At 63.8% G+C, this 56274-nt stretch carries 57 protein-coding genes, 1 tRNA gene and 2 pseudogenes (2 of these 60 running past the window's edge); 39 read left to right on the top strand and 21 right to left on the bottom strand.

Features of this window, described 5'->3' with window-relative positions; genetic code table 11:
• Positions 1-941 carry the 5' portion of an alpha/beta hydrolase gene (locus tag HAP48_RS41390; RefSeq protein WP_166205517.1) on the bottom strand. Its footprint begins 103 nt before the window's first position, so only the first 941 of its 1044 coding nucleotides appear in the window; it begins with the start codon at positions 939-941; the stop codon falls past the left edge of the window.
• 131 nt (positions 942-1072) lie between these two features.
• On the opposite strand from HAP48_RS41390, the gene HAP48_RS41385 reads away from it, so the two are divergent.
• From HAP48_RS41385 to HAP48_RS41335, 11 genes are all read left to right on the top strand, one after another.
• Positions 1073-1534 carry a MarR family winged helix-turn-helix transcriptional regulator gene (locus tag HAP48_RS41385; RefSeq protein ID WP_166205516.1) on the top strand — a complete coding sequence of 154 codons (462 nt, stop codon included), beginning with the start codon at positions 1073-1075 and terminating at the stop codon, positions 1532-1534.
• 201 nt (positions 1535-1735) lie between these two features.
• A complete protein-coding gene (glyA, locus tag HAP48_RS41380; RefSeq protein ID WP_166205515.1) occupies positions 1736-3034 on the top strand; it encodes a serine hydroxymethyltransferase in 1299 nt (432 codons plus the stop codon).
• Positions 3035-3062: 28 nt separating this feature from the next.
• The gene (gene nrdR, locus HAP48_RS41375) at positions 3063-3545 is read left to right on the top strand and encodes a transcriptional regulator NrdR (RefSeq protein WP_029081130.1); all 483 of its coding nucleotides are present in this window, start codon (positions 3063-3065) and stop codon (positions 3543-3545) included.
• On the top strand, positions 3542-4690 hold the full coding sequence (gene ribD, locus HAP48_RS41370) for a bifunctional diaminohydroxyphosphoribosylaminopyrimidine deaminase/5-amino-6-(5-phosphoribosylamino)uracil reductase RibD (RefSeq protein WP_166205514.1): 1149 nt from the start codon (positions 3542-3544) through the stop codon (positions 4688-4690). The genes nrdR and ribD overlap by 4 nt, the downstream gene beginning before the upstream one ends.
• Complete coding sequence (locus HAP48_RS41365; RefSeq protein WP_166205513.1) at positions 4690-5298, top strand: riboflavin synthase; 609 nt, start codon at positions 4690-4692, stop codon at positions 5296-5298. The genes ribD and HAP48_RS41365 overlap by 1 nt, the downstream gene beginning before the upstream one ends.
• A 216-nt stretch (positions 5299-5514) precedes the next feature.
• The gene (gene ribH / locus HAP48_RS41360) at positions 5515-6006 is read left to right on the top strand and encodes a 6,7-dimethyl-8-ribityllumazine synthase (protein WP_166205512.1); all 492 of its coding nucleotides are present in this window, start codon (positions 5515-5517) and stop codon (positions 6004-6006) included.
• Between the two features lie 2 nt (positions 6007-6008).
• Complete coding sequence (gene nusB / locus HAP48_RS41355; RefSeq protein ID WP_166205511.1) at positions 6009-6503, top strand: transcription antitermination factor NusB; 495 nt, start codon at positions 6009-6011, stop codon at positions 6501-6503.
• A 137-nt stretch (positions 6504-6640) separates the two neighbouring features.
• Complete coding sequence (thiL, locus tag HAP48_RS41350; RefSeq protein WP_166205510.1) at positions 6641-7642, top strand: thiamine-phosphate kinase; 1002 nt, start codon at positions 6641-6643, stop codon at positions 7640-7642.
• Positions 7643-7860: 218 nt separating this feature from the next.
• Positions 7861-9981, top strand: a complete 2121-nt coding sequence (locus HAP48_RS41345) for a sodium-translocating pyrophosphatase (RefSeq protein WP_166205509.1) — start codon at positions 7861-7863, stop codon at positions 9979-9981.
• Between the two features lie 151 nt (positions 9982-10132).
• Complete coding sequence (locus HAP48_RS41340; protein ID WP_165123933.1) at positions 10133-10288, top strand: hypothetical protein; 156 nt, start codon at positions 10133-10135, stop codon at positions 10286-10288.
• Between the two features lie 222 nt (positions 10289-10510).
• Positions 10511-10756, top strand: a complete 246-nt coding sequence (locus HAP48_RS41335) for a hypothetical protein (RefSeq protein ID WP_166205508.1) — start codon at positions 10511-10513, stop codon at positions 10754-10756.
• Here HAP48_RS41335 and HAP48_RS41330 read toward each other — a convergent pair.
• Entirely contained in the window at positions 10719-11726 is a 1008-nt protein-coding gene (locus HAP48_RS41330; protein WP_166215622.1) for a Bug family tripartite tricarboxylate transporter substrate binding protein, read from the bottom strand. The two genes, HAP48_RS41335 and HAP48_RS41330, sit on opposite strands and share 38 nt — an antisense overlap.
• A gap of 159 nt (positions 11727-11885) precedes the next feature.
• Positions 11886-12500 (bottom strand): hypothetical protein, encoded by a 615-nt coding sequence (locus tag HAP48_RS41325; protein WP_210292748.1) that lies wholly within the window; start codon positions 12498-12500, stop codon positions 11886-11888.
• Between the two features lie 175 nt (positions 12501-12675).
• On the opposite strand from HAP48_RS41325, the gene makC (HAP48_RS41320) reads away from it, so the two are divergent.
• From makC (HAP48_RS41320) to makE, 6 genes are read left to right on the top strand one after another with little or no spacing between them, the layout of a single operon-like run.
• Positions 12676-13065 carry an alpha-pore-forming tripartite toxin MakABE regulator gene (makC, locus tag HAP48_RS41320; protein ID WP_166205507.1) on the top strand — a complete coding sequence of 130 codons (390 nt, stop codon included), beginning with the start codon at positions 12676-12678 and terminating at the stop codon, positions 13063-13065.
• A gap of 16 nt (positions 13066-13081) precedes the next feature.
• A complete protein-coding gene (gene makC, locus HAP48_RS41315) occupies positions 13082-13510 on the top strand; it encodes an alpha-pore-forming tripartite toxin MakABE regulator (protein ID WP_210292747.1) in 429 nt (142 codons plus the stop codon).
• 2 nt (positions 13511-13512) lie between these two features.
• Positions 13513-14571, top strand: coding sequence for an alpha-pore-forming cytotoxin subunit MakB (gene makB, locus HAP48_RS41310; RefSeq protein WP_166205506.1), 1059 nt, complete (start codon positions 13513-13515; stop codon positions 14569-14571).
• 19 nt (positions 14572-14590) lie between these two features.
• Positions 14591-15715, top strand: coding sequence for an alpha-pore-forming cytotoxin MakA (makA, locus tag HAP48_RS41305; protein WP_084518466.1), 1125 nt, complete (start codon positions 14591-14593; stop codon positions 15713-15715).
• Positions 15716-15774: 59 nt separating this feature from the next.
• Entirely contained in the window at positions 15775-16563 is a 789-nt protein-coding gene (locus HAP48_RS41300; protein WP_166205505.1) for a hypothetical protein, read from the top strand.
• A gap of 15 nt (positions 16564-16578) precedes the next feature.
• Positions 16579-17634, top strand: a complete 1056-nt coding sequence (gene makE / locus HAP48_RS41295; protein ID WP_166205504.1) for an alpha-pore-forming cytotoxin subunit MakE — start codon at positions 16579-16581, stop codon at positions 17632-17634.
• 67 nt (positions 17635-17701) lie between these two features.
• Here makE and HAP48_RS41290 read toward each other — a convergent pair whose 3' ends face one another.
• A complete protein-coding gene (locus tag HAP48_RS41290; protein ID WP_166205503.1) occupies positions 17702-18178 on the bottom strand; it encodes an outer membrane protein assembly factor BamE in 477 nt (158 codons plus the stop codon).
• Between the two features lie 137 nt (positions 18179-18315).
• Between HAP48_RS41290 and HAP48_RS41285 the strand changes: the two genes are divergently transcribed.
• The 12 genes and pseudogenes from HAP48_RS41285 to HAP48_RS41235 all read left to right on the top strand — a co-directional run bounded on the left by HAP48_RS41285 (position 18316) and on the right by HAP48_RS41235 (position 26722).
• Positions 18316-18867: a ubiquinol-cytochrome C chaperone family protein gene (locus HAP48_RS41285; RefSeq protein ID WP_166205502.1), complete on the top strand. Its 552-nt coding sequence runs from the start codon at positions 18316-18318 to the stop codon at positions 18865-18867.
• Positions 18864-19451 (top strand): YceD family protein, encoded by a 588-nt coding sequence (locus HAP48_RS41280; protein WP_166205501.1) that lies wholly within the window; start codon positions 18864-18866, stop codon positions 19449-19451. Before HAP48_RS41285 ends, HAP48_RS41280 begins: the two co-directional genes overlap by 4 nt.
• Positions 19452-19820: 369 nt before the next feature.
• Positions 19821-20882: a phosphate acyltransferase PlsX gene (plsX, locus tag HAP48_RS41275; protein ID WP_166205500.1), complete on the top strand. Its 1062-nt coding sequence runs from the start codon at positions 19821-19823 to the stop codon at positions 20880-20882.
• Positions 20879-21856, top strand: a complete 978-nt coding sequence (locus HAP48_RS41270) for a beta-ketoacyl-ACP synthase III (protein ID WP_166205499.1) — start codon at positions 20879-20881, stop codon at positions 21854-21856. The genes plsX and HAP48_RS41270 overlap by 4 nt, the downstream gene beginning before the upstream one ends.
• 130 nt (positions 21857-21986) lie before the next feature.
• Entirely contained in the window at positions 21987-22322 is a 336-nt protein-coding gene (locus HAP48_RS41265) for an integration host factor subunit alpha (RefSeq protein ID WP_166205498.1), read from the top strand.
• Between the two features lie 127 nt (positions 22323-22449).
• Positions 22450-23058 carry a MerR family transcriptional regulator gene (locus HAP48_RS41260; protein WP_166205497.1) on the top strand — a complete coding sequence of 203 codons (609 nt, stop codon included), beginning with the start codon at positions 22450-22452 and terminating at the stop codon, positions 23056-23058.
• An 85-nt stretch (positions 23059-23143) separates the two neighbouring features.
• Positions 23144-23221: transfer RNA gene (locus tag HAP48_RS41255), tRNA-Pro, on the top strand.
• Positions 23222-23706: 485 nt separating this feature from the next.
• A complete protein-coding gene (locus HAP48_RS41250) occupies positions 23707-23946 on the top strand; it encodes a hypothetical protein (RefSeq protein ID WP_166205496.1) in 240 nt (79 codons plus the stop codon).
• Between the two features lie 82 nt (positions 23947-24028).
• Entirely contained in the window at positions 24029-25090 is a 1062-nt protein-coding gene (locus HAP48_RS41245; protein WP_166205495.1) for a hypothetical protein, read from the top strand.
• A 1-nt stretch (position 25091) separates the two neighbouring features.
• On the top strand, positions 25092-25727 hold the full coding sequence (locus HAP48_RS41240; RefSeq protein WP_166205494.1) for a bifunctional DNA primase/polymerase: 636 nt from the start codon (positions 25092-25094) through the stop codon (positions 25725-25727).
• A gap of 176 nt (positions 25728-25903) precedes the next feature.
• Positions 25904-25984: pseudogene (locus HAP48_RS50990) on the top strand (hypothetical protein); the annotation flags it as partial.
• Between the two features lie 21 nt (positions 25985-26005).
• On the top strand, positions 26006-26722 hold the full coding sequence (locus tag HAP48_RS41235; protein WP_166205493.1) for a calcium-binding protein: 717 nt from the start codon (positions 26006-26008) through the stop codon (positions 26720-26722).
• A 462-nt stretch (positions 26723-27184) separates the two neighbouring features.
• Here the strand turns inward: HAP48_RS41235 and HAP48_RS41230 are convergent, their stop codons facing one another.
• On the bottom strand, positions 27185-27697 hold the full coding sequence (locus HAP48_RS41230) for a MarR family winged helix-turn-helix transcriptional regulator (RefSeq protein WP_166205492.1): 513 nt from the start codon (positions 27695-27697) through the stop codon (positions 27185-27187).
• A 453-nt stretch (positions 27698-28150) separates the two neighbouring features.
• Here HAP48_RS41230 and HAP48_RS41225 point away from each other — a divergent pair, with 453 nt between their 5' ends.
• The 3 genes from HAP48_RS41225 to HAP48_RS41215 all read left to right on the top strand — a co-directional run bounded on the left by HAP48_RS41225 (position 28151) and on the right by HAP48_RS41215 (position 31448).
• Positions 28151-29683 carry a porin gene (locus HAP48_RS41225; protein ID WP_166205491.1) on the top strand — a complete coding sequence of 511 codons (1533 nt, stop codon included), beginning with the start codon at positions 28151-28153 and terminating at the stop codon, positions 29681-29683.
• Between the two features lie 442 nt (positions 29684-30125).
• Complete coding sequence (locus tag HAP48_RS41220; protein ID WP_224497116.1) at positions 30126-30305, top strand: hypothetical protein; 180 nt, start codon at positions 30126-30128, stop codon at positions 30303-30305.
• 180 nt (positions 30306-30485) lie between these two features.
• The gene (locus tag HAP48_RS41215) at positions 30486-31448 is read left to right on the top strand and encodes an SDR family oxidoreductase (protein WP_166205490.1); all 963 of its coding nucleotides are present in this window, start codon (positions 30486-30488) and stop codon (positions 31446-31448) included.
• On the opposite strand, the gene HAP48_RS41210 is transcribed toward HAP48_RS41215, so the two are convergent.
• The 4 genes from HAP48_RS41210 to HAP48_RS41195 form a co-directional block, all read right to left on the bottom strand.
• Entirely contained in the window at positions 31449-31913 is a 465-nt protein-coding gene (locus HAP48_RS41210) for a GcrA family cell cycle regulator (RefSeq protein ID WP_166205489.1), read from the bottom strand.
• A 50-nt stretch (positions 31914-31963) separates the two neighbouring features.
• Positions 31964-32164 carry a hypothetical protein gene (locus HAP48_RS41205; protein WP_016844973.1) on the bottom strand — a complete coding sequence of 67 codons (201 nt, stop codon included), beginning with the start codon at positions 32162-32164 and terminating at the stop codon, positions 31964-31966.
• A gap of 172 nt (positions 32165-32336) precedes the next feature.
• Complete coding sequence (locus HAP48_RS41200; RefSeq protein WP_166205488.1) at positions 32337-34163, bottom strand: AMP-binding protein; 1827 nt, start codon at positions 34161-34163, stop codon at positions 32337-32339.
• Between the two features lie 85 nt (positions 34164-34248).
• Positions 34249-35190, bottom strand: coding sequence for an acetamidase/formamidase family protein (locus tag HAP48_RS41195; protein WP_166205487.1), 942 nt, complete (start codon positions 35188-35190; stop codon positions 34249-34251).
• A 66-nt stretch (positions 35191-35256) separates the two neighbouring features.
• Between HAP48_RS41195 and HAP48_RS41190 the strand changes: the two genes are divergently transcribed.
• The gene (locus HAP48_RS41190) at positions 35257-36051 is read left to right on the top strand and encodes a YdcF family protein (protein WP_166205486.1); all 795 of its coding nucleotides are present in this window, start codon (positions 35257-35259) and stop codon (positions 36049-36051) included.
• Positions 36052-36076: 25 nt separating this feature from the next.
• Here the strand turns inward: HAP48_RS41190 and HAP48_RS41185 are convergent, their stop codons facing one another.
• The 4 genes from HAP48_RS41185 to HAP48_RS41170 form a co-directional block, all read right to left on the bottom strand.
• A complete protein-coding gene (locus HAP48_RS41185; RefSeq protein ID WP_166205485.1) occupies positions 36077-36778 on the bottom strand; it encodes a helix-turn-helix transcriptional regulator in 702 nt (233 codons plus the stop codon).
• Between the two features lie 44 nt (positions 36779-36822).
• Positions 36823-37755 (bottom strand): NAD(P)-dependent alcohol dehydrogenase, encoded by a 933-nt coding sequence (locus tag HAP48_RS41180; RefSeq protein WP_166205484.1) that lies wholly within the window; start codon positions 37753-37755, stop codon positions 36823-36825.
• A 22-nt stretch (positions 37756-37777) separates the two neighbouring features.
• Positions 37778-38155, bottom strand: a complete 378-nt coding sequence (locus HAP48_RS41175) for a nuclear transport factor 2 family protein (RefSeq protein WP_166205483.1) — start codon at positions 38153-38155, stop codon at positions 37778-37780.
• Positions 38156-38443: 288 nt separating this feature from the next.
• A complete protein-coding gene (locus HAP48_RS41170; RefSeq protein ID WP_166202952.1) occupies positions 38444-39778 on the bottom strand; it encodes an IS1182 family transposase in 1335 nt (444 codons plus the stop codon).
• Between the two features lie 173 nt (positions 39779-39951).
• On the opposite strand from HAP48_RS41170, the gene HAP48_RS41165 reads away from it, so the two are divergent.
• Positions 39952-40737: a DUF169 domain-containing protein gene (locus HAP48_RS41165; RefSeq protein WP_166205482.1), complete on the top strand. Its 786-nt coding sequence runs from the start codon at positions 39952-39954 to the stop codon at positions 40735-40737.
• Between the two features lie 97 nt (positions 40738-40834).
• Positions 40835-42007 (top strand): saccharopine dehydrogenase family protein, encoded by a 1173-nt coding sequence (locus HAP48_RS41160; RefSeq protein WP_166205481.1) that lies wholly within the window; start codon positions 40835-40837, stop codon positions 42005-42007.
• Between the two features lie 129 nt (positions 42008-42136).
• On the opposite strand, the pseudogene HAP48_RS41155 reads toward HAP48_RS41160, so the two are convergent.
• A pseudogene (locus HAP48_RS41155) lies at positions 42137-43335 on the bottom strand (FAD-dependent monooxygenase).
• Positions 43336-43461: 126 nt separating this feature from the next.
• Here HAP48_RS41155 and HAP48_RS41145 point away from each other — a divergent pair.
• On the top strand, positions 43462-43956 hold the full coding sequence (locus HAP48_RS41145; protein WP_224497115.1) for a MarR family winged helix-turn-helix transcriptional regulator: 495 nt from the start codon (positions 43462-43464) through the stop codon (positions 43954-43956).
• Here the strand turns inward: HAP48_RS41145 and HAP48_RS41140 are convergent.
• The 4 genes from HAP48_RS41140 to HAP48_RS41125 form a co-directional block, all read right to left on the bottom strand.
• Positions 43928-45196 (bottom strand): O-antigen ligase family protein, encoded by a 1269-nt coding sequence (locus HAP48_RS41140; RefSeq protein WP_166205479.1) that lies wholly within the window; start codon positions 45194-45196, stop codon positions 43928-43930. The two genes, HAP48_RS41145 and HAP48_RS41140, sit on opposite strands and share 29 nt — an antisense overlap.
• Before the next feature lie 78 nt (positions 45197-45274).
• The gene (locus tag HAP48_RS41135) at positions 45275-46816 is read right to left on the bottom strand and encodes an undecaprenyl-phosphate glucose phosphotransferase (protein WP_166205478.1); all 1542 of its coding nucleotides are present in this window, start codon (positions 46814-46816) and stop codon (positions 45275-45277) included.
• Positions 46817-46931: 115 nt separating this feature from the next.
• Positions 46932-48065: a glycosyltransferase family 4 protein gene (locus HAP48_RS41130; protein ID WP_166205477.1), complete on the bottom strand. Its 1134-nt coding sequence runs from the start codon at positions 48063-48065 to the stop codon at positions 46932-46934.
• A 3-nt stretch (positions 48066-48068) separates the two neighbouring features.
• The gene (locus HAP48_RS41125; RefSeq protein WP_166205476.1) at positions 48069-48695 is read right to left on the bottom strand and encodes a polysaccharide biosynthesis/export family protein; all 627 of its coding nucleotides are present in this window, start codon (positions 48693-48695) and stop codon (positions 48069-48071) included.
• A 177-nt stretch (positions 48696-48872) separates the two neighbouring features.
• Between HAP48_RS41125 and HAP48_RS41120 the strand changes: the two genes are divergently transcribed.
• A complete protein-coding gene (locus HAP48_RS41120) occupies positions 48873-51209 on the top strand; it encodes a GumC family protein (protein ID WP_166205475.1) in 2337 nt (778 codons plus the stop codon).
• 9 nt (positions 51210-51218) lie between these two features.
• Here HAP48_RS41120 and HAP48_RS41115 read toward each other — a convergent pair whose 3' ends face one another.
• On the bottom strand, positions 51219-51830 hold the full coding sequence (locus HAP48_RS41115; RefSeq protein WP_224496807.1) for a Bug family tripartite tricarboxylate transporter substrate binding protein: 612 nt from the start codon (positions 51828-51830) through the stop codon (positions 51219-51221).
• A 64-nt stretch (positions 51831-51894) separates the two neighbouring features.
• Positions 51895-53232 (bottom strand): MFS transporter, encoded by a 1338-nt coding sequence (locus HAP48_RS41110; protein ID WP_166205474.1) that lies wholly within the window; start codon positions 53230-53232, stop codon positions 51895-51897.
• A 327-nt stretch (positions 53233-53559) separates the two neighbouring features.
• Here HAP48_RS41110 and HAP48_RS41105 point away from each other — a divergent pair, with 327 nt between their 5' ends.
• A complete protein-coding gene (locus HAP48_RS41105; protein ID WP_166205473.1) occupies positions 53560-54489 on the top strand; it encodes a LysR family transcriptional regulator in 930 nt (309 codons plus the stop codon).
• 18 nt (positions 54490-54507) lie between these two features.
• Here HAP48_RS41105 and HAP48_RS41100 read toward each other — a convergent pair whose 3' ends face one another.
• Positions 54508-55701 carry a GNAT family N-acetyltransferase gene (locus HAP48_RS41100; RefSeq protein WP_166205472.1) on the bottom strand — a complete coding sequence of 398 codons (1194 nt, stop codon included), beginning with the start codon at positions 55699-55701 and terminating at the stop codon, positions 54508-54510.
• 180 nt (positions 55702-55881) lie between these two features.
• Between HAP48_RS41100 and HAP48_RS41095 the strand changes: the two genes are divergently transcribed.
• Positions 55882-56274, top strand: partial view of a polysaccharide deacetylase family protein gene (locus tag HAP48_RS41095; protein ID WP_224496806.1) — the beginning only. 636 nt of this gene lie beyond the right edge of the window; the window shows 393 of its 1029 coding nt (coding positions 1-393); its start codon is at positions 55882-55884; its stop codon lies off the right edge, out of view.

The following is a 56274-nucleotide window of genomic DNA, read 5'->3' as shown; positions in this document are numbered from 1 at the left end:
TCGTGGATCGTTCCGTTGTAGCGAGCGGCATCCACCTTCACGCCCGCTCGCTTGAGCTTCCTTGCGTAAGCCTCGCCCTCATCGCGCAGGGGATCGTTTTCCGCGGTGACGACAAGGGCCGGCGGCAGTCCCTTGAGCTGGTCCAGGCTTGCCCGCAGCGGTGAAACATACGGGTGGTTGCGTGTCTTCTCATCCGGTGCGTAGAGATCCCACCCGTACTTCATGAATGCGCGCGCAAGGAAGCGGCCGTTCGCGAACTCATGATAGGATGCGGAGTCGACGGTGGCGTCCGTGGCCGGAACGAAGAGGACCTGGTAGCTGATTTTCGGTCCATTGCGATCCTTGGCCATGAGCGTCAATGCAGCAGTCATGTTGCCACCGACTGAATTGCCGGCAACGGCGATCCGGCTTCCATCGGCACCAAACTCGCCGGCATGCTCGGCGACCCATTTCAGTGCTGCGTAGCTCTCCTCCAGTTGCGTCGGGAATTTGGCCGCCGGCAACGGACTGTATTCGACGAACACGCCTATCTGCCCTGAACCGACGACGAGGTCTCGCAGCAGGCGCTGGTGGTTTTGGAAGTTGCCGACGATCCAGACGCCGCCATGGATGAAGAGCAGCACTCCCGGCTTTCCGCTCACGTTCTCCGGCTTCATGACGTAAAGCTTCACGGTGCGTCCATCCTGGGTGATGGTCCGCTCGCTCGTAGTGACGCCGGACAAGTCGACAGCCGTCTGCGACTGGAGCGCGGTGAGAATCTCCTGTGGCTTCGGCTGGGGCAGCTGCCAGAAGGGGCTGCTGTCCTTGTTGATCTCGGTCAGGAACGACCGAATTTGCGGATCGATACGCGCATCAGTGGCGGCATTCGGGGCTGCGGCCGCGACGTGGCTCATCAGGCTCGCCACGGTGATTGCGGATGCGATTTTCGACAGGCGGTTCATTGGGTGGTCCTTTTGATTGCGTGCTATTGTATTGCGCGCGATCTAAATGCCATTGCGATCCATGCGCGGTCAAGCGCTTGCGATTAGATAGCGCGCGATCTATATTCACGACTGCGTGAGAAAGGACCGCCATGCCCAAAGACGACGGCGCCCCGGAAGGGGCCTTAAACCTGGATGACTTCCTGTGCTTTGCGATCTATGCCGCCGGCCACGCTCTCAACCGCATCTACAAGCCTCTGCTCAGAGAACTTGGCGTCACTTACCCGCAGTACCTGGTGATGGTGCTGTTGTGGGCGAGGGATGATCAGACGGTCAGCAGCCTGGGAGAAAAGCTATTTCTGGATTCGAGCACGCTCACGCCGCTGCTCAAGCGGCTGGAGGCACTTGGCCACATCGAACGCAGCCGCGACCCCTCCGATGAGCGCCAGGTGCGGGTGCGCCTCACCAAAGCGGGGCGGGCGCTCCGCGCGAAGGCAGTACGCGTCCCGGCTTGCATCGATGAGGCCACCGGCCTGACGCCGGAGGGGATCCGGCGGCTGCAAACCGAAATCAAGACCCTGCGGAAGACACTGGACAGCCGTCACGTCACGTAAGCGACAGTTCCTTGGTCCGCGCCCGTGGTGCCCCTCCCAATCCCCGCCATCCCCACCATATCTGGCATAATTGACCGCAGGGGACCGCAACCGCTTGGCCATTTTGGGGTGATGTGATAACGCTCTGAAACCAGCTTCGACCGCCACTCGTGACCGTCCGCATCCTGCCTAAGGGCTTGCGGCGGTGGAGATATTTCGCCGATGACCTCGTCCTCCAAAACCGCTTCCGCGCCCGATTCCTTCTTCACGGCTGGTCTCGCCGAGGCCGATCCCGAGATCGCCGCCGCGATCAAGGGCGAGCTCGGCCGGCAGCGCCATGAGATCGAGCTGATCGCCTCGGAAAACATCGTCAGCCGCGCCGTGCTGGAGGCGCAGGGCTCGGTGATGACCAACAAATACGCGGAGGGTTATCCGGGCGCGCGCTACTACGGCGGTTGCGAATGGGTCGACGTCGCCGAGACCCTGGCGATCGAGCGCGCCAAGAAGCTGTTCGGCGCAGGCTTCGCCAATGTCCAGCCGAACTCCGGCAGCCAGATGAACCAGGCGGCGTTTCTGGCGCTGCTGCAGCCCGGCGACACCTTCATGGGTCTCGACCTCGCGGCCGGCGGCCATCTTACCCACGGCTCGCCGGTCAACATGTCCGGCAAGTGGTTCAAGGCCGCGCACTACACGGTGCGCCGCGAGGACCAGATCATCGACATGGACGAGGTCCAGAAGCAGGCCGAGCAGGTCAAGCCGAAGCTGATCATCGCCGGCGGCTCGGCCTATTCGCGCGCTTGGGACTTCAAGCGCTTCCGCGAGATCGCAGACTCGGTCGGCGCGTATCTGCTGGTCGACATGGCGCATTTCGCGGGCCTCGTGGCCGGCGGCGTGCATGCCTCGCCGGTGCCGCACGCCCACGTCACCACCACGACGACGCACAAGTCGCTGCGCGGCCCGCGCGGCGGCCTGATCCTCACCAATGACGAGACGCTGGCGAAGAAGCTGAACTCGGCGATCTTCCCCGGCCTGCAGGGCGGCCCGCTGATGCACGTGATCGCGGCCAAGGCGGTGGCGTTCGCGGAAGCGCTGCGGCCCGACTTCAAGGTCTACGCCAAGAACGTCGTCGAGAACGCCAAGGCGCTGGCGGAGACGCTGCACAGCCACGGTCTCGACATCGTCTCCGGCGGCACCGACAACCACCTGATGCTGGTCGACCTCAGGCCGAAGGGGCTGAAGGGCAACATCTCGGAGAAGGCGCTGGTGCGCGCCGCCATCACCTGCAACAAGAACGGCATCCCGTTCGATCCCGAAAAACCGTTCGTCACCTCGGGCCTGCGGCTCGGCACGCCGGCTGCGACCACGCGCGGCTTCGGCGTCGCCGAGTTCAAGCAGGTCGGCGGTATGATCGCGGAAGTGCTCAACGCGCTTGCGCAGTCGCCGGACGGCAAGGCGCCGCTGGTCGAGGCCGCGATCAAGGAACGCGTCAAGGCGCTGACCGATCGCTTCCCGATCTACTAGTAGAGTTCGCTCGTAAGGGTCTCGTCGGATGCGTTGTCCGAGCTGCAATTCTCTCGATACGCAGGTCAAGGACTCGCGTCCGACCGAGGACTCCGCTGTCATCCGCAGGCGGCGCGTCTGCATGGCCTGCAACTTCCGCTTCACGACCTTCGAGCGGGTGCAGCTGCGCGAGCTGACCGTCATCAAGCGCAACGGCCGCCGCGTGCCGTTCGATCGCGACAAGCTGGTGCGCTCGCTGCAGATCTCCTTGCGCAAGCGCCCGGTGGAGTCCGAGCGGGTCGAGAAGATGGTGTCGACGATCGTGCGCGAGCTCGAAAGCGGCGGCGAGGCGGAGGTCTCCTCGGAGGCGATCGGCGAGATCGTGATGGAGCATCTGCGCCAGCTCGACGACGTCGCCTATGTGCGGTTCGCCTCGGTCTATCGCAACTTCCGCGAGGCCAAGGATTTTGAGGCCGTGCTCGACGAACTGACCGGCGAAGAGGATCCGCGGGTCGCAACGTTGCGCAAATGATCTTCCGCATTCTGGAAGACCAGTTCGCGCAGAAATCCAAAGACGCGAAAACTGCCGATCTGCGCTTCATGCAGCTTGCACTCGCCCTCGGCCGTCGCGGGCTCGGGCGGACCTGGCCCAATCCGGCGGTCGGCGCCGTCATCGTCAAGGACGGCGTGATCGTCGGCCGCGGCTGGACCCAGCCAGGCGGCCGCCCCCATGCCGAGGTCGAGGCGCTCCGGCGCGCCGGTGACGCCGCGCGTGGCGCGACGCTCTATGTCACGCTCGAACCCTGCTCGCATTTCGGCCGCTCGCCGCCCTGTGCGGATGCCGTGGTCGCGGCCGGGCTTGCCCGCGTGGTCTCCGCGATCGAGGATCCCAATCCGGAAGTCGCCGGGAAGGGGCACGCCAAGCTGCGCGCCGCCGGGATTGCGGTCGATGTTGGGCTGTGTGCGGCGGAGGCCGCGCGCGACCATGCCGGACACTTCCGCCGCATCCGCGACAAGCGCCCGCATGTGATCCTCAAGCTCGCGGTGTCCGCCGACGACAAGATCGCAGCCGGCGGCCACCGACCGGTTGCGATCACCGGCGACGCGGCACGGAGGCGCGTGCATCTGTTGCGCGCGCAGTGCGATGCGATCCTTGTCGGTATCGGCACGGTCAGAGCCGACGATCCGCTCTTGACCTGCCGGTTGCCCGGCATGGCGGCGCGCTCGCCGGTGCGGGTGGTGCTGGATCGCGCGCTGCGCATCTCAGGCGACAGCCGCCTGGTGCATTCGGCGCGCGCAACGCCGCTCTGGGTGATGACCTCTGATCTTGCGGAGGCGCCGGCCGCAATGAAGCTTGGTGCTGCCGGGGCAGAGGTGATCCGCGTTGCATCCAGCGCGCCCGTGGGGCTCGACCTGCCGGCGGTGTTGCATGCGCTGGCGGAGAAGGGGATCACGCGACTGATGATCGAAGGCGGCTCGCGCGTGGCAAATTCTTTCGTGGCAGCCGGTCTTGTCGATGAAATCTGGCTGTTGCACGGACCTGATACGATCGGCGCCGACGGCGTTCCCGCGCTGGACGCATTGCCGCTCGACGCAATCACGCAGTCGCCGGGCTTCAAGGTTCGTGCTAGCGAAAGCCTCGATAACGACAGTCTCACTATCTACGAGCGTGCGTAATGTTTACCGGAATTGTCACCGATATCGGTGAGATCACCAGCCTGAAGCCGGTAGCGCAGGGGCAGCTGCATCGGATGCGGATTGCCTGCGACTACGACCAGACCACGATCGCCGACGGCGCCTCGATCGCCTGCAACGGCGTCTGCCTCACCGTGGTCGCCTCCGGCACGGCTGACGGCAAGACCTGGTTCGACGTCGATGCCGCCGCCGAGACGCTCGGCATGACCACCGCCAAGGACTGGGCGCAGGGCGGCCGGCTCAATCTCGAGCGCGCGCTCAAGATCGGCGACGAGCTCGGCGGTCACATCGTGGCCGGGCATGCCGACGGCATCGCCACCATCGTCAAGCGCGACGATCTGCCCGACATGGCGCGGTTCGACCTTCGAACCACCCGCGAACTGGCGCGTTTCATCGCGGCGAAGGGATCGGTCACGCTGGACGGCGTGTCGCTGACCGTGAATACGGTCGACGACGTCACGTTTTCGGTGCTGATCATCCCGCACACGCTTGCCGTCACCACCCTAAGCGGCTGGAAGGCCGGCAGCGAGGTCAATATCGAGGTCGATCTGATGGCCCGCTACGCGGCGCGGCTGTCGGAGATGAAGTGACGGCGGCTTCGCCGGGCATTGCAACCAAGATCGACGTGGTTGCTTGGTTGTCCAGCCGGGGCAATTCCAGCCCGATGGCCCATGCGTTGTGAGCCAAGCCGACCTGAAAAATCGGGCTGTTTGCGGTGACATCCGGGCCGCTATTGCCCTTGGCTTTGCCGTCCGCTGCGCCTAAAACGCAGCACAACTCTTCCCCAAGTTCCGATTGGTATTGCAATGGCTGACGCGCGGCGCGCACCCCTGAAGGACCAGACCGACATCACAGGCGCTCGCGTTCTGATCGTCGAGGCACGGTTTTACGACGACATCCAGGATGCGCTGCTGGAAGGTGCGCTCGCCGAGCTGAAGACCGCGGGTGCGACCCATGACGTGATCACGGTGCCGGGCGCGCTGGAGATTCCGGCTGCAATCGCGATTGCGATCGATGCGGCGGCGGCGAACGGCAAGCCCTATGACGCGGCGATCGCGCTCGGCTGCGTGGTGCGCGGCGACACCATCCATTTCGAGATCGTCTCGCAGGAGTCCTCGCGCGGATTGATGGATCTGGCCGTGAGCCGGAAATTCCCGCTCGGCAACGGCATCCTCACCGTCAACACCGAGGCGCAGGCCTGGGCGCGGGCGCGCGCCAGCGAGTTGAACAAGGGCGGCGACGCGGCGCGCGCGGCGATTGCGATGCTGCGGATCAAACGCCGCCTGGCAAAGGCCTGACCATGGCTGACAGCAAGAAGCCCGCGAAAGCCCCCGACCGGAAAGCCAACCGGCGCGGCGCGGCGCGGCTCGCGGCCGTGCAGGCGCTCTACCAGATGGACATTGGCGGCGCGGGCATCAACGACATCTTCGCCGAGTTCGAGAGCCACTGGCTCGGCAACGAGGTCGAAGGCGAGAAATATCTGCCGGCCGAAGCGGCGTTCTTCCGCGATGTCGTCTCCGGCGTGGTGCGCGACCAGGCCAAGCTCGATCCCCTGATCGACGAGGCGCTGTCGAAGGGCTGGCCGCTGAAGCGGATCGACGCGATTTTGCGCGCGGTGCTGCGCGCCGGTTCCTACGAGCTCGAACATCGCAGGGACGTGCCGGGCCGCGTCGTGGTGTCCGAATATGTCGACGTCGCGCATGCCTTTGTCGAGAAGGACGAGACCGGCATGGTCAACGCCGTGCTCGACCAGATCGCGCGCCAGTTCCGCGGCGACGAGTTTGTGCGGGGCTGAACCACGTCTCCGCCGTCAACACCCGCGCATGCGGGTGATCCAGTACGCCGCGGCGGTTATTGGCAACAACAGCTTCCGCGGCGTACTGGATCGCCCGGTCAAGCCGGGCGATGACAGTTGAGGGTAAGGCGCGCGACATGACAGAGCGTCACGACAATCCCTCCGGCGAAGACTCCGTCATCGCGCGCTATTTCAAGCCGCTGGCGAGCGATCCGGGTGCGTTCGGGCTCGACGATGATGCCGCTGCGCTGCGGGCGGCCGGCGAGGACATCGTGGTCACCACCGATGCCATCGTCGAGGGCGTGCACTTCCTCGCCGACGATCCGCCCGACACGCTGGCGCGCAAGGCGCTGCGGGTAAACCTCTCCGACATCGCGGCCAAGGGCGCTGCGCCGGCGGGCTTCGTGTTGACGCTGGCGCTGCGCCGCGCCGAGGAGGCCTGGCTCAAGCCGTTTGCCCAGGCGATCGGCGAGGACGCCGCCCATTACGGCTGCCCGCTGCTCGGCGGCGACACGGTGTCGACGCCGGGGCCGCTGATGATTTCGATCACCGCATTCGGCCGGCTGCCGCAGGGCAAGATGGTGCATCGCGCAGGGGCAAGGGCCGGCGACCGCCTGTTCGTGACCGGCACGATCGGGGATGCCGCGCTCGGCCTCGATGTGCTCCAGGGCGGTCCGGTCGCGGCTGATCTGGCGGACGATGCCGCCGGCCGGGATTTTCTCGCGGCCCGCTACCGTGTGCCGCAGCCGCGCAACGCATTGGCCAATGCCGTCCGTACCCATGCCAGCGCGGCGATGGACGTCTCCGATGGTCTCGCCGGCGATCTGGCCAAGCTTTGCGCAGCCAGTGGTGTGACGGCTGTGATCAACGCGCCGAGCATCCCGTTATCGTCGGCGGCCGCGGGGCTGCTCGCGCGCAAGGCGATCGGGTTTGAGACCCTGGTGGCCGGCGGCGACGATTACGAGATCCTGTGCGCGGTTCCGGGCGATCGCGTGGACGCCTTTGTGCGGGAGGCACGGCAGGCCAAGGTCGCGGTGACCGCCATCGGCGGCCTGATTGCAGGCTCATCGCCGCCAAGCTTCCTTGACGGACAGGGCAGGGAACTGGCGCTGAAGCGGCTGTCTTACAGCCATTTCTAGAACCGCTGCGCCTGACGGCGCCGATTCTCCTTCTAAATAGCTGCCGATATCGGCGTTTTCGGCCACAGGTGGCGTTGCGCAGCGGTAACGATTTTGGCAAGGTCGCGCCCGATTTGAGGCAATCGGTTCTTGGGGAGGATTGTCCTCGCAAAATAAGCGCCTGCCGCCCCCTAGCGGCACAAGAAGGCGCGGGGGTTACATCAAGGATCTGAGGCAACATGACAGCTTTATGGTTGATTGTGCTCTGCGGGGCGCTTTCCATCGTCTACGCGATCTGGGCGACGCAGTCGGTCTTGAACGCGGATGCGGGCAATGCCCGCATGCAGGAAATCGCGGCCGCGGTGCGCGAGGGCGCACAGGCCTATCTGCGGCGGCAGTACACCACGATCGGCATCGTCGGTATCGTGATCTTCGTGGTGCTGGCCTACTTCCTCGGCCTTCTGGTGGCGATCGGCTTTGCGATCGGCGCCATCCTGTCGGGTGCGGCCGGCTTCATCGGCATGAACGTCTCGGTGCGCGCCAACGTCCGCACCGCGCAGGCAGCGACCACCTCGCTCGCCGGCGGCCTCGAGCTCGCCTTCAAGGCGGGCGCGATCACCGGCATGCTGGTTGCCGGTCTGGCGCTGCTCGGCGTCACCATCTACTTCATGATCCTGGTCAAGTTCATGGGTCTGGAGGCCGGCAGCCGCACCGTGGTCGACGCCATGGTGGCGCTCGGCTTCGGCGCCTCGCTGATCTCGATCTTCGCCCGTCTCGGCGGCGGCATCTTCACCAAGGGGGCTGACGTCGGCGGCGACCTCGTTGGCAAGGTCGAGGCCGGCATCCCCGAGGACGATCCGCGCAACCCGGCCACCATCGCCGACAACGTCGGCGACAATGTCGGCGACTGCGCCGGCATGGCGGCCGACCTGTTCGAGACCTATGCGGTGACCGCGGTCGCCACCATGGTGCTCGCCGCGATCTTCTTCGCCAAGACACCGATCCTGGTGAACATGATGACGCTGCCGCTCGCGATCGGCGGCATCTGCATCATCACCTCGATCATCGGAACCTTCTTCGTCAAGCTCGGTGCCAGCCAGTCGATCATGGGCGCCCTCTACAAGGGCCTGATCGCCACCGGCGTGCTGTCGCTGGTCGGCGTCGCGCTGGTCATCAATTGGCTGATCGGCTTCGGCAAGCTCGATGGCGTCGACTATACCGGCATGGCGCTGTTCGAGTGCGGCGTGGTCGGTCTGGTCGTCACCGGCCTGATCATCTGGATCACCGAATACTACACCGGCACCGACTATCGTCCGGTGAAGTCGATTGCGGCGGCGTCCGTCACCGGTCACGGCACCAACGTGATCCAGGGCCTCGCGATCTCGATGGAGGCGACAGCCTTGCCCGCGATCGTCATCATCGCCGGCATCCTCGTCACCTACAGCCTGGCCGGCCTGTTCGGGATCGCGATCGCGACCGCGACCATGCTGGCGCTGGCCGGCATGATCGTCGCGCTCGACGCCTTCGGTCCGGTCACCGACAACGCCGGCGGCATCGCCGAAATGGCGGGCCTGCCGAAGGAAGTGCGCAAGTCGACCGACGCGCTCGACGCAGTCGGCAACACCACCAAGGCGGTGACCAAGGGCTACGCGATCGGCTCCGCCGGTCTCGGTGCGCTGGTGCTGTTTGCGGCCTATAACCAGGACCTCAAATTCTTCATCAGCGACTCCGCCAACCACGTCTACTTCAAGGGCGTCAATCCGGACTTCTCGCTCAACAACCCCTACGTCGTGGTTGGTCTGCTGTTTGGCGGCCTGCTGCCGTATCTGTTCGGCGCGATGGGCATGACGGCGGTGGGACGCGCCGCCAGCGCAATCGTTGAAGAGGTGCGCCGTCAGTTCCGTGAGAAGCCCGGCATCATGCAGGGCACCGACAAGCCGGATTACGGCAAGGCGGTCGACCTGCTGACCAAGGCAGCGATCAAGGAGATGATCATCCCGTCGCTGCTGCCGGTGCTGTCGCCGATCTTCGTCTACTTCGTGATCTATGCGATCGCGGGCGGCGGCGCGGCCGGCAAGTCGGCGGCATTCTCCGCGGTCGGCGCCATGCTGCTCGGCGTCATCGTCACCGGCCTATTCGTCGCGATCTCGATGACCTCGGGCGGCGGCGCCTGGGACAACGCCAAGAAGTACATCGAGGACGGTCACTACGGCGGCAAGGGCTCTGATGCCCACAAGTCCGCGGTGACCGGCGACACCGTCGGCGATCCCTACAAGGACACGGCCGGCCCGGCGGTGAACCCGATGATCAAGATCACCAACATCGTGGCACTGTTGCTGCTGGCGGTTTTGGCGCACTAAGCAGCGCAACCAGATTGAATGCAGAACCCCGCGGTGCGAGCCGCGGGGTTCTTGTTTTGCAGGGACTTCGTTCGGTGTACTGCCGAATTGATCGGCTATCCGCCAACGATATCCGCCGAGAACCAGATGCCAACAAAACGGAGATCAATCGATGTCGCTCTCATCCGCACGGAACTATGCGCTCCGCGCCTCCAAGTCGCAGGATCAGAAGGAGGCCATCGAGCTGCTGTCGAAGGCGATCCTGGAACTGGCGATGTCGATTGAAGCAACCGACGCCAAGATCAAGAAGATCAACAAGTCTTCGTAGAAATCGCAGGGCGGACTAGCGATGCGTAATCCGCCAATAGGTCTGACCGCGGCGGCGGATTACGCCTGAGCCTGTCATCGGGCCGCGCTTCGCGGGACCCGGTGGGCTAATCCGCCCCACGGCGCTGTCGCTCCCCGCAGCGACGCCGGGCGATCCGCGCGTACTGAACCCTAGGTGCATGATCTGCGACAAACCTGCGGTGCAGGCCGTGGGTTTTCCGCCATGAAGTTCGAGATGACCAAATGCAACCAGTGCGGCAGCGAGATGCCGATGGGTGTCGATATCTGTCCAAGCTGCGGCAAGCTGCAGGTCGGTATCAGCAGGCTCGGTACCTACCAGCCTCGGACGATGCTCGCCGTCGGGCTGACCGCGGCGGTCCTCCTCATCTTCAACTGGTTCAAGACCCCGGCGCCGCACCCGGGCAGCCAGCTCACTTCACCTCCATCTGCAAGCCTTCCTTCTCGATGATCGCGGCGAACTTCTTGGTTTCCGCATCGACGAAATCGGAGAACTGCTGCGGCGTGCCGTAGTCGGCACGCGCGCCCATGCCGGCGACATTCTTCTTGATGTCGTCGCGCTCCAGCATTGCCTTGATCTGCCGGTTCAGCTCGTCGAGCACGGGCGCCGGCGCGGTCTTCGGCAGGAACACGCCGAACCAGGACGAGACGTCGAATTTTGCCAGCTCCGGCGCGCCCTCGCGCATCGTCGGCAGGTCGGGTGCGGATTCGCTGCGCTCGGGCGTCGTGACGCAGAGCCCGTTGAGCTTGGCGTCCTGCACCTGCGGCAGCGACGGATACAGATTGTCGAACAGGATCTGGATGTCGCCGGCGAGCCCGGCCTGCAGCGCCGGGCCGGCGCCGCGGAACGGTACGTGCGTCATCTTCAGCCCGGTGAGCTGCAGGAACCAGGCGCCGGTGAGGTGAGGGCTCTGTCCGGTGCCGGATGAGCCGTAGGTCAGCTTGTCGGGATTCTGCTTCAGATAGGCGATCAATTCGGGGATCGATTTGAGCCCCGTCGATGGATGCGCCGAGACGATGTTCGGAATCCGGATCATGTTGGAGACCGCCTGCAACTGGTCGGCCTTGTAGGTCAGGTTCCTGAAGATGCTGAAGGCGATCGCGTTGGGGCCGGGATTGCCGATCAGGATGGTGTGGCCGTCGCCCTTGGCGCGGGCGACCTCCGATGTGCCGATGGTGCCGCCGGCGCCGGAGCGATTCTCGACGACCACCGACTGGCCCCAGATCGGCTGCAGATGCGCGGCGAGCAGCCGCCCCATCACGTCCGTAGAGCCGCCGGCTGCTGCCGGCACAATGATCCGAACCGTCTCAGACGGCCGCCAGTCGCCGGCGCCAAGGCTGGCGCGCGGCAGGATCGCTGCCGTCGAAAGGGCCGCAGCCCCCGCAAGTACGCCTCGGCGAGAAAGATATCCCTTGGTCAATCCCCTGGTCACGACTTCGCTCCCTGCATGATTTTATTTTGCAGGGAGCGTAGGCATGGCGCGGCTGTCCGGCAAGCGGACGACTTGGCGCAGCAGACTTGGCGTAGCAGACCTGGCGCAGCAAAGTTGGCGCAGGCCTGGTTCAGGTCGGCGGCGCGGTTACACCAGCGCGTCGGCGTTCTTGGCGAAGGCTTCGTCGTTGGTGAACGGGATTTCGCTCACCTTGATGACTTCGGTCTTGTTGCTTCCGATAATCACGATCTCCTTGAGGAAGGATCCCGGGAAAGACCCCTTCACCGTGTAGGGCTTGGTGCCTTGGCCGAGCGGACCGGTCCATCCCATCACCCTGATGGCGAGACCACCGACCCATTGCTCGTCGCGGATGAGTTTGATTCCTGACGTGAAATTCGGAGCGTTCCCCTTGACGGTGACGGAGAAGAATCCCGGTGCGCCCAAGCCCGTCCAGACATAAACGGCCTGTGCGCTATCGAAAGGTTCCGGTCCATAAAAGCCCATGATGTTGATCTCCCTGCTGAATGAAGGCTGACGAGAGCCCTTGAAGAGCCGATTGGTATGATCGGGCTCATAGCGAGCGTAGCACGAGCATCGCTGCGAGCGTGTGAATATATTACGAGCAACTATAAATTGATTGGAGCAATCGCTCGGTCGAAGCACGACAAATCGAAATCGCGCGAAGGAGCTGCGCCGCTCTGTTTTGCTATCGCAGCGTTGCTTTGATTTTAAATCGAGCGTGTACACGAAGTCGATGACCAACTTTTCGTGTTGAACGAGAATCGTTCTTGCGCTCAGCCTCCGTGCATGCATACTACCTCAGGGTGTGACAACCTAGAGAAGTATTTTCTAACAAATAAAGTCGAAAATTGTAACGGTGCTTTGGTGCCATTGGCGCAGGCGCTAACGACACCTCGTATTTTTGGATCGGACAGCGATGGGAACAGTCGACGCACTGATCGTTGTTGATACCGAGGGCGCGCTCTCCAGCGGATCGGCTGTCGATAATTCATATCTGGTTGACAACAACGGCTATCTCGGCTCGTGGAACGAGGGAACGCCGACGCTCAACACGGTCGTGCAGGACGGCCAGGTCGTGAACTGGAGCGTCACTCCCGTCAGCCCCACGGGCCAGGTGTCGATCACCGGCTTCTCCGGTCAAATGATCTCCACATCGGTCTGCAAGCCGGCTCCGCAGGTGGGCAACCCGGATGTGTGGTCCGGCCGGGTCGAATCCCACGGTCAATTCGCGTCCCTTTCTTACACGATCGCCCTGTCGATCGGTGGAAGGTCAATGACGCTCAACTCATCCATCAAGGTCGTCTAACGCAGGGAGCAGCAGCGTGAGTGCAGATAAAACAGAGCGTGCAGCAGCCGCATTGAGTCAAGTCGATGTGTTGATCGTGGCGGATGTCGAAGGCGCGCTCGCCTCCGGCAACCTTCAGGACAACGTATATATGATCGACACCAACAAGCACGCGGGCTCGGGCAGCGAAGGGCAGGCGGAGCTCTACACCGCGGTCAAGGACGGTCAGGTCCTCAATTGGAGCGTGGTCGGGGTGTCGCCATCCAGCGACGTGAACATCACCCAGTTCACCGGCCAGATGATCAACGACAAGATCTGCGTTCCGCAGTCGGTGACCACGCCAGACGGCACCTATTGGTCCGGCCGGGTCGAAGCCCAGGGCTTCAAGGGCAACCAGCAATATTCCTGCGTGCTGACCATGGACGGCAAGGCCATGACCTTCGATCCATTCCTGAAGATATCCTGACCATGCTGAGCCCATCGATCAACGTCGCGAACAGCCTGCTGGCCCAGGCGTTCAACGAGATATTGCGGCTCGACAGCTATTCGATCAGCGCGAGCGGCACGACCATCGGCGTGCTGGTGAAGGACCCCGACTGGCTGGCGCCGGTGCGCAACCGGGTCGGCATGTTGGGGCAGGCCGGTGCGAAATGGATCGAGGACAAGCCCTCGGTCTGGGGACCGGTGCTGACGCAGTTCAGCAACTATGGCAGCGCCTTCGCCGGCGTGGCCGACGCCAAGGCCACCACAAGCGATCAGTGGATCAAGTTGCTGAAGGAGGTTCTGCTCAGCCAGCTCAACAAGTCGATCGACACAACGAACATCGCGGCGACGGCGCTGCAAGGCCACTATCAGGCTTTCAAGAACATCCAGCCGTTGCTGGAGAGCAGCATCAATGCGGGGTGGGCCGAGCTGCAGGACGAAGAGCAGCAGATGGTCAAGATCGCCGCGCAGCTCACGCGTCTGGAGGATCTGGTCGGCTCGCTCCAGGATTCCATCACCGCGGGCGACATCAGCACCGGCCAGAGCGTGGTCACGACCACGGTGAAGACACTCTACAACGTCGCCACCGGGGTCGGCGAATCCTTCTCCTTCCTTGGGATGGCCGCCGCCGCCTTCACTGTCGGAAAATTCTATTACGACATCATCACCAAGACCGCCGCGGTCGGCGAGACCTTGCAGCAGATCGCCAAGCTCCAGATCGAGGCGAGCGAGGAGGCGCAGGCTGCCGCCGGCACCAAGCTCGTGCTGCGGCTGCTCTATAATCTCGAGCTGACATTCGGACGCATCGTCGACGTGATGCCCCAGATCGTGACGATGTGGAGCACCGAGCGCGACAAGGTGCAGCAGGCGATCCAGGCGCTTCAAGCCGGCGCCGACCCGGCGACCTATTTCGACATCTTCACCATCCCGATCGCGAACGCGAACTGGCAGGCGATCAGCAAGTTCGCAATCGCAATACCGGCGACCAAGACCACGGTCGGGCCGCCGGTGACGCTGGACCCGCAGCATCCGATCGCAACCTAGCACTCGCAGGAGAGAGATCATGATGGCACTAGCAAAACTGAAAGTAAAAGCAGCGCCGAAATTGGCGGCGACCACCAAGCTCGAGACCCAAACCCAATCGGCCTTCGTGATCTTGTCATTGATCACCCAGGCGTGCCACGGCATCCTGAACACGGTGTTCGTGCCGCCGTCGCCCAAGCCGAGCTGGTTCGACGACCTCAACAGCAAGCTCGACGTCGCCAAGACGCACGCGCAGGACTGGATCGACAATATCGGCCCCAGCGTCACCGGCGGCGTTCCGGTGCAGGTCATCAACTACGGCACGACCTATTCGGCCATCACCGGCACGATCCAGTCGATCGTTAACGCACACCCGGACGCACAAGGCGCCGACAACCCGTACGTCAAGCAGGTTCATGAGCTGGTCGCCGCGCTGGAGCAGTCGGTGCAGGTCATCGTCACCAATGCCAACACCACACAGACGCTGATGAAGAACTGGGGCGACCTGATGCAGGCGTCGCACGACGCCCTGACCTCGGGTGCGGTCAGCATTCAGAAGGCGGAAGCGGATCTGAGCGCCGACATCAGCAAGATGAACGAAGCGATCAAGGTGCTCAACGATACCATTCATAACGAGAATATCGCGATCGCGGCGTCCGCTGGCGGCATCGCCATTGGATTGCTTCTCCTGGTGGTGGGTATCGCGCTCGCGCCTGAAACGGGCGGCGCCAGCCTCCTTGTTGCCGGCACCGGCGGCTTGCTGGTCGTCGGCGGCGCCGTGACGTGGGGCGTCATGCAGAGCAAGATCAACAAACAATTCGACGAGATCGCCCAGGACCAGAAGGAGCTGGACGACGACAAGCGCCAGATGGTCGCCCTGCAGGGGTTGGGCTCCGCCTCGAGCCAGGCGATCCAGTACATCACCGACGCCAGCAACGCGCTGTCCGACTTCCGCACCAGCTGGACCGTGTTCCAGGGCGAACTGCAGGGCGTGCTGGCGAAGCTTGAATCGGCTGAAGCGGCGCTCAGCACCATCGTGGCGGGTGCTTTCACCACCGCCGCAGCCTCGGAATGGGCCGATGCGACGTCGTTTGCGCAGGGGCTGGTCAACGCCCCGGTTTCGTATCCGGCCAAGGAACTGGCGATGGACGGCAAAGCCGCTTGATCATCTCGCGGGCACCGCCGTCTGCCGGCGGTGCCCGCCTTGCTTGAAAGGAATTCGTCATGTCGAACGACAAGCCAGGCGACGAACCGGATGTGGGCGGCTTGGGCAGGCTAACTTCTGCGTCCAAGGCGACCTTCGAGGGTCTCGCCGCGGTCACGGCAGCCTGCCATGGTTTGCTCAACGCGCCGCTGATCCCGCCGTCGCCGAAACCCGACTGGTTCGACGACCTCAACAGCAAGCTCGATGCCGCCAAGGCGCAGGCGCAGGCCTGGATCGACAATATCGCGCCTGGTGTCACCGGCGAAGTTCTGGTGCTGGTCATCAACCACGGCACGACGTTTTCGGCGATCTCTTCACAGGTCAGCTCGATTGCGGCTGATCATCCGGATGCGCGGGGCGCAGGCGATCCCTTCGTTGAAGTCGGGCTCGAACTCACCGGCCCACTGGATCAGTCATTGCATGTAACCGTCGCCGGCCTCGAAACGAGGCTCGCAACGATCAATGCATGGGGAGAGACCATGCATGCCCGCGATGCTGCGCTGCGCGAGGCGGCGGACCAATCGCCTGACGCAAAAGCCGCAGCGGCGCTTGCGCTGTCTGCCGCCGAGCAGGTGCTGGGCTCGACCGGCGATGCACTGACGCGTCTGCGTGAGCTCATCGGTGCCTGGGGCGAGCTTCGGGACGCGATGCGCGATGCATTGGCCGAGCTTAGGGCCGGCAAGGTCACGCTGGGCACGTTCGCGGCCAACACTTTCGGCGCGGCCACGCAGGCCGAATGGGCCGCTGCCACGCAGTTCGCGCAGAAGCTGGCGACCGCTTCGATGGGAATCCCCGGCAGGGCCGCGTAACAGAGGGGAGTCGAGATGCCTTTCAGCGGTGCGGCGACGAATGCGGAGATCGACGCCAGCATGGGCGCGATCGTGCTGCTCAACTCGTCCTGCCAGGCGGTGATCGAGGCCGAGATCGCGGAGGTCGCTTCCCCCTGGTACGACCAGCTCGACCAGGAGCTCGGCGCTGCCGAGAACCTGGTCGTCGGCTGGCGCCGCAGCGGAGTGCTGTATTTCCAGACCGACATCCTCGATACGATTGCCGCAGCCGGGCAGGCGTTTGTCGCGGCAGCGCCGCAGATCGACGCTCTGTTTGCAGCGCTCGAGCAACGCTTCTCGGCCGGCGGCAAGGCCGAACTGATCACCGCAATGCAGGCGCTTGAGCCGCCGATCCAGGCCATGATCGGACAGATCGCGGACTATCTCGGCAAGCTCCAGACGTTCGAGCAGGCGATGCTGCAGGCCGACCAGGCGATGCGCAACACGGTCGGGCAGGTACAGGCCCAGGAGCAGCAAATTCAGGGCGAGATCGACGCGATCAACAACCAGATCAAGCTGCTCAACGTGCAAATCCAGACCGACCGCGAGGCGATTGCACGGGCGAAGGCCGCGCGCACGCGCGGCATCATCGAAACCATCTTCGGTGTCGTGTTCGCGCCGCTGACCGGCGGCGCGTCGCTGATCCTGGCCGGTATCGGCGTGGCCTCGATCGCCGAAGCCGAGGGCCAGATCAATGCCATGCAATCGGAGATATCGGGCTATCAGCAGAAGATCGCCTCTGATCAGTCGGCGCTCAGCGACGATCAAAGGATCGTCGCAACGCTGGGCGCGCTCACCATGAGCACCGGGCTCGTGCTGAGCGATATGGCGATGATCGAGAACGCGCTTGATTCGCTCCGGACCGGCTGGACCGCTCTGGACGGTGAACTCGGCGGCGTGATCGCCAAGCTGCAGGCCGCGACGTCGGCGGCAGACCTCATCGTCAGTCAGGCCTGGTACACCGCTGCTTGCACCGAGTGGAATCTGATCGACAGCCACGTCGCCGACCTTACCGGGCGGCAGATCGACACCAGCCGGGTGAGAATTGGTTGAGCGTCCCGGACTTGAGCGTCCGGGACTTGGGCATCCCGGACTTGGGCGGCGCGAAAACTGATACCGGTCAGTTGAAGCTGAGCAGCTTGAAGAGCGGTGTCAGGTAGGACATTTCCTGGCCCGACGTCGGCGTGGTGCGGCTGACGAAGTCGAAGATCTTGCCGTCCTTCAGGCCGTAATTGGCGAGCCGGCGCACCTGCCGGTTCTTGTCGAAATAGACCGCGATCACGCGCTGGTCGACCACCCGCTGGTTCATGAAGGCGACCGGGCGCGAGGTCCGCTGCGAGATGTAATAGAACACCTCGCCGTCCAGTGTTGCGACGGTCGAGGGCGTGCCGAGCACGATCAGCACCTGATCCTGGCTCGCGCCGATCGGGATCTGCTCGAGCGCTCCTTCAGGCAGGATATAGCCCTTCTGGAATTGTTCGCCGGCGCAGCCGCCGAGCGCGGCGCAGACCAGGCCAATGACGGCGATCGCGCGAAAGCGCGTGAAGAACCCGCGCGCGGAAGCGGCGCGAGACTGTCGTGAAAGAGTGTGGTTCATCGGCGGAACTGATCCGTCCCCTTGCATCGGCCGTGGCATTGACGTACCGGGCAGCTCAATGGATTGCAATCATGCCGCGCTCCAATGGGCGACCGCTCAACAGGTGTCCTTTGGGGGGCCGGCAGCCGGAACCCGTCATGCTTTGGCCGTTCAATCACTTCAGAAGACCCCCGGTGCGCGCGCGCAGCACCATCGAGACCATCTATGGCATGATCGTGACGCAGGCGCGAGAACCGTTATTTTACCGTGACTTGGGCGTTCCCGACACGGTTAACGGCCGTTTTGACCTGCTTCTGATGCATCTCTGGCTGGTGCTGCGGCGATTAAAGTCCGCCGAGGGCGGCGTGGAACTGTCGCAAGCGCTGTTCGATCATTTCTGCGTCGACATGGACGACAATCTGCGGGAAATGGGTGTCGGCGACCTCACGGTGCCCAAGCGCATGCAGGCGTTCGGCGAGGCCTTCTACGGCCGTACCGCGGCCTATGACCTGGCGCTGACCGACAGCGAGGAGGCGCTGGCCCAGTCGTTCTGCAAGAACATCCTCAACGGCGAGAATATCGACCAAGCGCGCGAACTGGCCGCCTATGCCAGGGGAGCAATGGCGGTGCTTGATCACACCGACCTCGCGGCGCTGACCAGGGGCGCGTGGCGCTTTCCCGCGCCGCAGGCTGCGGGGACGGCGGCATGAGCGGCGGGACCACAGGACGGCCCGATGCCGTGCGGGACCCTTGGCGCGTTCTCGTCAACGTCGCGCAGATCCCGGACACGGGCCTGCATCGCGAGATCGTGGCCGACGAGGCGGTGCGCAAGGCGATGGCCGAGGCCGCGGAATTGCGCGAGGTGATCTCGGCGCATGCGACGTTCGATCTGCAGCCCAAGCGCGACGGTAGCTGCCACGTCACCGGCAGGGTTTTGGCGAGGGTCGGTCAGACCTGCGTGGTGACGCTCGATCCGATCGAAAACGAGATCATCGAGCCGATCGATGTGATGTTCGCGCCGCCCGAGCAGATTCCGGAGATGGCCGACCTGGTCGACGATGCCGAGGCCGGCGATGAGGAAACGCCGGACCCGCCGGAGCCGATCACGGGCGGCTTCATCGACATCGGCCGGCTCGCTACCGATGCGCTGTTTCTGGCCATAGACCCGTATCCGCGCAAGGCGGATGCAGTCTTTGAACAGGAGGTTGAAGCGCCTGATCCGGAAAATCATCCCTTTGCCGCGCTGAAAGCGCTGAAGGAAAAGCCTAACGGCAAGAAGCCGAAGGGCAGCTGAGGGCGGCTTTTTGTTTTGACGCGTTTTCTTCGCGCGAACCGGGATCCACTTCGCTCGAAAACGCTCTGGAACCACATTTGAGGGGATGGCTTGCTTGCACGGCTTCGCGAGGGGCGTCGGTCGTCACTTCAAATAAATGTCGCAATACGTTGAAATATAATGTATTTCTGCTATGTTCTGATGTGTTGCGTGATGGGTTTGACGGCTTGGTCGTTTGCGGTCAAGAGGTTGTGTCGGATCGCGGAAACGCTATTGTCGCGGCCCGGCCGGGACGCGAGTTGGCGTTTGGCCGCGCGCCGTTGACAGCGGTGACTTCAAGCTCGCGGCCTGCGTTGAAGGGCTGTGGGAGAGCAGGTTTCCGGGACGTTCATGCCTCAAAAGGTTCGAATCGCGCTTGACGCCATGGGGGGCGATGTCGGCGCATCGGTGGTCATTCCCGGCGCCGCGATCTCGTTGAGTCGTCACCCCGGCAGTGAATTCCTGCTGGTCGGAGACCAGGCCCAGATCGAGCCGGAGCTCGCGAAGCATCCTGCGCTCAAGGCAGTATCGAAGGTGATCCATACCGACGTCGCCGTGAAGAATGACGAGAAGCCGAGCCAGGCGCTGCGGCGGACCCGCAGGGCGTCGTCGATGTGGCTGGCGATCGATGCCGTGAAGCATGGCGAGGCCGATGTCGCGGTCTCCGCCGGCAACTCCGGCGCACTGATGGCGATGGGCAGCATCAATCTGCGGACGCTGCCCGGCGTCGACCGCCCGGCGCTCGCCGCGGTGTGGCCGACGCTGCGCGGCGATTCGGTGGTGCTCGATCTCGGCGCCTCGATCGGCGGCGACGCCCATCATCTGGCGACGCTCGCGGTGATGGGCAGCGCGATGGCGAGCGTGCTGTTCAACCTCGAACGGCCGACCGTCGGCCTGCTCAATATCGGGTCCGAAGAGATCAAGGGCCACGGCGAAATCCGCGAGGCGGCCGAGATGCTGCGCGCGATGAACTCGAACCAGTTCGACTATATCGGCTTTGTCGAGGGCGACGCGATCGGCAAGGGGCTCGCCGACGTGATCGTGTCGGAAGGTTTCAGCGGCAATATCGCGCTCAAGGCCGCCGAGGGAACCGCGCGCCAGATGTTCACGCTGCTGCGCGAGGCGATGTCGTCGAGCTGGCTGGCGCGGATCGGCTATCTGCTTGCCCGCGGCGCGTTCCAGAAGCTGCGCGACAAGCTCGATCCCAACAAGTCGAATGGCGGCCTGCTGCTCGGCCTGAACGGCGTGGTGGTCAAGAGCCATGGCGGCATCAACGCGGAAGGCTTTGCCTATGCGGTGGATGTTGGCTATGAGATGGCCCACTACGATCTCCTCACCAAGATCAATCAGATGCTCAACCGCGACGGCAGCGCCCTGGTAAAGGCGCCGACCGCGCAGGAGGCTGTCTCGTGACTGCGATACGTTCGGTAGTGCTCGGCTGCGGCTCATATTTGCCGGAGCGGGTTTTGACCAATGCCGAACTGGCCAGCCGGATCGACACGTCGGATGACTGGATCGTGCAGCGCACCGGCATCAGCGAGCGCCATATCGCCGCAGATGACGAGTTCACCTCGCATCTCGCGATCAATGCGGCGCGCGCCGCGCTCGCCGATGCCAACATCGACGCCCAGTCGATCGACCTGATCGTGCTGGCGACCTCGACGCCGGACAACACCTTTCCGGCCACCGCGGTCGCGGTCCAGCACGGGCTCGGCATCAACCATGGCGTAGCCTTCGACCTGCAGGCGGTGTGCTCCGGCTTCGTCTTTGCGCTGACCACCGCCGACAATTTCCTGCGCGCCGGCCACCACAAGCGGGCGCTGGTGATCGGTGCCGAAACCTTCTCGCGCATCCTCGACTGGAACGACCGCGGCACCTGCGTGCTGTTCGGCGATGGCGCCGGCGCGGTGGTGCTGGAGGCCCAGGAGCATTCCGGCACGATCAGCGATCCCGGCGTGTTGACGACGCATCTGCGTTCCGACGGGCGCCACAAGTCGAAGCTGTTCGTCGATGGCGGCCCCGGCTCGACCAGGACGGTCGGGTATCTCCGGATGGAGGGCCGCGAGGTGTTCAAGCACGCCGTCGGCATGATCACCGATGTGATCGTCGATGCGTTCAACGCCACCGGCTTTACCGCCGACGACATCACCTGGTTCATTCCGCATCAGGCCAACAAGCGAATCATCGATGCATCGGCCCACAAGCTGCATATTGCACCGCAGAAGGTGGTCTTGACGGTCGACAAGCACGGCAACACGTCGGCGGCCTCGATCCCGCTGGCGCTGTCGGTCGCGGTGAAGGACGGACGCGTCAAGAAGGGCGATCTGGTGCTGTTTGAGGCGATGGGCGGCGGCTTCACCTGGGGCTCGGCGCTCGTGCGCTGGTAGCGCATCTTTAGAGAGTGCCGACAGGTTGCCGGTATCTTTCCGGCGTCCGGATGCTGGTCGCTGTTGACCATTGCGCGCTAAGCTTTTAATTTCAGTCAAGAAATTGTTCGCCGAGAGTGCGGGGCAGGCGATGACCACGGGAACCGGAAAAACAGTGACGCGTGTCGATTTGTGTGAGGCGGTCTACCAAAAGGTAGGCCTGTCGCGCACGGAATCGTCGGCATTTGTCGAGTTGGTGCTGAAGGAGATCACCGATTGCCTGGAAAAGGGCGAGACGGTGAAGCTGTCGTCATTCGGCTCCTTCATGGTGCGCAAGAAGGGCCAGCGTATCGGGCGTAATCCAAAGACCGGCACTGAGGTGCCGATCTCGCCGCGGCGGGTGATGGTGTTCAAGCCGTCGGCGATCCTGAAGCAGCGGATCAATGGCCATTCCGTCACCAATGGCGACGGCAGCAAGGCCGACTAGAGCGTTTTCAAGCGAAGTGGATACCGGTTCGCGTGAAGAAAACGCGCCAAAACTAGAATCTAGAGCTCCGTTCCGATTCAATCGGAACGGAAAGGGTTCTAGCCATTGAGGCGAGAGGAGCGGGCATTTGGACAAGGCGCCGGATGCGTTCCGTACCATCAGCGAAGTCGCTGACGAGCTTGATATTCCCCAGCATGTGCTGAGGTTCTGGGAAACGCGCTTCGCGCAGATCAAGCCGATGAAGCGCAGCGGCGGCCGCCGTTATTATCGCCCTGACGACGTCGACCTGCTCAAGGGCATCCGCCGGCTGCTCTATGGCGAGGGCTATACGATCCGCGGCGTGCAGCGGATCCTCAAAGAGCACGGCATCAAGTCGGTGCAGGGCATCGCCGACCAGACCGCGGCGGTCTCGTTCGGCGCGGTCGAGGAGGCGGTCGGCAACAGCATGGCCGAGCCCGACGAGCTCGAGAGCAATGACGGCCTCGATTTCGACGGCGAGGAGGGCGACGGCGACGAGCAGGGAATCGACTACCGATTCGTCAATCCCGACGAGGATCCGATCCTGTCGACCTACAAGGCGCATGCCCATCCGGGCAAGGTGTCCGCGCAGCCGGGCAAGGCGGCGCCGCCGGTGCGCCCCTCCGTTCCGTCGGCCGATCGCGAGCGGCTCGAACGCGTGCTGCAGGAGCTGGTCGCCTGCCGGCAGATGATCGACGCGGCGATGAAGGACGGCTGAGTCGGGGAACCGGGGTCCCGATTGCAGCCCTCTAAGGCCTGCTTTGCCTTGCGCGAACGCAGGATCGCAGCTAATGGAACGGCATCGGAGCGTGGCGCAGCCCGGTTAGCGCACTAGTCTGGGAGACTAGGGGTCGGAGGTTCAAATCCTCTCGCTCCGACCAACAAAATCAAAGACTTAACGGGAAGTCTTCTTTTTCGAAAAATGGCCTGGGAAACACCGGGGAAACAGCGGCGGAGAGGGTTAGCCCTTGAGTCGCTTTTTTTGTCTCAGCTGGAAATCGAATTGCCGCGCGCCGTGTCACTCCGCGTTGACGGGGGCGTTATATCCCAGATAGTACCATCGAAGTGCGAGAGAGGCCGGTCTGCCCAAAAGAGACCGGTAATGTCCAAAAACTTGACGGGACTGCTCGACCTCACTTGCGGAATAGCCAAGCGCCACGTAACGCGGAATGTGCGTGGTGTAGACCAGAGAGGCATTCGGCGCGTCTCTGGCGTCAGACGGAAGCGACACGTCGCCCCGGCCGGTAATTAAACCCGGCTGACAAGGGTTCCCGCTCAGCGGGCTTCGGCCGAATTATAGTACCGGGTTGCGGCTCGGCTCCGATGAATCAACCCGCCCCATAAAGCGGGGCAATCGGAGTCTACAATGCCTGCACCTACTTCCTGCCAGTCGGCTCATCACGTCACTATCCCGTCTGACTTTCCCCACCCCGCTCGTCTCGGCGGGCGCGACCTCTTTATTGAGGTCCTTGGCGGACCTTCGGTCACGTCATTCAATCGTTGGCTGTCGGCGGGCAAAATTCCGCAGCCGCGCAAGCTGGGGCACCTGAACCGGTGGCTCGAAACAGAGATGGCCGCCGTGCGCGACACGGGCTTCGAGCGATAACGCGCCTCCACATCCCCGCCTGAAAACCCACGACATCACCCAACGTCAGAACGCGCGAACGCACGCGCGCCTGGGGGAACCTATGAGTCACGACGAATACGCTTCCACGAAAGTCTCTCTTCAAGATCAATGGGAAGCAATCTTAAAGGCTGACGGCGAGGACCGCGCTCGCAACGCCGAGAGTGATCCTTATGTCGAGAGCGGCACCAAGTTCGATTGGTTCAATCGAGCCGAAAGCTACGATGATATTGATGCACGCCTAGATCAACAGGCCTTCGAGATCAACGATACTCGGCAAGCGGCCAATTCCGAGCGCAAGCGAGCGCGGGAGCTGCTCGCTTCCGGAGATCGTGCGGGGGCCGATTACGCTCACGCCTTCGCCCGCGAACTGAACGCTCAGGCAAACAGTAATCTTCGGCGAGTTCTCCGGAACGGTCGCCTGTTTTCCGAGCGATTCGCGCGTGCAGCCGAAGAAGCCCGGTGGGCGGAAGTTGCTGCCGATCTAGCCGCTGCGGTTAGATCGCCGGACGCTGATCACGCTCTCAAGGTCGCTTGCACGCAGTGCTTGCGTGAAATAGCGCCTGCCTTTCTCGGTGACGCCGCGTCCGAGTTTGACTCCCGTTGGCTCGCAAAGCGGGCGGAGATTCCTCTGCGTACTGCGCAAGAATTGGTGTCGGACGCCAATCGGCTCGAAGGGTGCATCGCGGCGCTCATGATCGATACCGAATTTGGCTCGCGCAAAGCGTTGCAGGCGTTAGCGGACGAAACTCCCTTAAAGCAACGAGAGATTGCCAACAGCGTGAGGGCATATCTCCCGCGATATCTCGTGCAGCACGGAATCGTGTCTGAGAAGCGGAAACGTAAGGGCAGCATATCGGTAGCCGAGCTGAGGGCGTTGACGTTCATCGGGCGCAACGAAGAGGCTGGATGGACCTATCTCACGGCGTTGCCCTCTGCGGCAGAGCGAACCGAATGGTTGGGCCGCCAAATCGAGTTCAGAGAACGACAGCTAGAAATCGATCAGCGGCGCTCGGAACGAACCAACGGAATTATCCGGCAAATCAAAGCCGATCAGAAGAACAAGATCGGCTCACGACAGCGTGGGGCGAAAACGCTCGCCGCGCAGGAAAAGGACGCAGCGTAGGATGGCTGAAGCAGTGACAGCGGTCGACAATACTGGCGCTAGACAGAGCACGAACCGCAAGAACGCGCGCTTCTTCGCGCAAGCCGGGCTATACGTGTTCCCCTCAGACGGGAAGGTCCCCCTGATCCCCCGCTACAATCGCGCCGACACGTCGCTCAGCAAGGATGAGCGCGAGGCCGCTATTGACGAGTACGTCGAGAAGCATGGCGTAGAACCTGCCCACGTCGGCGCGACGAAAGACGACGCTGTTCTGGTCAAGTTGTGGCGCAAGTTCCCTAATGCGGTGCCCTCGATCTCCTGCGGCCCCTCGAAGCTCGTAGTGCTCGACGCAGATAAGAAGGACGCTGGCCCGGAGAAGTTGCGCGCGCTCTTCGAAGAGCACGAGGGGCTGCCTGCGGGCGCGCACGTAAACCCGACCAAATCGGGTGTCCTTTGCCTCCGCAATGGCCTTGTCGACCGCTTTTGCGGCAAGCTTGTTTCGACCCCTAGTCACGGACTGCCCTCCGATGTTTCCCGGGTGTTTCCTACTGCGAGCCTTGGGGATAGCGCCCTAGTCTGTAGCGGTGTGCCCGAGCGGCTCTATAGCCGATTTGGGAAACTTTTGGGAAACATTGGCGGGGGATTGGCCTGTCACTGACGGTAACCGCTGGTAGCTCTTGGTATTACACAAATATCTGATTTTGCATCGCTAATGGTGTCAATCGGTATGCCTTGAGCCTTCGCGGTATTCGACCTCGGAATCACTGGGAGACTAGGGGTCGGAGGTTCAAATCCTCTCGCTCCGACCATTTTACTCGATACATTCTGTGACGGATCGGGTCGGGCGGTACGAAGCCGCCCGTTGCTCTGTATGGCTCGGCCGGCAATGATACGATTTATGGCGGCGAGGGCAACGAGAGCGGAGCGAACATCCTGGTGGCCTCCGGCACCTCCGTGGCGCCGGGCCTCTATGGCAATGGCGGCAACGACGTCCTGGTGGCCGGCTGCGGCGATGACCTGCTCTTTGGTGGCGACGGCAATGATGTGCTGTTCGGAGGCAGTGGCAACGACACGTCGCACGGCGGCAACGGTAACGATACGCTGGTGGGAGATGACGGCGTCGATCTGCTGGAGGGCCACGCCGGCGACGACTGGATCTACATGAGCGTCGGCGACGGCGGCTCCGCCTACGGGGGAGCAGGCAACGACGTCATCGTCGCCAATGGCCGCGCGGTCGAGATCGGCGACGACGGCAACGACGTCATGTACGGCCAGGCCGCCAACGATTATTTCTACGGCGGCAATGGCGACGACGTCATGTATGGCGGTGACGGCGTCGACGTTCTCATCGGCGGTGCCGGCAATGACTATTTCGATGGTGGCACCGGCGTGAACTACTATTTCGGCGGCGGCGGCAACAAAACGTTCGTCTCCCGCAGAGCGCCGGGTGTCCAGGTGGTCCAGGACTGGAACGCTGCCACGGATACCGTGCAGTTCACTGGCAGCGGCTTTAGTTCGTTCGCCGATCTGCTGGCACACTCCTACCAGAACGGCGCGTACTTCGTCATTCAGGTCGACGGTGCCAACGCGGTCCGGCTGAACGGTGCGACCGCAGGCACGGTCACCGCGGCGGACTTCAGCATTCTGTCGTAGTTGCGTTCGGTCGAACGGAGCCACGCTTTCGGGCGGGCGGTCTGCGGATGAGCACCCGTTCCGCAGACGGTATGCAGGCTTGATCGCCCGGCCGCATCTTTGTGCGGCTCGTTCAAGCGTCCAGCTCATCGCGTGGCCCGTTTCATGCTTTCCATCAATCAAATGGAGGGCTGACAGTGATCGCTGAACACTTCCTGGTCTGGGCTGCGCTGCTGGGTGTTGTGGCTTTTCTGGCCTTCCAGTCGCCCGGGCAAGGCCATGGATAAGTCACCGCGCTGAGCAGCAAGGCTGTTGCCCGACCCGGTCGGGTGCCTGGAGCGTTTTCGAGCGAAGTGGCTACCGGTTCGCATAAAGAAAACGCGTCAAAGCAAGAATCCAGAGCCCCGTTCCGATTCCATCGGAACGGAAATGGCTCTGGTCGAATCGTGGGGCCGCGATCTCAGGCGCGCCGCGCCGGTCGCTTCAGGTATCTGAATCCATCGCGACGATCAGACACGCCTTTTCCAGGCGGTTGTTGAGCATCGCAAGCTTGGCCGTGAATTCGGCCAGTTCAGGCTCGCTGAACTCCTCGAATACGGTCCTCTTGAACGCCTTGTGCTGGCTGGCGAGGCCCGCCAGATGCTTCCTCGTCTTGTCGGTCAGCGACAGCCGGACCACGCGCGCATCGGCCAGGGAGGGGGTGCGACGCAGCAGCTCCTTTTGCTCGAGCAGCTTGGATTGCGTGGTCACGAACGACGGATCGACGTGCAGCAGCTTCGACACCACGTTGATCGGCACGCCGTCATCCTTGTCGAGATCCGAGATCGCGATCAGAATCATCCATTGCGGACCGCTGACGCCAAGCGCCTTGCCCCAGATCTGGCGGACACGTTCGAGGTGCGAATTGATCGAGGAAATCTCGAGCGTGAAGCGCTTGATGATGTCGAGATGCTCGATGGCGCGCAGGCGCGTCGTATCCTTCCTGGTCACTGACACAGCTTTCCTCTTCCCTAGGTGCCGACTCAGCTTTGCGCTGGTTTATTCTTGTTTCCCGCTCGGCAGCGCGATCTTTCTCGTAAGCCGCCCACGAACGCAAGTGAACGTAAAGTAATTATGATGCTCCTGTGACGATTGGACTATTTGGGGTGCGACAAGTTTTCCCTGCCAACCAAAGGGCTTACGGGCAGCGTTGCCGGCGAGACACAGTGTGGCCGCAATCGCATTCCTGACTTTATAAACTATTTTGATTGGCGAACTCGCCAAGGCATATTGAACCCGGCGGTAGGGGAATCTCGATCGTCCCGTTGCGGTGATCGTTCAAGTCCGTCGCACTCCACAGATCGATCTGCGGGTGCGGGGTTTGGGGAAAGCGGTCTTGGACAATGCGGGAGGATCACGGGGCGCTCGCAGCTCCGGACTCTACGCATATGAGCAACTTGGAGGTTTAATATGAATTTGAAGAGCCTTATCCTGGGCTCGACGGCTGCGCTGGTCGCGGTCGGCGGGGCACAGGCGGCCGATCTTCCCGTAAAGGCCAAAGCGGTCGAGTACGTGAAGATCTGCTCTCTTTATGGTCCGGGCTTCTACTACATCCCCGGCACCGACACCTGCATCAAGCTGGGCGGCTACCTGCGCGCTGACGTTGTGGTGAACGGCAACAGCGTCTACGGCCCGAACATCAACGGTGCCAGCGGTGCCAACAACCGCTTCACGAACGGCTACACCTGGCGTTCGCGCGAAGACTTCAACATCGACACCCGCACCGCGACCGAGTACGGCGTGGTCCGCACCTATTTCGACGCGGTGTTCACCTGGACCTCCGACACCTACGCCGGCCAGGGCAACGGCTCGACCGTCTATTCGGCGATCGGCTCGGCTTCTGCGCCGAACAACGCAGGCGCGGGCAACGTTGCCGCCGGTACGGTCGGCGTCTACTACGCCTTCATCCAGTTCGCCGGCTTCACCATGGGCAAGGCGGTTTCGCAGTTCGCTGCTCCCTGGAACGGCTATCCGGGCAACAACTACGACGGTCTCGTCGGTGGCGTGAACACCACCAACGGCATCAACCAGTTCACCTACACCGCCCAGTTCGGCAACGGCGTGCAGCTCGCACTGTCGGCGCAGGACCAGGTCGCTTACATGCAGGCTGGCGTGAACAACCTCGGCGCTGGTGGTGCTTACGGCACCAGCGACTACGCCGGCACGATCGCGCCGGACTTCGTCGCTGCGCTGAAGGTCGACCAGGCTTGGGGTATCTTCCAGGCGTCGGTCGCCGCGCATGACAACCACGCTGCCTACTACGGCGGCACCGAGTTGACCGGTCATCCCGACGACAAGTGGGGTTGGGCTGGTGCGCTGGCCCTGTCGATCAAGAACATCCCGACCGGACCCGGCGACACCATCAACATCCAGGGCGTCTACACCGACGGTGCGACCCGTTACAACATCCAGGAACTGGCCAGCCAGGCCAGCTCGGTCGCCATCTTCGGCGGCTCGAGCCTGCCCGGCGTCTATCAAAGCGTTGGCTTCGGTACGGCACCTGACACGGTGTTCGGCCCCGGCGGAGCGCAGCAGTCGATCAAGACCTGGGGTATGCGCGGTGCTTACACCCACAACTGGGATCCCTACTGGAACACCGCGATCTACGGCGCTTATGCCGCAGTCTCGTACAACGACACCTCCAAGGCGCTCATCTGCGGCGTTGGTGGCGTGGGTGGTACCTTCCGCACCGCCTTTGGTGGCGGCGCTGGCGTGACCAACTGCAACCCGGACTACAACATCTCGCAGATCGGCGTGATCACCCGTTGGACCCCGGTCAAGAACCTGACCTTCTCGGCCGACGTGACCTACGTTCACCTCGATCAGAAGTATTCGGGCGTCATCACCACGTCGTCGACTGGCATCGGCAAGCCGGTTGCGACCTACGAGCTGAAGGATCAGGACACTGTCCAGATGCTCTTCCGCGCTCAGCGCAACTGGTAATACCGGTTGATCTGATCACGATCCAACAGAACCCCGGCAGGCAACTGCCGGGGTTTTTCTTTGGCAAGAATCGATTGCGGAAGCAGAGCTACGTCATTTCGGTCCACGCGGACAAAGAAGACGAGCCATGCGATTCATTGGCCGCAAACTTATTTACTTACCTGATCTACTAAACTATATATGGCATGGCCAACAACACACTGAATGATGGCTCTTAGCTTGCTGCTAAGCCTCCCAAACCTCCGGCAATGCCCTGCCGGAGGTTTTTGATTCATGCCTCGGTCGGCGCCGACGATCGTGACGCGCGCTGCCATTGCCAGCCGTCAACCGCAAGCGGATTCACGTCGTCTCGCCGATTCGACGCCGTCAAGATTTGACGGAATCGATCCGCAGTGCATTCTGGCCATTCATGGGACGCTTCAAGAACAGCCGCCTCGCGCGCATGAGCAGCGGCCACTATTGCTTGATACGGGATCTCGGGCTGGTGAAGGGCGGCAAGGGATTGCGGCACCATGAGGTGGTCATCGACTTCTCGTGGCGCGGCCTCCTCAGGCTGGTCCTGAGCGCCGGCAGCGCGGTGCTGCGGCGGCGCGCGCCTGTGCACATCGAGACCGCCGAATAGCGTTTTTGATCAATGGATATTGTTCGCAACATGGAATGATTTCGTGCACCGCCGGCTGCCCGGCGGGCGCCGTTGCTGGGCGATAATTCGGTGATGTAGAGTGCCTCAGCCAAAGCGGCTGGGACTGCGATCCGCGCTCCCGCCAAAACGAACAAGAAGCAGGGAAGGAACGGATCTCGCATGAAGGATTTTGCTGGAAAGATTGCCGTCATCACGGGTGGCGGCACGGGCATGGGACGCGAACTCGCGCGGCAGCTCGTTGCCGAGGGATGCAATGTCGCGATGTGCGACGTTTCGGCCGAGGCGATGGCCGAGACCAAACGGCTCTGCGAGGTCGAGAAGCTGCCGCAGGGCCTGCGCATCACCAGCCACATCGCCGACGTCTCGATCGAGGATCACTACAAGCGTTTCCGCGATGAGCTGATCGAGCAGCAGGCCACCGACAAGATCCATTTGCTGTTCAACAATGCCGGCATCGGCGGTGGCGGCAGCCTGTTCACCAATACGCGTGAACAGTGGGAGCGCACCTTCAACATCTGCTGGGGCGGCGTCTATCTCGGCGTTCGCACCTTCCTGCCGCTCTTGGTGAAGGCTGACGAGGCGCACATCGTCAACACCTCGAGCGTCAACGGCTTCTGGGCCTCGGTCGGCCTGGGCGTGTCGCACACCGCCTACAGCGCGGCGAAGTTCGCGGTGAAGGGATTCACCGAGGCGATGATCAACGATCTGCGTCTCAACGCGCCGCATGTGAAATGCTCGGTGGTGATGCCCGGCCATATCGGCACCTCGATCGTGTCGAACTCGCGCAAGGTGCAGAATGGCTCCGACCAGCTGAATGCCGACGAGCTCAAGCAGGCCCGTCAGCGCCTGCAAGGGCAGGGCATCGACGTCGCCAAAATGTCGGATGCCGACATCCAGCAGATCGCGCTCGACCGCGCCCGCATCTTCCACGACGAGGCGCCGACCTCGGCCGCCGCCGCGGCCAAGATCATCCTCGACGGCGTCAAGGCCGAGCGCTGGCGCATCCTGGTCGGCGACGATGCGCGTACGCTCGACGAGCGGGTGCGCAACACGCCCGAGCAGGCCTATACGCCGGAGTTCTATCAGAACCTTGTCGCGGCGACCGGCTGGAAGGTCGGCTGATCAACGCATCACGCGCTGGCGCGATCCGGCCTGATAGGCGAGGCGGTAATGCCCTGAGCAATAGGGCATGCCGCCGAGCGGGGTGTTGCCGCAGAAGCAGAAATCGTCGGCGCCCGGGGTGCTGATCGGCCAGCGGCAGCGCTGCTCGCTCAATTCGAACAGCGAGCAGTTGTTGGCGCTTACAACAGGCGCATCGTCGGCTTCCTGTTGGTAGACCGACTGTAGCAACTGCAGCTGCTGCTTCGCCGTCGCCCGTTGCGCGGCATGCGCGCTGGATCTCTTCCGCCGGGCCCGGCGCTCGTCGGGTGTCGTGCGCGTGAGGTTCAGCCGCGACAGCTTGCCGATTACCGCATTGCGGCTGACGCCGATATTGACGGCGATGTCGCGGCAGGAAAGGCCGGCTTCGAAGTAGATCTTGAGTTGGTCGACGCGCTCCGGCGTCCAGGTTGGTTCGATGGCAATCATCTGACGGTTCCACGTTCTGTGTTGAACCGCCGCGCTGGCACACCCCCGCGTCAGGGCGTGCGGCCGTTGTCGCGGATTGCAAGCAACCCGTCCTTGATGGCGAGCCGAATGCCTTCCTCGATCAATGTCCGTGCAACGCCCGGGACGCTCGTGCCGTGGGTGCCCTGTCGCACCAGCTTCTCGAGATAACCTATGGTCGAGAGCGCCAGCGTGACCGGGACGCGGTCGGTTTCGGCCTTTTCTGTAGCCATGAGAAAACGCTTAACCCTGAACGCCTGTACTGAAAAGTATCTATTTAGAGTCTATTTAGGAATGAGGCGGTTCGTCAAGCAGTCAGCTGCGAGAGCGGCCAGCCGCGCCCATCACGCCGGAGGTCAACTCCGGCGTGACGGTCGGGTCAGAATATTCAGGTAAATGAAGGCGTTAGGATCGCATCTCGACCTTGACCGGGAACTTCTTCAGAAGCCGCTCCGCCGTTTCGGCCTTGCCAGGCGGCGCGCTCACGCTCAGGTACAGCCCGCGGGATGGATCGGTGATGGCGTCGACACTGACCTCGTCAGACAACCCTTCCTGCGCCAGTAGCTCGCGTGCGGCCTCGCCGGCGGCGATCTCGCGCAGCTTGGGCTTGAAGATCTTGCCGACCGGCGTGACCGGCATTTCCGCAATCACCGACACCGCGCGCGGGCGCGCCGGCGGCTCCGGGATGTTGTCCTGCACGAAGGCAGCCAGCGCCAGCGGATCGATATGGACGCCGGGCTGCGCCGAGACGAACAGCATCGGCACTTCGCCGGCATAGCTGTCGGGACGTCCGACCGCGGCCGCCAGCGCTACGCCCGGGAAAGCCAGCGCGGCATCCTCGATCGCGCGCGGGTCGATGTTGTGGCCGCCGCGGATGATGACGTCCTTGGCGCGGCCCAGGATGTAGACGAAGCCGTCAGCGTCGATCCGGCAGATGTCGCCGGTGCGCAGCCAGCCGTCACGGAACGCCTCTTCGGTCTGCTTCTTGTCGACGTAACCGGCAAACACCTGCGGGCCCCTGGTCAGGAGTTCGCCGACCGGTGACGGCCACGGCCCGGTGTGCAGCCTGCCGCCGTCGAGGATCGCAAGCTCGACCAGCGGATTGCGGGTGCCGACGCTCTCGGCGCGGGGCTTCACGCCATGGACGTCATGCGTGATGGCGCCGGCTAGCTCGGTCATGCCGTAGAGCTGCTGGATGCAGGGGCCGCCCCAGGTCGCGAGATAACGCCGCTCGATCTCCGGCGGGCAGATCGAGGCGCCGGTCGCGGTGACGCGCAGGCTCGAGATGTCGCTGTCCGCAACCGGAACGTCGGCAAGCGCGCCGAGCGTGGTCGGTACGTTGCCGGCGATGTTGACGCGGTATGTCTCGATGATTTGCCAGAAGTTCCGAACCAGCGCCGGATCGCGCGCACCGGCGGGGCCGGGGATGAGCATGGTCGTGCCCGCCGAGAGACTGTTGGCCGTGGTGCAGAACAAGCCGCCGACATGGAACAGCGGCATCGTGATCATGGCGCGCTCGCCGCGATGGAAGTCGAGCGCCATCCGCGAGGACACGGTGGAGGCGACCATCGCGCGGTTGGTGAGCCGCGCCACCTTGGGATGGCCGGTGGTGCCGCCGGTCGGCAGCATCACCGCGACGCGGTCGGCCTCGCTCATATCCGTCGACTTGCCGTAGTCGTTGCGCCAGGCCGGATCCGGCCGCAGCACATCGCCATCGAAAGAGATGGTGCCGTCGAGCGGCACGATCACGATGCGCCGGAGCGACGGCACCTCGCGCTGCAGGCCCTCGACCTTCTCATAGAGCCCGCCCGGCGTGCCCGGCGGCGGCGCCAGCAACAGTTTTGCGTTGATCGCATTGAGCTGGGCGACGATTGCCTCGCGTGTGAACAAGAGGTTGAGCGGCTCGGCGACGCCGCAGGCGGCTGCGCCGAAAATCGCGACCACGGTCGCGGGACACGCCGGCAGCAGGACCGCGACCGGATTGTCCTTGCCGATGCCTTGCGCGCGGAAATAGTTCTCCGCTGCTTTGACGCAGCCCATCAGCTGATCGTTCGAGATCACGACCGGATTGGGATCGAGCGGCGAACGCAGATAGATCACGGCTTCGGCGTCCGGCGCGCCCTGCGGGCCGCGGGCAATGAGATCGAGGATGCGCGGGCAGGCGGCGAGCGTCTCCTGCATCTCCTTGTCGCGCATAGCCTCGTCGGCCGGCGAAAGCCTGTCCTTCAGCATGTCCGTCCCCGTCCATTCTTGTTCGTTGGGACGGGGATTGTATCGAGCCGCGCCTGCGGAACAAGTGCGGCCTATCGACCGCCTGTCAGCCGTGGACCACCGATTTGGCGATCATGCAGTGAATGCCCTTGGAGCCGTTGACCGTCTGCGTCACCCGCAGGTCGGCGGCCAGGCTGCACAGCGTGTAGGCGTCCTCGCGGGACAGATTGCGCTTCTCGCTGAGCAGCACGATCATGTCGCGCAGCGCCCGCACCACGCACTGGTCGAGGTCGGGATCCATCGCCATGGTCATGTAATGGTCAGCGGTCTCGGCGCGCGGATAGGCGAGCTTGAGATCCTTGCGCAAGGTCAGGCGGAAGCGGCCGGTGAGCGCGGTCTCGATCGCGGTGACGCAGACCTCGCCGTCGCCCTGTACGCCATGGCCGTCACCGCAGGAGAACAGCGCGCCCGGCACGAACACCGGCAGATAGAGCTTGGCGCCGGCGCCGAGCTCCTTGTTGTCGAGATTGCCGCCCATCGCGCGCGGGATCAGCGAGGAGATGCGGCCCCAGGCCGGCGGCGGCGAGACGCCCATCACCCCGAAGAACGGCTTCAGCGGCAGATCGAGCCCCCACGGCATGCGGCCGACCATGCGGTCGCGATCGAGCGGGATGTTGAGGATGCGCGTCTCGTGGAAATCGTCGGGCAGGGTGCCGGACAATGGCTTGATCAGATTGTAACCCCAGTCCTGGCGCAGTTGGACGTCGAGAATATCGACCTCGAGCACATCGCCGGGCTCGGCGCCGCTGACCGCGATCGGGCCAGTCAGAATGTGCCCGGGCACCATCCGTTCGTTTTTCGCGTGGATGTCGTCGAGCTCCGGCGGGACGATAAACTTGCCGCGGTCGGGCACCACGTCCGGGCCGCCGCTGACGGTCTCGACCGTGACCTCGTCGCCGCTTGCGATGGTCAGGACCGGTTTCAGCCTGGCTTCAAAGAAGCCCCAATGGCAGGTTTCGGAACTGGACTTCAGATGATGATGGGTCATGTGACTTCTTTTTATTGCGTTCCCGGCAGCGTATGACGCTGTAGCAGAACTTCGCAGAGGCTTCCCTTGTTTTTTGTGCTCTCCAAGACGCTCGGCATCATGCTGCTGCCGATCAATTTCCTGATCGGTATCGGCGTGATCGGCGCCGTGCTGTTGCTGACGCGGTTTGCGCGTCTTGGCCGCAGGCTGATGGTGGGCGCGCTGCTGCTGCTCGCGATCTGCGGCTTCTCGCCGCTCGGCAATGTCCTGATCGCCACGCTGGAGCAGCGCTTCCCGCCATGGGACGCCTCGCGTGGCGCGCCTGACGGCATCATTGTGCTTGGCGGATCGATCGATGCCGATCTGTCGGTTGCGCATGGTACGCCGGTGGTGCGCAGCGCAGCCGATCGTGTCATCGCGGCGGCAGCGCTCGCGCGCAGATACCCCAACGCGCGCCTCGTGTTCACCGGCGGCAGCGCGAATTTGATCTCGAATGATGCGCGCGAAGCCGACTATGCCGCCGAGCTGTTCGAGAGCCTCGGCATTGCCAGATCGCGATTGATCATCGAGCGCCGCTCGCGCAACACGGTGGAGAACGCGGAATTCTCCAAGGCGCTGGTCGATCCGAAGCCGGGCGAGCGCTGGCTGCTCGTGACATCGGCCTATCACATGCCGCGTTCGGTCGGCCTGTTCCGCAAGGCGGGATTCAGCGTCGAGGCCTATCCGGTCGACTGGCGCGCCGGTAATGTCATGAGCTTCGCAACGTTTGCGATCGACGGCCTGTCGCGCACCGACGTCGCCACGCGGGAGTGGATCGGGCTCGTAGCCTATCATCTGGCGGGCAAAACCGATGATTGGCTGCCGGGACCGGCGACGCGCTAGCTACCGTCCTGATGGACATGCTGAGTCAGGGAGAATTAGTCGGCGCGCTTTGCTCCGCAACCTGCGTCCGCCATCGCTTGACCAGATCGCGCCTGCGGCCGAGATAGCGCTCTTTCAAAAGCCGGCCGCGCACGATCCGGTCCGTGCGGAAGGTGCGGAAATCCTCGCGAAGCTCGCACCAGCCGGCAATCACGCGTCGGGCCTCGAAGAAGCCGAGCATAATCGGCCAGATCACGCGCTCGGTCTCCGTGCCCGTCGGATCGCGATAAATCATGCGCAGTTTGCGCTGTTCGCGCATCGCCTGACGCAGCATTTGAAGATCCACAGAGGGTGTCTTCGGTGCGCGGCGGCTGACGTGGAAGCTGCTGTCGTCAAGCTTGTGCCGCAGTTCCGAGGGGAGCACTGCGCCGATCTTGGCAAGCGCATTCTGTGCAGCAAGCGCAAGCCCTTCATCCGTCTGCCGCTGCACCCATTGCACGCCCAAGGCAACCGCCTGAATCTCCTCTTCGGAGAACATCAGCGGCGGCAACAGGAAGCCCGGCCGCAAGACATATCCGACACCCGGTTCACCTTCGATCTCAGCGCCCAAGGCCTGCAAATCCGAGATGTCGCGATAGACCGTCCGCAACGACACGCCGGCCTCGCGCGCAAGCTCGGTGCCCGCTACCGGACGAGGATGCCGCCGGAGCATCTGCATGAGATCGAAGAGCCGTTGACTTTTGGACATGCGGCGAGCTTAGCATAGCTCATGCCAAAATTTGGCAGTAAGTGTCAGGCTATGGCAACGAGCCCTTTTCCGGCGATCCTCCGGCCCTTCTCAAGGCTTGCGATGAACGGAATCGCCTCGCGGAGCGGCACGGTTTCGGCGACCGGCAACCGCAGCTTTCCCTCTCGGGCAGCGCGCGCCAGTCCGTCGAGGATGTCAGCTCGTGGCGTGCAAACGATGGGCTTCAGTTTGCGATTGAAGAGCGAGCGGAGAAATTTCGCCGGTGTCGGTTCGATATCAAGGAACACGCCGCGCTTGCCCGCGAGGTGTAAGCCGGTGGCCGCCGGCATGACTGCGGCCGTATCATAGACCACGTCAAAACGATCCGTCAGCGCCGATAGGTCGGTCTTCCGATAGTCGAAGGGTTTCTGCACGCCGAGCTCGTGGGCCCTCGGCATCGCTTCAGCGCTGCAACGGCCTGAAGCCGTGGCGCCGAGCATCCGCGCAATCTGCACGGCAGCCTCCCCAACCGCGCCGGTGCATCCGTTGACGAAGACCGACTGGCCGCCCTTGAGAGCCGCCCTGTCGACAAGACCGTTCCATGCCGTGACACCAGGCGTTCCGAGGCACGCCGCTTCCTCGAAAGAAACGTTGTCGGGCTTCTTCGCAACGAAGCTTTCGTTGGTGACGAACGCCTCGCCAAGCGCACCGCTTTGCTTGAGGCGGGCAAGGCCGAAGACCGCGTCGCCGGGCCTGAACCGCGTCACGCCGGCGCCAACGGAGATCACTGTCCCCGAAAAGTCGACGCCCATCGTTCGAGGGAAGGATTTCCCTGTCATCATCTTCAGGGCGCCTTGCCGCATTTTCCAATCGATCGGATTGACCGCGGTGAACTTCACCTTCGCCGCGACCTGGCCTTGTCCGGGCGTCTCAAGCACGAAGTCTTCGAGCTTCATCGTCTCGGGGCCGCCGTACGCGTAATATTGGATGCGTTTCACGGGTTTGCTCCTGCGACGCGATTTATTGGGGTGCCACCGTCGCCGCGTAGGCGGCGAAGGGCGTTGCGTCGTAAATCACCTCGGTCGAAGCGATCTTGCCGTTCTTGATCTTGAGAAGCTCGGCGACAGTCGAGTTCGGAACAGGATGGGTTTCCGCGTGGTAGACGACCACGGCATGCTCATCGTCACCAAAGGCCGCAAGAACCACGACCTTTTTGATCATGCGGGCGAAGCCCTCGTGAAAGCCGCGGAATGCCTGCGTGCCGGTCAGCCGACCACGCGGCGAGTTGCAAACAACATCGTCGGTCGAAATCGAAATGATCGTGTCGACATCCTTGTTGGCGATTGCCTCGACATAGGCGCGGGCGATTGCGAGTGTCTTGCCATCGTGTTCAGTCATCATGTTCTCCTGTTCGAGATGATGCGCTGAACTAGCACAGGCCACTGACAGATTTTGTCAGTTTGATGCAAGCCCATGTATCGTTGCGGAATGTCTGCGAGTCTACGCCATTATCAAGTTCGGCCGGGTTGGCGCGCGATCTGTGGGCTGAGAGCGGTTAGGACGCCACGCGCTTGTCGCTTCTGCCGGTCAATCCGGCTAGAGCCCCGTTCCGATCGAGTCGGAACGGGCTCTAGGAGCCCGTCCAGATATGTTTTCGTGACGGGCATTTGTTGTAGAGTAGCAGGCTCAGGCTGCGTTTGCGAGGTTGAACAGCTTGAGGAGGTTATGGACGGTGCAGATCATTGTCCACTCGGCGCGCACTTTCTCGATGCCCCGCAACAGGAACTGGCGGAAGCCTCTTGCCTGTTTGATCTGCCCGAACACCGGCTCCACCACTTGCTTTCGCAATCGGTAGGGTGTTTCGAAGCCGCCATCGTCGATCTTCTTTCGCATGGCCTGTGTCAGCGGGCCGCCGACTTTTCCGTTCGCTACTGTCGGGTGCTTGGCGCGTCCGGGCGCGACATAGCCATCGATGCTGCGTGTGTCGAGCGCTTCGAGATTGGCTTCGCTGCAGTAGCCGGAATCCGCTGAGGCCTGCCGCGGCTTGCGGCCAAGATTGCTCTCGATGGCCTCGATCAGGGGCACCAACTGGCCCTGATCGCTGCCGTGCTGGGTCAGTTCTTGCGCGACAATGATCTGGGCATGTGCATCGACGGCCGCCTGGGCATTATAGGCCTGAACGAAGCCATCCTTCGACTTCATGATGCGGCTTTCCGGATCGGTGAAGTTGCGTTGCGCCTTGGGATTGGGTTCCTCCGATGGCAGCGCCGCCGGTTTGCCCGGCTTCTTGCGGCCTTCGGCCTGGCGCTGCTGTTCCTTTTCGGCCTCGATGCGGCGCTCTTCCTCCGCCGCCAGTTTGGCGTCCGCTTCCAGCGCCGCCATCGCTTGCTGGATCTTCGCCAGCCGTTTCTGCTTGTCGACGGTCCAGTCCGGCAGTTCGTCGCTGTTGCCGAAAGTCTCATCCTCCGAGGCATCCGCCGCCTCGGCGGCCGCCAGCATGCGAGCGACCTCGGCCTTCAATTCCGCCTCGCGCTTCTTCATGCGCTCATAACTCATCGCCTTGTGTTTCGACGCGTTCGCCTTGATCTTCGTACCATCCAGCGCGACATGACCGAGCTTGACCAGCCCGGCCGTCTCGCACAACTTCAGAACCTGCACGAATAGCGCGCCGAGCGCCTTCAAATGTCGCTTGCGAAAGTCGCTGATCGTCCGAAAATCCGGCGCATCCAGCGCCACGATCATCACAAAATCGTTCCGCTCCCGGCAGGCCTTGGCAATCCGACGCGACGAATACAGCCCACTCGCATAGCTATGCAGCAGCAGCGCCACCATCATCCGCGGATCAAACGGCGGCTGCCCAAGCCCGCTCACATAGCTGCCCATGATCTCCCTGAGATCGAGGCTCTCCCGCACCAGATCAACCATAAACCGCGAGACATGGCCTTTCGGCACGAAGTCCTGCACATTCGGCGGCAGAAGCAGCGTCTGATCGATGTTCCAAGGCCGAAAATACTTGCTCATCGCCCAATGTTGAATCAGACCCGACCAGATTTGAACAGCGACTATCCAGACAAGCTCCTAGATTCTTGTCTTGACGCATTTTCTCCACGCGAACCGGTACCCACTTCGCTCGAAAATGCTCTACCATCGCCACAACAGGCAACGCCAAGCCGCCGCTCACGGGAGTTTTCGCCATGCAACAGCAGACACCGCCGGAACAGTTCGACCTCGCGGCAATAGTCGCCGACCTGAACAACCTGCTGCGGCTGAAGACCACGGTCATCGGGATCAAGATGTTCGCGCGCGTCGAGGAGATGGAGGCGATCCCGAAGATCCGGCGTCCGTCGGCGGTCCACACCACCGATCAGATCGTCAGCATGGCCTCGCGGCTCGGCTGGACGGTCGGCATCACCGGCGACGATCTGGTCGGCGCGCAGTGCCGCGCGGTGATCGGGCTCGCGCCGCAGGACGAGAAGTGGCTTGCCGGCGAGAACTATGTCGGCGTTTGGCACGGCACGGCCGAGGACGCGCGCAAGCGCCAGGAGGCGCTCGACGTGGTGCCTTACGGCCGGTACCAGGCGATGGCGGTGAGCCCGCTGACCAGCGGCCGGCTCAATCCGCCCGACATCTGCCTCGTCTATGCGACGCCGGGACAGATGATCATCCTGATCAACGGGCTGCAGTACACCGGCTACAAGAAGTTCGAATGGGGCGTGGTCGGCGAAACCGCCTGTGCGGATTCGTGGGGGCGGGCGCTGAAGACCGGCGAGCCGAGCCTGTCGCTGCCGTGCTTCGCCGAGCGCCGTTATGGCGGCGTGCCCGACGAGGAGATGCTGATGGCGCTGCCGCCGGCCTATCTGGTCAAGGCGATCGCCGGCATGAAGCAGCTCGCCAAGAACGGCCTGCGTTACCCGATCGCGCCCTATGGCATCCAGGCCGACGTGCGTGCGGGCATGGGCGTGTCCTACGCCAAGAAATAGCGGAGAAATAGCGGCAAGAAATAGCCGCAAGAAATAGCCAATTGCGTCGCCGCGCCCGCAATGACAAAAGGGCGCCCAATCGCAGGGAGCCTGATCCATGTCCTCGAAACTCGACATCGTCGTCTATGGCGCGACCGGCTTCACCGGTCAGCTGGTCGCCGAATATCTCGCCGCGCATTATCGCGACGGCAGCCTGAAATGGGCGATGGCCGGGCGCAGCAAGGACAAGCTCGCTTCGGTCCGCGACGCGATCGGCGCGCCTGCCGATACGCCGCTGATCGTTGCCGATGCCGGCGACGCTGCATCGCTGAAGGCGATGCTGGCGCAGACCAAATCGGTGATCTCGACGGTCGGTCCGTATCAGCTCTATGGCAACGAGCTGATCGCGGCCTGCGTGGAAAGCGGCACCGACTATTTCGATCTGTGCGGCGAGCCGGTCTGGATGCGGCAGATGATCGACAAATACGAAGCCGCGGCAAAGGCCAGCGGCGCGCGCATCGTGTTCTCCTGCGGCTTCGATTCGGTGCCGTTCGAGCTCGGCACGTTCTTTGTCCAGGACGAGGCCCGGCGCGTGTTCGGCGCGGCCGCACAGCGCGTCAAGGGCCGGGTGCGCGACATGCGCGGCACGCTGTCCGGCGGCACCGCCGCGAGCGCCAAGGCGACTTTCGATGCGGTCGCCAAGGACCTCAGCCTGGTTGCGATCCTCAACAATCCCTTCGCGCTGACGCCGGGCTTCGAGGGCCCGAAGCAGCCGCGCGGCAGCAAGCCGGCTTACGAGGAGGATCTGCACTCCTGGACCGCGCCGTTCATGATGGCGCTGATCAACACGCGCAACGTCCACCGCTCCAACATGCTGATGGGCTTTCCCTACGGCAAGGACTTCGTCTACGACGAGATGGTCCTGACCGGTCCGGGCGAAAAGGGCGAGGCGAACGCCAAGAAGGTGATGGCGCTGAATTCGGAGAAGACTGGGCCGAGCGCGCCGAAGCCGGGCGAGGGCCCTTCCAAGGAAGAGCGCGAGAACGGCCGCTACGATCTGCTCTATATCGCGGTCGCGCCCGACGGCCGCATGGTCCGCGCCGGCATCAAGGGCGATCGCGATCCCGGCTACGGCTCGACCTCGAAGATGATCTCGGAATGTGCGATCTGCCTGTTGCGCGATACGCGGGATGTAGCCCCCGGCTTCTGGACCCCGGGAGCCGCGATGCAGCACAGACTGATCAAGCGCCTAGTCGATCGCGCCGGGCTGACGTTTGAGGTCGAGAAGTAGTTCGCGCACCCTCTTCGGTGTCATCGCCCGGCTAGTCCGGGCGATCCAGTATTCCAGAGACGCTTGTGTTTTGCGGAGAAGCCGCGGCGTACTGGATGCCCCGCTTTCGCGGGGCATGACAGCGAAATGCTACGCCGCCGCGCGCGGATTATAGGCGTACATGAAATCCATGCCCTTGGAAGACACCGGCAGGATTAGCTTCAGCATGTGATCGCGCAGCCAGGCGCCGGTCGGGCTGAATTCACGCTTGCTGTTGCCGTTGCGGCGGGCGATTGCGACGATTTTCTCGGCGCGCGGGCGCCGCTCGTGCTCGAAGGCCTGGAAGGTCAGGCCGAGCTCCTGGCCGTCGCGCATCAGCACTGCAAGCCGCAACGCATCTTCCAGCGCGAGCGACGCGCCCTGGCCGGCATGCGGGCTGGTGGCATGCGCGGCGTCGCCGATCAAGAGCGTGCGCTTGCGCGACCAGGTCGGCAGCGTTGCGACGTCGAGCGTGTCGGTCACCACGATATTCTCCGCGGCCTCGATGATCTCGGGGATCGGCGCATGCCAGCCGGCGTGGAAATCGCGCAGATGCTGCCTGATCGCATCCTGGCTCTGCAGCCGGTAGGCCGCTGCGGTCATGCCGTGCGACGGCTGCGTGCTCCACCACATCGCGCCGGTGTCCGGATCGGGGCTGCACAGCCCGTAGCCGAAGAAGCCGCTTTGCCCGAACGTGCTCGCCACCTTCTGGCCGATCGGCAGGCGCTCGATCATGGCGCGCGGCACGAAGCCGCCGAAGCCGATCAGCCCGGTGTCGAACGGCGTCGGCCCGTCGGGGATCACGTGACGCCGCACCGCCGAATGCACGCCGTCGGCGCCGATCACGAAATCGCCCTCGGCAGTGGTGCCGTCGGCGAAATAGGCTGTTACGGGCTGGTCGCCGCGATCCTCGATCTTGACCAGCCGCTTCTCGAAGAACACCGAGACGTTGGAGGCCCACGCCTTGTCGATCAGGGTCTCGTTCAGGGTCGCGCGGCACATGTTCACCGCGGGCTGGCCGAAGCGCTGCTGCATGTTCTGGTTGAGGGAGCCGAGCTTCTTGCCGCCCTGCGAATAGAAGTCGAAGGATTCGGCGATCGAGCCGCTGCGGATCAATTCGTCGGCGACGCCGAGCTCCGCCAGCACGTGCATGCCGTTGGGCGCAATCTGCAGTCCGCCGCCGACCCGGTCGAATAGGGCCAGGCTTCATAGAGCTCGGCCTCGATACCGGCGCGGGTCAAAAACATCGCGGTCACCGGACCTGCGATGCCGGCGCCGATGATGAGTGCCTTGCGGGGACGTCGGGTCATCGTGTCTTGCTCCATGCATCCATGTCGGCTAGGAAGAGTTAGCAGCTAATAATCTTAGCTACTAAGATATTTATCGACTAAGGTATGAGGTGAAGCTTGTCAAGCGCGAAATCGCGCGGCGCCTTGCTGCAGGAGCTGGAAGAAGCATTGCGACGGTCGTCGGCGCAGGGCGTGCTGTACGGTCAAACCGTTGCCAACGTGGCGGGAATTTCCGGTTCCGACCTCGAATGCATCGACATCGTCCTCCTGGAAGGACGCGTGACGGCGGGTCGCCTTGCCGAGGTCACCGGGCTGACCACGGGAGCGATCACCGGCGTGGTCGACCGGCTGGAGAAGGCCGGCTACGTGCGCCGGGAGCGTGACGAGAGCGATCGTCGCAAGGTGTTCATCTCGGTCGTGCCGGAGGCGGTCGAGAAGATCGGTCAGTATTACGTGCCGCTGCAGCAGGCGATGCAGAAGGTCTTCAGCGGCTATAGCGAGGACGAATTGCGCCTGCTGCTGCGCTTCACCAATGATGGTTACAAGGGCGTATTGGGGGCAACCGGCGCACTGAAAGTCGTGATCGATACGCCGCCGGAGCAGCGCGCCAATCTCAAGATGTCGCCGAAATCTCGCCGGTGACCTGCGCCGCTGTCGCGCGATAGCGCTCGGCCGCCGCGTACATGCCCCACATCGTGCCCAGCATCATCCAGAAGTGCCGCCAGTGGTCGGTATCGATGATGAAGCTCTCGCCGACGAAGCCGAGAAACCCCGCGAAGACCGCGAGATAGCCGCGCTGCCACGGCACCCGCGCGTACACGTAACGGAAGCCGATGAACGCGCTGACGAACACCAGCGCCGGATAGCAGATGCCCGAGATCCAGCCGCCCGACATGAAGGCGTTGAGATAGGAATTGTGGGTGTCCTCGGGGAAGTAGGTGTGGAATTGCAACGGCCCGATGCCGAACGGCAGCTCGAGCGCCATCTGGGCGCCGAGGATGTGACGGCCGAACCGGCCGAAGCGGCCTTCGTCATAGCTCTGGTCGAAGCTCGCGCGCTGCTTGAACATGTCGGCGACCGAGCCGATCGAGAGCAGCACCGCAATCAGCGCCACCGCCAGGACCGCGGCGATCAGGGTCATCACGATGATGCGCGAGCGCTGCGCCTGCGTGCGGCTGGTGAACACCATCATCGCCAGCATGAAGGCCGCGGTGATGACGAGGCCGCCCCAGGCGGCGCGGGAGAACGACAGCAGGATCGCCAGCGAGATGATGCCGAAGGCGATGGCGTTGCGGAACGCCTTGCCGAAGCGGTCGGAGACGACGCTCTGCAGCGTGAACAGCGCCGGCAGGATCAGGAACGCGCCGAGCACGTTCGGATCCTTGAAGGTGCCGCGGGCGCGGTCATACAGCGTCAGCAGATCGTAGCCGCCGGGCACCAGACGGAAATAGCCGGCGATGCCGGCGAGCGAGGCGATCATCGCGCCGACGATCAGTCCCCGGCGCAACATGTCGAGGCGGGCTTCGGTGTCCTCCGACATCACCATCGCGAAGAAGATGACGGTGACGGCCATGTACCAGGAGGTGAGGACCCAGTTCACCACCTCCGGCTTGTCGAGGAACGGCACCGCGCCGATGCTGTAGCCGACATTGAGCACGATCAGTGTGAACAACAGCGGCATGAACACGAGCCGCATGCGCAGGCCCGTGGCGAAGAACACCACGCAGGCGGTCAGCGTGACGAGTTCATACGGGCTCGGCTCGATGAACACGATGGCGCCGGACGCGCCGGCCAGCCACATCAGCGCCCGCTGCAGCGCCAGCACGCCCGCTGGCGCGGATGTCAGCGAATGGGACGTCCCGGCTGTCGCCGCATAGGCCATCGGATACTCACGCAACGCAACAGATACACAAGCTGACGCTCGCCTCGGCGAAGGAGTATCAGCGACAGGCAATCGATCTCAGTACGCGTTCTCGTTCTTGGTCAGCAACGAGAGCGGCGTCTTGAGCAGAATGTAGAGGTCGAACAGCACCGACCAGTTCTCGATATAATAGAGGTCGTATTCGACGCGCTTCTGGATCTTCTCGTCGGTGTCGACCTCGCCGCGCCAGCCGTTGATCTGCGCCCAGCCGGTGATGCCGGGCTTGACGCGGTGACGGGCGAAATAGCCGTCGACGGCCTCGTCGAACAGCTGGTTCTGCAGCTTGCTCTGCACGGCGTGCGGGCGCGGACCGACCAGGGAGAGGTTGCCCTTCAGTACCACGTTGAACAGCTGCGGCAATTCGTCGAGCGAGCTCTTGCGGATGAAGCGGCCGACCCGGGTGACGCGCGGATCGTTCTTGGTCACGACCTTGGAGGCGGTCGGATCGGCCTGGTGGTGGTAGAGCGAACGGAATTTGTAGACGTCGATCCGCTCATTGTTGAAGCCGAAGCGCTTCTGGCGGAACAGCACCGGGCCGGGGCTGTCGAGCTTCACCGCGAGCGCCACCAGTCCCAGCACCGGCAGCGCGGCGAGCAAAGCGAGGCCGCCGACCACGCGGTCGAACAGCCATTTCAGCACCAGATCCCAGTCGGTGATCGGCGCCTCGAACACGTCGAGCGTCGGCACGTTGCCGACATAGGAGTAAGAGCGGGGGCGGAAGCGCAGCTTGTTGGTATGGGCCGACAGGCGGATGTCGACCGGCAGCACCCAGAGCTTCTTCAGCATTTCCAGGATGCGGGTCTCCGCCGAGATCGGCAGCGCGAACAGCACGAGGTCGACGCGGGTGCGGCGGGCGAACTCGACGATGTCGTCGACCTTGCCGAGTTTCGGTGAGCCCGCGCAGGTATCCATGGCGCGGGAGTCGTTGCGGTCGTCGAACACGCCGAGCACGTGGATGTCGGAATCATCGTCGGCGTTCAGCGCCTCGATCAGGTGCTCGCCGTTCTGATCGGCGCCGACAATGATGGTGCGGCGGTCGAGCCGCCCGTCATGCGCCCAGGCGCGCACCATCGATCGCAGCAGCACCCGCTCGGCGATCAGCATCACGAGGCCGACGCAGAAGAACGACGACAGCCAGACGCGCGATACCTCGCCGCCGAGCTTGGCCAGGAATGAGACGCCGATGAACAGCAGGAACACGAAGGTCCATGACGAGATCATCCGCGTCATCTGGCGCAGCTGGCCGCGGAAGACCTGCACCTGGTAGATGTCGGCGGCCTGGAAGCAGACCACGGCCGCGGCCGACATGCCGAGGATCGAGGCGATGTATCCCCAATGGATGCCGCCGGCGAGCGGGCGGACATAGGCGAAATAGAGCCCGACGCCGACCAGGCTGAGCAGCACGAAATCGGCGACGCGGACCACGCCCGCGATCACCACCGGCGAATAGGCGCCGCGAACTTTCTGATTGGTAACGGCGAGTGCGGCCGGCGACAGGCGCCGGCGGCGTTCGACCTGCGGCTTGGTAGCCGTTGCAGACGCAGCGGCATCCAGCATCGAGCGTGCGTTAAACGGTTCCACGAGTCCACGTCCATTCCTGCGCATGCAGATGGGCATCCGCGCGCTGCAGCGAAATTCCCCCGGACGTGACTTAAGGGGACAAATCGGAAGAAACGGTTACGTGTGCAAGAAGTGGTTAACGTTTGGCAAATGCGTCGCGGTAGCCGGCCAGCACGCCCTCGACCATCGCGCTCTGCGAGAAATGTTCGGAAATCCGCTCGCGCAGTTTTTGCGCGCGCGCCGCGGTCGCTGTGGGATTGTCGAGCGCGGCCTTGATGGCGTCGGCCATCGCGGCGGCATTGCTGGGCGCGAACAGGGCGTCGGCGTGGGTGTCGAAGATCTCCGGGATGCCGCCGACATCGGCGGCGATCATCGGAACGCCGGCCGCGCCCGCCTCGATCACGACATAGGGCATCGAATCGCCGCGTGAGGGAACCACCAGCAGGCTGCCCTTGGAGAAGCCGAAGCGCGCCTTGACGTGACCGATGAAGCGGACGGCATCACCGAGTGACAGCCGCTTCACCTGCTCCTTGAGCCGCTCGAACTCCTCGCCGTCGCCGCCGAGCGTCAGCGTCACCGGCTTGCCGTCGGCGCGCAATTTCGCCACCGCGTCGATCAGGAGATCGGCGCCCTTGATGCGCCGGAATTCGCCGACATAGGCCACGTCGGAGGCATCGTCGGCCTTGGGCACCGGCTCGAATTCCTCCGATGTGACGCCGTTGAAGACGCAGCGCACGAGGCCCGCAGGCTTGCCCACGGTCCGCTGATAGGTGTCGCGGGCGAACGCGCTCTCGAACAGGAACAGGTCGGTGCTGTTCATCAGCGTGCGCTCGAGCTGGCTGTAGAAGCGGCCTTTCCAGGTGTCGAGCGGGTAGTGCAGTGAGCCGCCATGCGGCGTGTAGACCCGGATCACCTTGTCCGACCGCCGCCGCAGCCGGACATAGGCGCCGGCCTTGGCGCCATGGCCGTGCACGACATCGGGTTTCAGCTTGCGGATCAGGCCGGCGATGTGTGCCCAGACCATGAAGTCGGCGAAGCGCGGCTCGCGGCGTATCGCCACCCGGTGGACGCCGAGCTTGAGGTGCGGCTCGATCTCGGCCAGCACCGCGGCGGCACGCGTGCCGCCGGTCAGGCTGTCGGCGACGATGCCGACATGATGGCCGCGTTCGATCTGGCCGTTGGCGACATCGAGGATATGACGAATGATGCCGCCGACCGGGGCGCGGACGACATGCAGGATGCGCAGCGGCTGTTCCTGATTCTGTGCCATCGATCAGAACCAGCGCTCGCCGACGAACACGGTGTCGCCGGGGCCGAGCGGCGTGCCCAGCGGCACGACGAAGCGGCCCGCGCCCGATGCATCGGTGTGGGTGAGGGTGACCTGGTCGCGCCTGGCGCGCGGCGAGAAGCCGCCGGCGATTGCGACCGCGCTCTCCACCGTCATGTTGGGCACATAGGGATATTGGCCGGGGGCTGCGACTTCACCGAGGATGAAGAACGGCCGATAGGACTCGATCTCGACCGCCACCGAAGGCTCGCGGATGAAGCCGTTGCGCAGCCGCGCGGTGATCTCGGCGGCAAGCCCCGCAGGCGTCCGGCCGCGCGCCGGCACCGAACCGATCAGCGGCATGGTGATCGCGCCGGCCGCGCCGATCGCATAGGAGTTGGTCAGGCCTTCCTGGCCATAGACCACGACGCGGAGCTTGTCGCCGGGGCCGAGATTATAGCCGCCGTGCTGCGGCACGGGCTCGGCATAGGCCACGGGAGTTGCGAGGGGCGGCTGGGCATAGGCCATCGAATCGAGGCCGGGGTCGCGGGCGATCGGCGACGTCCGGCCCATGCAGCCCGACAGCGCGAGCGCAGCAATCAGACAAACAAGGGGAGCGCGCAAATCGCGCATGTCAGGAATCCCGAGAAAATACCGGCCCCCGATTAACGGCACGCATGGTTAACAAAGAATGACGGCGGGGGTGGTGGCCGCCATGTCCATCAACCGCGCCGATTAACCCAGCAGCAACCTTAATGGACTGTAATCGCGGCCATTGAGGTGGAATCGCGGCGTCCGCGGGAGTTCGTTATGCGTTTTGCATTCTGGCGTAGAGGCAAGGAAAAGGCCGTCGTGCAACGGGCGTTGCCGAAGTCTGCGCCCGTTGCCGACGAGGTCGGCGTCAAGCCGGCCCCGCCTAAACCTGCTCCCGACAAGCCGGCGGCTGCGTCCGAGGCGGCCGATCTCGATCTTCACGTGCTCGGCCGCGCGCTGGCGCGCAAGCGCGGCTGGATCATCGTGCCGACCGTGCTGGTGTTCGCGTTGTCGCTGGCCGCCGTCAATGTCGTGACGCCGCGCTACAAGTCGGAAGCGCGAATCCTGATCGATAATCGCGAGAACGCCTTCCTGCGCCCGAACGGCGAGCGCGACCTGGAACGCACCTCGCTCGACGCCGAGGCCGTGACGAGCCAGGTGCAGCTGCTGCTGTCGCGCGATCTCGCGCGCGACATCATCAAGAAGAACAAGCTCGCCGAGCGTCCGGAATTCGATCCGGTGCTGCGGGGCTTTTCCCCGCTGAAGTCGCTGCTGGCGCTGTTCGGCATCGGCCGTGACCCGTTCAGCCTGACGCCGGAAGAGCGGGTGCTCGATTCCTATTACGAGCGCTTCCAGGCCTTTGCGGTCGACAAGTCGCGCGTCATGGTGATCGAATTCCAGTCGGAGGATCCCGAGCTTGCGGCGCGTGTCGCCAACTCGATCGCGGACGGCTATCTCGTGCTGCAGCAGGCGGCTCGGCAGGACCAGGCCAAGTCCGCCAGCACCTGGTTGCTTGGCGAGATCGACAAGCTGCGCACGAAGGTAGCGGAAGCGGATTCGCGGGTCGAGGAATTCCGCTCCAAGTCGAGCCTGTTCGTCGGCACCAACAACATCCCGCTGTCGAACCAGCAGATGGGCGAATTGAACACGCAGCTCAACAATGCCCGGGCGCTGAAGGCGGATGCCGAGACCAAGGCGCGGCTGATTCGTGAGATGCTGCAGGGCGGCAAGCCGATCGAGGCTTCGGAAGTGCTCAATTCCGAGCTGATCCGCCGGCTGGCCGAGCAGCGCGGCACGCTACGCGCGCAGCTCGCCGAGCAGTCCTCGACGCTGCTCGACAACCATCCGCGGATCAAGGAATTGAAGGCGCAGATCGCCGACCTCGACCGGCAATTGCGCGAGGAGGCCGGCAAGATATCGCGCTCGCTGGACAACGACGCTCGCGTCGCCGATGCCCGCGTCCAGGCGCAGCAGGCGGGCCTGGACCAGTCGAAGAGGCAGGCGTCGTCGAGCAACAGCCAGGACGTGCAGCTGCGCGGGCTGGAGCGTGAAGCCAAGGCGCAGCGTGACCTGCTGGAAGCCTATCTCGCCAAATATCGCGAGGCGACCTCACGCGAGAACATCGAGGCCGCGCCGACCGACGGCCGCATCATCTCGCGCGCCACGGTCTCGAACACGCCGGCCTATCCGAAGAAGCTGCCGATCGTGCTGATCGCGACGCTGGCGAGCCTGTTGCTGTCATCAGGCATCATCATCACCGGTGAACTGCTGCGCATCTCGGCGCCCGGTGCGGTTGGCCGCGCCTTCGCACCGGCAGCGGCGGTGATCAGGCGCCGCGAGCCGGTCATGGAGACCGCGACTGAGGATGAGCCGGCACTGACGCTGCCGGCTGAACCCGAGTTCGAATCGCCGCTCGCACCCCGGCTGCCGCAGGAGCCTGAACTGCCGCCGGAGCCCTCAGTCGCGTATGAACCTGCCCTCAGCGCGCCGCAGCCTGCGCCCGCAGAGATCGTCGACGAGATCGACGAACTGGCCGAACGCCTCGTCGCGGCCGGTCCGGCCGCCCACAAGGTCACGGTGCTCGGTCCGGCCGCCGGCGAGAGCGTCACGCTGACCGCGCTGACGCTGGCCCGTTTGATGGCGCGCCAGGCCAAGGTCGTGGTCGTCGATCTGGTCGCGTCCTCGCCGGTGCTGACGGCGGCGACCGTCGACCCCGCGGCACCCGGCCTTGCCGAACTGATGCAGGGCGAGGCGACGTTCGCGCAGATCATCACCAAGGACCGGCAGTCGCGGGTTCAGATCGTCAGCGCCGGACGTCCGGGCTTCGATCGTGCGCATCTGCAATCGCCGCGGCTGGGGCTTGCGATCGACGCGCTGCTGCGGGTCTACGACCACGTGCTGCTCGACGCCGGCACGGCCGTCGACCTGCCGGCCGAGCTGCTGACCGCCAGGGCGCAGGCCGTCGTCGTGCCCGACGCCGGAATGGCGCAGGATGCGCGCCGTTCCATGGTCGCTCAGCTCAAGGCCGTCGGCTTCTCCGAAGTGACGATGCTGAGCAAGCCCTGCGCGCCGTCGGAGACGGTCGTTGCTGGCCCACGGGTGGTGGCGGCCTGACCGCCACCGTCAGCCCGTCGGGGTAAATCCGGTCGCCTGCACGATCCCCTTCCAGTGCTCGGATTCCGAGGCGAGCAGCCCAGCAAATTCGTTCATCGCGATGGCGTCGACATCAACCGACAGCTTGGCCATGCCGGATTTGACCTCGTCGGTGCGCAGTGACGCCTGGATCGAGCCGTTGAGTTGCGCGACGATTGCCGGGGGCGTCTTCGCTGGCAGGAAGATGCCAAACCAGGTCAGGTCCTGAAGCGCGGGGTAACCGGCCTCCGCCACCGTCGGCACGTCGGGGAGGGCGTTGAGGCGGCTGGGACCGGTCGTTGCCAGAGCGCAAAGCTGTCCGGACTGCACTTGGCCCAGCAGGCTGTCGACCGGCATCACCGCCGATGCGATCTCGCCTTTCAGGAGATCCTGGACCGCCCCTCTGCCCTGATGGGAACGTGCAGATAGTCGAAGCCTGCGGTACGGCCGAGCATCGCGCCGATGAAATGCAGCGTGGTGCGAGCTTCCGGGAACGGCCACGGTTTCGGCTGCGATCGTCACCCTGAAGGGTCGCACGTTGGGCCCAACTGCGGAGATATTCATCGCCTGCATCCGCGAGGTGGCCAAAATGGCTGCAAGCACGGCGGGCGCTCGCAAATGACCGGCATTGCGAGCACCATTCCGTTTTGCGCGGGCGCCTGACGATCTAGTGCGCCATCATCGGCTCGCGCATCGAACGCTCGAGCACCGGATCGATCCGCAGCCGGATCGTGACCAGCGCGCCGATCAGACCGACGACCGCGAGCAGCAGCAGGCCTGCGGTAAATCCACCGGTCAGGTCTTTCAGGTAGCCCATGGCGAACGGGCCGGCGAAGCCTGAGAGATTGCCGAGCGAATTGATCGCGGCAATGCCCGCCGCGGCCGAGGCGCCGTTCAAAATGCTGGCCGGCATCGGCCAGAACATCGGCGGCACCGACGAAACGCCGATCTGCGCGAGGCAGAGCAGGCCGATGATCAGCACCGGACTGGAGACCAGCCCGGCGAGGCCGATGCCGACTGCGGCCAGCGTCAACGCGCCGGCAACATGGTATCGCCGCTCGCCGGTCTTGTCGGAATGGCGGCCGAGCAGCACCATGCCGACCGCGCCGAACACGAAGGGCAGGGCGGCGATCAGGCCGGTCTGGGTGTCGGTGACGCCGAACGCCTTGATGATGGTCGGCAGGAAGAATGCGACGCCGTAGCTTGCCGCGTTCAGGCAGAAATACACCAGCGCGCAGGCCAGCACCCGCGAATCGGTGAGCGATTGCAGCACCGAGATGTGCTCCACCGCCTCCTTCTTCTGCCGTTCGATCTCGAGCGTGTTCTGGACCCACTTGATCTCGTCGGGTTGCAGCCAAGTCGCCTGGCGCGGGAAGTCGGGCAGCATGACCAGAACGGCGAAGCCGACCAGCACCGACGGCAGCGCTTCCAGGATGAACAGCCACTGCCACCCGGAGAGACCGCCGCCCGACAGATTGAGCAGCAGACCCGAGATCGGCGCGCCGATGATGCTGGAGATCGGGATCGCGAGCATGAACAGGCTGATGACGCGCGCCCGATAGACCGTCGGGAACCAGAGCGTCAGATAGAAGATGATGCCGGGGAAGAAGCCGGCCTCGCATGCGCCGAGCAGCAGGCGCAGGAAGTAGAAGATCCACTCGCTCGACAGGCCGCTCGCCGCGGACATCTGCGGGATGAAGGCGAATGCCGCCGAGACGATGCCCCAGCTGATCATGATACGGGCGATCCAGCGCCGCGCGCCGAACCGCTCCAGAAGGATGTTCGAGGGCACCTCGAAGAAGAAGTAGCCGATGAAGAACAGCCCCGCGCCGAGCCCGTAGGCGGCTTCGCTCAGCCCGAGCGCGGTGTTCATGTGCAGCTTGGCGAAGCCGACATTGACGCGATCGAGGTAGGCCACGAAGTAACACAGGATGAGGAACGGAATCAGTCGCCGCATCATTTTCCCGATCGCACGCTTCTCGACATCGTCGGTCATCGTTCCCATCCCTTCTGGTTTTTCGATACGACGCACGGTGCCCGCGCTGTCCGGGCGGCACCTTGTGCAGCCGCAGCGGTCCGTCGCCTTGCTCTTGCAAGTATTGCATTCATTGTTGTGTAATCGACTGCCGCGTGACTAATGGCATTTGGGAATGGAGCCACGGCGAAACTGTCATGATGCACCGCGGTATGAACGCGGGAACTCTGGAGCGTTTTCCAGCGAACTGAATCCCGGTTCGCGTCAGGAAACGCGTCAAAATAGAATCTAGAGCCTTGTCCGTTCCGATTTGGTCGGAACGGACAAGGCCCTGGCCGGGCAGGATGGTGGCGCGCCGTGATCAATAATCTGAAATTGCGCCAGTTGCGCCTGCTGGTGGCGCTCGACAGCGAGCGCAAGCTGCAGCTGGCCGCCGAGCGCCTCAATATCACCCAGTCGGCGGCATCCAAGATGCTGGCTGAGATCGAGGCGGTGGCGCGGGTTCCGTTGTTCGAGCGGACTGCGCGCGGCGTCGAGCCCACGGCCTACGGCTCGATCCTGATCCGCGGCGGCCGGAGCGTGCTGGCCGACCTTGACCGGGTCACCGATGAGTTCGCCGGTTACCGATCGGGCGAGCTCGGCACCGTATCGGTAGGAACGGTCGCCAAGCCCAGCATCGACCTCGTCGTCGACGTCATGCAGTATCTCGGCGAGAAGCTGCACCGGGTGAACATTTCACTCGATGTCAGCACCAGCCCGCCGCTGGTTGCGCGGCTTCTCGCGCTCGAGCTGGATTTCGTCGTTGCGCGAATTCCCGCGGGCGTCGATTCCGGGCAGTTCGATTATCACGAGATCGGCGCCGAGCAGGCCGGCCTGCTGGTTCGCGCCGAGCATCCGCTGGCCGCGCTCGACAGCGTCAATCTGGAAGACACGGTCGACTTGCAATGGATCTGCCAGCCGCGGGAATCCTTCATGCGCCAGGCGCTCGAGCGGCTGTTCTACAGCCGGGGCATCGCGCCGCCGCAGCGCATGATCAACACCGAATCCTTCTCCGCGTCGATCGGAATTGCCGCAGGGATCGATGCGATCGTGCCGTTGCCGTTGCTGATCTTCGATCTGCTCGATCCGCAGCGCTTCAAGATGCTTCGCATCCGCGACCAGCTGATGCTCGAGAGCTACGGGCTGATCAAGCTGCGCAGGCGCGCGCTGTCACCGGCCGCGATGCTGGTGTTCGATGCGATGATGCGGCTTGGCGTCGAGAGTGGCCGGCCGGTGCCGCCCGCCTGACGTCGGCCGCAGCCGTGCTCAGCGGAACATGCTGCGCAGGTTCTGGGCGATCTCGAGCAGCGCGGGATTGTGCTTCACCGCGCGTTTGGCGCGATTGATGGCCGACAATGCGCTGGCCGCCGGCTTGCCGCGCAGGCTGAGCGGAATGAAGCTGTCGACGATCGCTTCGTCGTCCTTGCAGAACAGCCGCTTGTACTCGTCCGAGCCGATACCGAGATCGAAGGCGCGGTAGTCCTGGCCGGCATGACGGTCGATGATGTCGCGCATCAGGATCAGGCCGGGGCTGAACTTGGCATTGGCCGACATCGTGTAGGTGTTGAACATCATCGAGAAGCGATGGCCGTCGGACACGCCGGCGAAGATCGCGATCACTTCCTCGTCGCATTCCAGCGCGTGGATGTCGATCGCATAGCCCTTGCCGTCGCCGCGCGGTGCCAGGCAGGCGGTGCGGATGAACTGCTCGATGCCCGGCTCGGCGAACACGTTCGGCAGCTTCTGCTCGGCCATGCGCTGTGGCTTGACGCGGAAGAACCAGTCGAGCAGGCGGCAGACGTCGGCGCTGTCGGCCGCGACGTGATAGCGGTAGCCGGGCAGCGGCTGCAGCTTGCGCTCCTTGCCCTTCAGGCGGCGGCGGAACGAGTTGCTGATCAGCGTCGCGGGTGCCGCGCCGGGCTCGATCACCAGCAGCGGGCAGTCGTTGACCGAGGGTTGATGCGGCAGCAGCGCCAGCGGATTCGGCAGCTCCTGCCAGCGCAGCGGCTGCTGGCACAGCACCAGCGCATCGGCGCGGGACCGTTCGGCGATCGAGCCGATCAGGGCCGTGACGTCGGCCTCGGTCGCGTTGACGGCGAAATCCTTCTCGCACAGCGCCATGTTGAAGGTCGCGTGCTTGCCGCCCATGAAGCTCGCGCAATTCGCGCCCAGGCGCTGCTCGATGGCGAGCGGCAACAGCAGCAGCGGCCGGCGCTCGCTGTCATGGGCGACGACGATGAAGGGCCGCAGGCCTTCGCGCTCGCCGACCTGGCGCTGCCAGTTGGCGAGGAAGTCGAAGCGCTGATAGGGCGTGTAGGAGTGTTGCGACGTCTCGAGACTGCGCCAGGTTGCCTCGGCCGCCGTGAGATCATGAAAGATATCGACGCCGGCGACGCGGATTGCGTTCGGCCACGTTAGCGTCCCCGCCGTCTGGCCTTCAATTGCCGCCGCCATGACCATCTCGGAACCCAAACTTTTTAAGGTATTAATTTACAGTTCTCGGCTGGGGCCGACCTTCGCAGGGAAATGTCAACAAAGAGTAATAAGAATGCCTCAGTGGGGTTCTTGGCGGGGCGTAGGAACCGCCGGACAAAGGCGGGGATCTTGGCGCCGGACAACGGGATTTTGCGGCGGGCCCGGATGGAGCTCGCGTATTTCAGTGGCGCCTTCCGCCTGCGCGAGCGCGAGGCCGGCGGTGCCGGGGTGATCCTGCGCTTCGCGCGCGTCCGCCCCGCGCGCCGAGCCCGGTTCCAGCCACTGAGGTCGCAGGAGATCACGCCGGCCTTCCTCGATCGCACGATCCGCGCGCTGAAGCGCTGGCGCTACGACATCGTCGGGATCGAGGAGGCCTGTCGCCGCGCGGTGACCTTGCCGGTGCGCCGGCGCTTTGCCTGCCTGACCTTCGACGGCGCCAGCAAGGATATCCTCACCCATGCCTATCCCGTGCTCGCCCGGCACGGCGCCCCCTTCACGCTCTATCTGCCGACGGCGTTTCCCGATGGTGTCGGCGCGGCGTGGTGGCTGGCGCTGGAG

Origin of the sequence: Bradyrhizobium septentrionale, assembly GCF_011516645.4 — a bacterium.
Classification (GTDB): Bacteria; Pseudomonadota; Alphaproteobacteria; order Rhizobiales; family Xanthobacteraceae; genus Bradyrhizobium; species Bradyrhizobium septentrionale.
Note: the sequence above shows the minus strand (reverse complement) of the source record. Positions and strands in the feature narration are given on the sequence as shown.

Coding starts and splice junctions, on each gene's coding strand:
- HAP48_RS41385 (WP_166205516.1), top strand. CDS start 1,073: ATGCCCAAAGACGACGGCGCCCCGGAAGGGGCCTTAAACCTGGATGAC.
- glyA (WP_166205515.1), top strand. CDS start 1,736: ATGACCTCGTCCTCCAAAACCGCTTCCGCGCCCGATTCCTTCTTCACG.
- nrdR (WP_029081130.1), top strand. CDS start 3,063: ATGCGTTGTCCGAGCTGCAATTCTCTCGATACGCAGGTCAAGGACTCG.
- ribD (WP_166205514.1), top strand. CDS start 3,542: ATGATCTTCCGCATTCTGGAAGACCAGTTCGCGCAGAAATCCAAAGAC.
- HAP48_RS41365 (WP_166205513.1), top strand. CDS start 4,690: ATGTTTACCGGAATTGTCACCGATATCGGTGAGATCACCAGCCTGAAG.
- ribH (WP_166205512.1), top strand. CDS start 5,515: ATGGCTGACGCGCGGCGCGCACCCCTGAAGGACCAGACCGACATCACA.
- nusB (WP_166205511.1), top strand. CDS start 6,009: ATGGCTGACAGCAAGAAGCCCGCGAAAGCCCCCGACCGGAAAGCCAAC.
- thiL (WP_166205510.1), top strand. CDS start 6,641: ATGACAGAGCGTCACGACAATCCCTCCGGCGAAGACTCCGTCATCGCG.
- HAP48_RS41345 (WP_166205509.1), top strand. CDS start 7,861: ATGACAGCTTTATGGTTGATTGTGCTCTGCGGGGCGCTTTCCATCGTC.
- HAP48_RS41340 (WP_165123933.1), top strand. CDS start 10,133: ATGTCGCTCTCATCCGCACGGAACTATGCGCTCCGCGCCTCCAAGTCG.
- HAP48_RS41335 (WP_166205508.1), top strand. CDS start 10,511: ATGAAGTTCGAGATGACCAAATGCAACCAGTGCGGCAGCGAGATGCCG.
- makC (WP_166205507.1), top strand. CDS start 12,676: ATGGGAACAGTCGACGCACTGATCGTTGTTGATACCGAGGGCGCGCTC.
- makB (WP_166205506.1), top strand. CDS start 13,513: ATGCTGAGCCCATCGATCAACGTCGCGAACAGCCTGCTGGCCCAGGCG.
- makA (WP_084518466.1), top strand. CDS start 14,591: ATGATGGCACTAGCAAAACTGAAAGTAAAAGCAGCGCCGAAATTGGCG.
- HAP48_RS41300 (WP_166205505.1), top strand. CDS start 15,775: ATGTCGAACGACAAGCCAGGCGACGAACCGGATGTGGGCGGCTTGGGC.
- makE (WP_166205504.1), top strand. CDS start 16,579: ATGCCTTTCAGCGGTGCGGCGACGAATGCGGAGATCGACGCCAGCATG.
- HAP48_RS41290 (WP_166205503.1), bottom strand. CDS start 18,178: ATGAACCACACTCTTTCACGACAGTCTCGCGCCGCTTCCGCGCGCGGG.
- HAP48_RS41285 (WP_166205502.1), top strand. CDS start 18,316: ATGCTTTGGCCGTTCAATCACTTCAGAAGACCCCCGGTGCGCGCGCGC.
- HAP48_RS41280 (WP_166205501.1), top strand. CDS start 18,864: ATGAGCGGCGGGACCACAGGACGGCCCGATGCCGTGCGGGACCCTTGG.
- plsX (WP_166205500.1), top strand. CDS start 19,821: ATGCCTCAAAAGGTTCGAATCGCGCTTGACGCCATGGGGGGCGATGTC.
- HAP48_RS41265 (WP_166205498.1), top strand. CDS start 21,987: ATGACCACGGGAACCGGAAAAACAGTGACGCGTGTCGATTTGTGTGAG.
- HAP48_RS41250 (WP_166205496.1), top strand. CDS start 23,707: ATGCCTGCACCTACTTCCTGCCAGTCGGCTCATCACGTCACTATCCCG.
- HAP48_RS41245 (WP_166205495.1), top strand. CDS start 24,029: ATGAGTCACGACGAATACGCTTCCACGAAAGTCTCTCTTCAAGATCAA.
- HAP48_RS41240 (WP_166205494.1), top strand. CDS start 25,092: ATGGCTGAAGCAGTGACAGCGGTCGACAATACTGGCGCTAGACAGAGC.
- HAP48_RS41225 (WP_166205491.1), top strand. CDS start 28,151: ATGAATTTGAAGAGCCTTATCCTGGGCTCGACGGCTGCGCTGGTCGCG.
- HAP48_RS41220 (WP_224497116.1), top strand. CDS start 30,126: ATGAGCAGCGGCCACTATTGCTTGATACGGGATCTCGGGCTGGTGAAG.
- HAP48_RS41215 (WP_166205490.1), top strand. CDS start 30,486: ATGAAGGATTTTGCTGGAAAGATTGCCGTCATCACGGGTGGCGGCACG.
- HAP48_RS41210 (WP_166205489.1), bottom strand. CDS start 31,913: ATGATTGCCATCGAACCAACCTGGACGCCGGAGCGCGTCGACCAACTC.
- HAP48_RS41205 (WP_016844973.1), bottom strand. CDS start 32,164: ATGGCTACAGAAAAGGCCGAAACCGACCGCGTCCCGGTCACGCTGGCG.
- HAP48_RS41200 (WP_166205488.1), bottom strand. CDS start 34,163: ATGCTGAAGGACAGGCTTTCGCCGGCCGACGAGGCTATGCGCGACAAG.
- HAP48_RS41195 (WP_166205487.1), bottom strand. CDS start 35,190: ATGACCCATCATCATCTGAAGTCCAGTTCCGAAACCTGCCATTGGGGC.
- HAP48_RS41185 (WP_166205485.1), bottom strand. CDS start 36,778: ATGTCCAAAAGTCAACGGCTCTTCGATCTCATGCAGATGCTCCGGCGG.
- HAP48_RS41175 (WP_166205483.1), bottom strand. CDS start 38,155: ATGACTGAACACGATGGCAAGACACTCGCAATCGCCCGCGCCTATGTC.
- HAP48_RS41170 (WP_166202952.1), bottom strand. CDS start 39,778: ATGAGCAAGTATTTTCGGCCTTGGAACATCGATCAGACGCTGCTTCTG.
- HAP48_RS41165 (WP_166205482.1), top strand. CDS start 39,952: ATGCAACAGCAGACACCGCCGGAACAGTTCGACCTCGCGGCAATAGTC.
- HAP48_RS41160 (WP_166205481.1), top strand. CDS start 40,835: ATGTCCTCGAAACTCGACATCGTCGTCTATGGCGCGACCGGCTTCACC.
- HAP48_RS41140 (WP_166205479.1), bottom strand. CDS start 45,196: ATGGCCTATGCGGCGACAGCCGGGACGTCCCATTCGCTGACATCCGCG.
- HAP48_RS41130 (WP_166205477.1), bottom strand. CDS start 48,065: ATGGCACAGAATCAGGAACAGCCGCTGCGCATCCTGCATGTCGTCCGC.
- HAP48_RS41125 (WP_166205476.1), bottom strand. CDS start 48,695: ATGCGCGATTTGCGCGCTCCCCTTGTTTGTCTGATTGCTGCGCTCGCG.
- HAP48_RS41120 (WP_166205475.1), top strand. CDS start 48,873: ATGCGTTTTGCATTCTGGCGTAGAGGCAAGGAAAAGGCCGTCGTGCAA.
- HAP48_RS41110 (WP_166205474.1), bottom strand. CDS start 53,232: ATGGGAACGATGACCGACGATGTCGAGAAGCGTGCGATCGGGAAAATG.
- HAP48_RS41100 (WP_166205472.1), bottom strand. CDS start 55,701: ATGGTCATGGCGGCGGCAATTGAAGGCCAGACGGCGGGGACGCTAACG.